We start from the raw sequence: 55488 nt of genomic DNA, 5'->3' as shown, positions 1-55488 counted from the left end.
CGGGCCGGATCCTCGTCGACGGCGAGGACATCGCGGGCGTCGACCCGGTGAAGCTGCGCCGCCGGATCGGCTACGTCATCCAGCAGGTGGGGCTCTTCCCGCACCGGACCGTCCTCGACAACACCGCGACCGTTCCCTCGCTGGTCGGCTGGAAGCGGGCGCGGGCCCGGGAACGGGCGGCCGAACTGCTGGATCTGGTGGGCCTCGATCCGGGTACGTACGGTTCGCGCTATCCCGCGCAGCTCTCCGGCGGGCAGCGCCAGCGGGTGGGGGTGGCGCGGGCGCTTGCCGCGGATCCGCCGGTGCTGCTGATGGACGAGCCGTTCGGCGCGGTCGACCCGGTGGTGCGCGAGCGCTTGCAGAACGAGTTCCTGAGTCTTCAGGCGAGGGTCCGCAAGACGGTCCTGATGGTCACCCACGACATCGAGGAAGCGGTCCGGATGGGCGACCGGATCGCGGTGTACGGGGCCGGCCGCATCGAGCAGTTCGACACCCCGGGCGCCGTGCTCGGTGCCCCGGCGACCGAGTACGTGGCCCGGTTCGTGGGCACCGACCGGGGGCTGAAGCGGCTCTCGGTCACCGCGATCGAGCCGGACGACCTGGAGGAGCCTGCGGTCGCCCGGCTGGACGAGCCCGCTGGTGCCGCGGCGGCCCGGCTGGGGGCCGCGGGCGCCCGCTGGGCGGTGGTGCTGAACGGGGCGGGCGAGCTGCACGGCTGGGTGGCGGCCGATGCGCTGCGGATCGCCGGGGACCGCGGCACGGTCGGCGAGCTGGCCCGCCGGATGGATGCCTGGGTGCCGGTCGGGGCGCCGCTGAAGCAGGCGTTCAGCGAGATGCTCCAGCACGACGCGGGCTGGGTCGCGGTCCTGGACGGGGCCCGCTTCCTCGGCGTACTGACCCCGGCCCGGCTCCACGAGGCGCTGCGCCGCTCGGTCGACGCGGACGCGCGGGGCGTGGCCCGGGGCGAGGTGCGGTTCGACTCGGTCGCGGACGCGTGAGAACCCCGGGGCCGGCTCCGCGGCACAGCCGGCGGCGGAGCCGGCCCGCCGGGGCGGGCCTCGTCCACTCCTCGCCCCCGCGGTCGCGCACCCGCTCCCATCCCGGACGCCCCCTTGACTCTCCTCGTCACGTGGCCAGACTGCACCCATGACAGACCGGACCACCGAGCACCTCGTCGACCGCTTCGTCGGCGGCCTCCGATCGGCCGTTCCGCTGGTCTCGGCCTGGGCACACGGGTCATTGGCCGGAGGCGACTACCAGCCGGGCCGCAGCGACATCGACCTGATCGCGGTCCTCGACCGGCCGTGCACGGCGGTGCAGGAACAGCTGCTGGGCGAGATGCACGAGAGCCTGAACCGTGCCGTTCCGCTCGCGTCCGGGCTGCACTGCACCTATGTCGCGGTCACCGAGCTGGACGATCCCGCGCGGACGCACCTCACCTGGGCCCACGAGGAACTGTTCCACCGCGCCGTCACCCCGGTGACCAGGCGTGAACTGCACGCGTTCGGACGCGTCCTGTACGGTCGGCCGCCGGCCGGGCTGCTGCCACCGGTGAGCGGCGGGCAGCTCGCCGCCTTCGTCGTCGAGGATCTGCGGAACTTCTGGCGGCCCGCCCTGGACCATCCGGAACGGTGGACGCGTGACGTCTGGGTCGACCTGGGCCTGCTGACCCTGGCCAGGGCGACGGCGACCCTCCGGGACGGCAGCCTGATCACCAAGGCCGAGGCACTGGACGTACTCGTCGAGCTGGGTGCCCCCGCCGACGTGGTGGACGACATCCGGCGGCGCCGCTACGGCACTCCCCGCCCCGCCGACCAACGGTGGATCAGCCGCCGGGCGGAACTGACGCTCGCCTTTCTCCGGCCCGCGATCGGCGAGGTCACGGCTCCTGCCCCCGGTGGGCCCGCAGGGCCGGAGGTCTGACCGGCGAAGCCACCGACGGCCCCGGCCCCCTCAGCCGTCCGGAACGAGGTGCTTGGCGCGCAGGTAGGCACGTGCCACCTCCTCGGGCAGCCGCCGCCAGCTGTCGACCTGCTCGTTGAGCCGGGCCAGGTCCGCGGTGGTCAGTACGGTGTTGAGGCGGCCCAGCGCCCTGCGGACGCCCTCGCTGCCCGCCCGGGACCGGTTGACGACGGGGACGATGTAGTCGGCGTTCTGCAGGTGCCGGTCGTCGGCGAGCAGGACCAGCCCGAAGCCGCCGAGCGTGGCGTCGGTCGTGGTGGTCAGCACCATTTGGTCCTCGCCGTTGCGGACGGCCTGCTTGGCCGGGGTGGTGCCGACACCCTTGGGGTCCACGGCGGTGATCCGGATGCCGTACGTCTTCTCGAGCCCGGGCGCGCAGTAGGGGCGCTGCACGCATTCGTCACCGGCCGCCAGGCGTACGGGCAGCCCGGAGCGGCCCAGGTCGGTGAGGGTCCGCAGGTGGTGGCGGGAAGCGTAGCCGGAGGTGACGGCGAAGGCGTTCTGGTCGACCGCGCGACCGGGGTCGAGGACGGTGAGGCCGCGGGGCCGGGCCAGCGCGCGCAGGGCCCGCATGGTGGCGCCGAGGTCGGGCGACCCGGCCGGGGCGGCGTCGGGGCCGTTGCTCCTGGCGTTCAGCCAGTCGGCGAAGGTGGCGGCGTATTCCGGTACGACGTCGATCCGGCCGCTCTCCAGTGCCGGTTCGTAGATCTCCCGGTTGGTGACGGAGATGATCTTCGTGGAGTATCCGGCGCCGTTCAGCAGCAGCGCGTACATCTGGGCGAGCAGGTCGCTCTCGGTGAATCCGGCGGAGCCGATGGTGAGGTGTTTGCTGTCGCCCGGCGGTGCAGTGACCTCGCCCCGGTTCTCCAGGGCCGGGCCGGTGGCGCAGCCCGCCGCCCAGAGCAGCACCAGCAGCGCGGGCACACCGGCACGGGTCCTCACCGTGGCCCCTGGCTGCGGAATCGGGCGGGAGCGAGCAGCCGCCCCGCTTCGAAGAGCCCCTCGACGAGCAGCGCGAAGACCGCGACGAGCACCGCCCCGGCGACCACCTGGGGGGTGGAGGCGAGATTGAATCCGGCCGTGATGATGCGGCCGAGCCCGCCCCCGCCGGCAAGCGCCGCGAGGGTGGCGGTCGCGACGAGCTGAACGGCGGCGATCCGTACGCCGGTGAGGATCAGCGGCAGGGCCAGCGGCAGTTCGACGCCCAGCATCAGCTGCCGGCCCGTCATACCCATGCCCCGTGCGGCGCGTACCACGTCGCGGTCGACCTCCCGCATGCCGACGTAGGCGTTGGTGAGCAGCGGCGGTACGGCGAACAGGACGAGGGCGATGATGGTCGGCCAGGCGCCGTGGCCTCCGATCGGGGTGAGGAGCAGCAGCACCAGCACGGCGAAGGTGGGCACGGCGCGGCCGATGTTGGAGAGGTTGACGGCGAGTGCGCCGCCCCGGCCGAGGTGGCCGAGGAGCACGGCGGTCGGCAGCGCGACGGCGCTGCTGATCAGCAGGCAGACGGCGGTGAGGAAGAGGTGCTGGCCCAGGCGCTCGGTGATGCCGCCGTCGCCGGACCAGTGGGCGGCGGTGGTGAGCCAGGACCAGGCGTCGGCGAGGGTCTTCACGACCGGGTCCGGGTCCACGGGGTCAGCAGCCGCTGGACGAGCAGGAGCAGCAGGTCGGCGGCGACGGCGATGAGGACGCAGAGGACGGAGGCGGTGAGCACCTGGGCCTTGAAGTAGGTGTTCATCCCGGAGTAGATCAGGTTGCCGAGTCCGCCGTATCCGACGATCGCACCGACGGTGACCAGGGAGACGGCGGAGACGGTCGCGATCCGCACTCCGGCCATGGCCGCGGGCAGGGCGAGGGGCAGCTCCACGGTGAGCAGCAGCCGCAGCGGCCCGTACCCCATGCCGCGCGCCGCCTGCCGGGTCTCCTCGGGCACGGCGCGCAGTCCGGCAAGGATGTTGCGGACGAGGAGGGTGAGCGAGTAGAGCACGAGTCCGGTGACGACGAGCGAGGCGGAGAGTCCGTAGACCGGCAGCAGCAGCGAGAACATGGCGAGCGAGGGCACGGTGTAGAGGACGGTCGTCAGGCCGAGCACGGGGCCCGCGGCCCAGCGCCACCGCCGGGCCGCGAGGGCCAGCGGCACGGCGACGGCGAGCCCGATCAGCACCGAGACCGTGGTGAGCTGGATGTGCTGCACGAGGGCGTCCCGGAGGATCTCGCGACGGCTGGAGAGGTAGGCCCCGCAGAGCCACTCGTTGCGCGCGAGGCAGTCGTCCGGGGGCGCGGTCACCCGTTCATTGGAGCGCGTTTGGCCGTGCGGGCGCGCGTCCTGATCGGCTGTCCGGGGCAGGGCGGCGGGGTCCTGGCAGGGCGGGGTCGGTCCGTCACCGCTCCGGTGCGGGCGGGGTCGGTGCGGCTGGTCCGCGGCTCGAGGACGGGGGCGGGGGGCTGCCGGTCCGTCCCGCGCCGGTGGCCGTGGTGCGGGAGCGCCCCGACGGTGCGCCGCCACCAGCGGCGCTTCCCGCGCGCACCCCTCGGGGAATCGGCCCCCCGCCGGGGGCCGCACCGGGCCCCGGGCGGAAGACACGTCCGGCCGGCGTGGGGTCGGCACGGTGGACACCTGTCGCGCATGGGCTCCCGGCACCGGATGCGCGCCATCTGCGACGCCTGCACGACCGCCGGGCCGGCCGCGAGGCCCCGCGTCCCCCGGTCGCGCTACAGCGGCGGCTCGGCGGCGAGTTCGCGCAGCCAGTACGCGGCCTCCGGATCCCCGGCCCCGCCCAGGTCGTCGGCCGTGCCGGGGAAGAGCCGCTCCCAGGCTCCCGTCCGGCCGATCGCGCCGAGCCGCCAGGCCAGGCTCAGCGCGCGCCGCAGCTCGGCCCGGGTGTGCCCGTCGCCCGTCCACGCCTCCAGGTACGCGTCCCGCAGCCGGGGCAGGGCCGCGGGGCCGAACCGTTCGCAGGCCGCGCGGGCGGGGATGAGGAAGCTGTGGAAAGGGTGGCCGATCAGCGCGTCGCCCCAGTCGAAGAAGGTGAAGCGGCCCTGCTCCGGCGCGAAGAGCTGGCCGTCGTGGAGATCGCTGTGGTCGAGGGTGTCGGCGATGCCCGAGGCCGCGAGTTCCTCGCACCAGTCGACGAGCCGGGGCCGCAGTTTTCGCAGGGTGTCCCGTTCGTCGGGCTCCAGCGCGGTGTTGCCCCCGACCGCCAGGTCGAAGAGGTCCGGAAGCGCGGTGGTGGGGGCGGCGGGCACGCCGAGCGCCCCGATCTCGCCCACGTGCGGGGCGAGTGCGCGCTGCACCGCGGCGTACTGGCGCAGCGGCTCCTCCCAGGCGTGGGGATCCGCCGCGTCCGCGGTGGCCGCGTCGAGCGCGTCGCGGAAGAGTGTGCCGCCGTCCGGGAGCAGGGCCCAGCCCCTGGCCGCGTCGACGGCGAGCGGGGTGAGCACCCGCCCCGGAACCCAGCGGGCCAGGGCTTCGGTGAGCCCCGCCTCGAAGGCGCTGCCGGGCGGGTTGGCCTTGAACCAGACGGTGCGGCCGTCCTCGACGCACAGCCGCACCAGTACGGACCACGGGCGCAGCCGCACCTTCCGGGTCCCGGTCTCGCGCAGCCCGTGAGCGGCGAGGGCGCGCTCCGCCCAGCCGAGGGCGTCCGCCCGCCACTCGTCCCGCTCCCAGGGCGTCTTCGCTCCCGGGTATCGTCCCCGGTCCACGGTCGTCGGCACATCGATTCGCATCGCGCCATCCCATCACCGCCCGGGCCGGTTTCTCATCCGGATTTTTGCCCGGCTCCGGCGCGAGCGGCGCTATCTGCGTTCCAGCACGCCCCGGACGAAGGCGGCCTGGCCCGCGTGCTGGAGATCGTCCGCGATGACGCTGATCAGCCGGACGCCGAGGGTGACCGGCGGCGACCACGACTCGTCGACGATGTCGCTCAGGGCCCGTCCGTCCAGTTCGCTCACGAAGTCGAGGGTCTGTTCGTGGACCGCGTCGTAGTAGCCGAGGAGCAGATCGCCCGATTCCACCCGGAGCGCGGCGACGTCCGCGCCGCTCTGTCCGTATCCGGTGGCCTCTCCCGCGAAAGGCAGGCGGAACCGGCCGACCCAGTCGTCCCGGAACCACACTTGTTCGATCCCCGCGGCGTCCGCGACATGGTCGTCCTGGACCCGGGTGAGGTGCCATACGAGCCAGGCGATCGAGTTGGCCTCGCCGCCGATCCGGGCGTGGAGGTCGGCGACGGACAGGCCCTCGACCGCCGAGTGGACGGTCTCCTGGACGCGGTTGAACGCGTCGGTCACAAGGTCAGCGCTCTTCATGCCCTCACCTTGGCCGTCGGCGGGCCGCTCCCGGGCCATCGACACGCCTCGCGCACGACGACACCCCTTAGGGTGGGTCGCATGCGCATTGATGTGCCCGCCGCCTTCGTCGCTTCGTACAGTGTGAACGGCGGTGAGTCCGGCCGTGCCTGGCTGGCCGTGCTGCCCCAACTGGGCGCGGAGTTCCTGGACCGCTGGGCCCTGCGGCCGGACGGTCCCCCGGCGCACGGCATGGCCTCGCTGGTGCTGCCGGTGACCCGTGCGGACGGCTCGCCCGCCGTGCTGAAGCTCCAGCAGGTCACGGAGGACAACGCCGGGGCCGCCACGGGGCTGCGGGCGTGGGACGGCGACGGTGTCGTACGCCTCCTCGACCATGACACGGAGAGCGGCACGATGCTGCTCGAACGGCTGGACGCGGCACGTCCGTTGTCGGCGGTGTCCGATGACGTGGCGGCCGTCCGGATCCTCGCCGAGCTGATGGCCCGGCTGGTCGCGGTGCCCGCACCGCCGGGTCTGCGCACGCTCTCCTCGGTGGCCTCGGCCCTGGTGGACGGGACGCCGCGCGCCCTGCCGATGCTGCCCGACCGCGCCGAGCAACAGCTGCTGCGCACCTGCGCCTTGGCGGTGTCCGACCTTCTTGCCGAGCCCGGGGACCGATTGCTGCACTGGGACCTGCACTACGACAACATCCTGGCGGGCGAGCGTGAGCCCTGGCTCGCCATCGACCCCGAACCCCTTTGCGGCGACCCCGGTTTCGAACTGCTGCCCGCCCTGTGCAACCGCTGGGCCGAAGCGGAGGCGACCGGCGAGGTGACCCGCACCGTGCTGCGCCGCTTCGACCAGCTGACCGAAGTCCTCGGCCTGGACCGGCAGCGCGCGACCGGCTGGACGCTGGGCCGCATCCTGCAGAACGCCCTGTGGGACGTCGAGGACGGCAAGAAGGCCCTGGACCCGGCCCAGATCGCCATCGCCGACGCCCTGTTGAACCGCTAGGCCGCGCCCGGCGGACCGGCGCCGGACAGGGAACTGCGTCCGGTGCGGTGCACCGCCGGAGCGTCTTCACGGCGGCGAGCTACGGGGACGTTTCGGCGACGCCGCGAGGTGCCGTGCCGGGCACCGCGCCCGGCCGGGTCCGTGCGCCGGGCGGCCGGGGGGTCAGTCGCGCGAGCCGGGCCAGTCGGCGCAGCGATTCGACCAGGGCCTCGCGGTCGTGGGTGCTGGTCGTGACGAGCACCTCGTCGGCGCCGGTGCGTCCGATGACCGCTTCGAGCTGCTCGGCGACCTCGTCCGGCGTGCCGTGAACATGACCGCTCAGGCCCCGCTCGTAGAGGTGGCGTTCCTTGTCCGTCATGGCCAGCGCCTCGACCCGCTCGGCGGGGGCCAGCGGCGGGAAGACCCCATGGGTCCGGGAGTACGCCAGGGACCATGCCTCCGGGACCAGGATGCGCCGGGCCTGCGCGGTGGTCGCGGCGAGCGCCACGGTGCCCGCCACGATCACATAGGGCTCCGCCGACCGGGCGGAGGGTCGGAACTCGCGGCGGTAGCGTTCGACGGCGCCGGCCAGCTTCTCCCGGCCCCGGAGGTCGCCGACCACCAGGGGCAGGCCCGCCGCGGCCGCGATGCCCGCGCCCTCTCCGGTGGCGAGCACGAACGGGGGGACGCGCAGTCCCTCGGCGGGCAGGGCGTGCACCCCGGGGTGAGCCTGCTGGGTGCCGTCCAGCCAGCCGAGGAGTTCGCCGAGCTGTCCGGCGAAGTCGTCGGCGGCCGGTCTGTCGCTGCCGAGCGCCCGGCGGATGCCGTCGGTGAAGCCCAGCGACCGGCCGACGCCCAGATCGATCCGGCCGGGGAACAGCGACTCCAGTACGCCGAACTGCTCGGCCACCACCAGCGGCCGGTGGTTGGGCAGCATCACGCCGCCGGTCCCGACCCGGATGGCGGTGGTGGCGGCCGCCACCGCCGCGGCGAGCACGGTCGGCGCCGACCCGGCCACACCCGGCACACCGTGGTGCTCGGACACCCAGAAGCGGTGGTAGCCCAGCGCCTCGGCCTCCTGGGCCAGGCGCACCGAGTCACGCAACGCCTCCGAGGCGTCATGGCCCTCGCGGACGCGGGAGCGGTCGAGCACGGAGAACCGGGTGGATGCGATCAGGGAGCTCACACCCTTGTGCAACGTCCGGGGCACTCCGGCATTCCCCGCCCGTGCCCCGGCGCCCGCAGGGGGTGCTCGACGCGCCGTACGGGCGCCGGGGCGAAAAGGGCGGGGATCGCGGCCGGGGATCGCGGCGGGCGTTCTACTTCATGGGGTAGATGTCGCCGCTCGCCATGCCGCTGACCTGCTCGCTCTCCGAGGCGATGCGGTTCGCCTTCTCCTTCAGCCGGCGGCGCTCCTCGGGGTCGGTGGCGCGTTCGGCCTCGGCGTTCAGATCCTTTGCCTTGGCCCGCAACTGCTGAACACGGCTGCGGAGTTCGTCGGACTCGTTCATGATCGCTCCTTGGGTGTGCGAACCCCCCGTCGGCAGCATGACCCGGCGCCCAGGAAGCCGAGGCCGATGCCGAGCATCCAGAAGTCCTTGGCCAGCGGAATGCCGTTCTGGGTGGGCCGGAGGCTTCCGGGCTCCCGCATGCCGGGAACCCGCAGGTACAGCCCGACCAGGCCGCTGGAGAAACCGGTCAGTGCCAGCCCGGCCAGTCGGGTGGGCACGCACGGGGCGAGCAGGGTGGTGCCGACCGCGATCTCCGACCAGGCGAGCAGTCGGGTGAACCGCTCGGGCTCGATCTTCTTCAGGAACGGGTAGGCGACGCAGGCCATCCCGTGCAGCCCCTGGGCCGTCTCGGCGTCGGCCTTCAGCTTGCCGAGGCCCGAGTTCAGGATGAACGCGCCGGTGGCGAGGCGAGGGGGTGCGTCACGCGGTTCGTAGAACGTCCTCATCGGACCCTCCGTCCAGTTCCGGGCCCCCCGTCGAGCTTAGCCAGAAGGTGCCGACGGCGCCCCACCTGACGGCCCGCGGCCCCGGCGGCGCACAGAAGTCGACTTCTGTTGAACGCGGAGCAACCTCCGGGGCGCGGCTGACGTCTTGATCACCAACAAGGCGGTGCACCACCAGCGCCATCCGCATCGCCAGCATCATGAGCGCCATCAGCACCTTGGGCGGCATGGTGCGTCCGATCCCCACGAGTCACCCGGGTCAGACCACCGGACAGCTATGCACTCCGTGTATACATGCAGTGCATAGTTGCCTTCTGTCACGATCCGGCCGCGCAGGAAGGCCCCCATGCAGAGCAAGGCACTGGCGCCCGAATACCAGGGCGCCCTCACCAAGATGTCCGTGAACTCGTCCCTCACCGACGTACTGGCCGAAGGTGTACGCCACTTGAAGGAGGCCGAGCGCTCCGGCTCGCAGCAGGAGGTGGCCCGGTGCGGGCTCGCGGTCGCCGAGGCGCACCGCCGGCTCGGCAACGTGGCGGAGGCCGACCGGGCGTGGAAGGCCAGTTACCGGTCCGCCCGCTCGGCCGAGGACCTCGGGGCGATGGCCTGGGCGTTGTGGAGCGGCGGCACCCTGGCCCGGCAGCGCGGTGAACTCAGGCTGGCCTTCCGGCTGTTGGGGCTCGCCGCCGACATGGGCAAGCGCGGCGGTGACATCGTCGCCCGCGGCTACTCCCTCGCGGGCCTCGCGGAGACCGGCCGTATCCAGGGCGACTACCGCACGGTCGCGGAGCTGCACGAACAGCTGCTGGCCGAGGCGCGGGCGCGCGGCGAGGCGCGGCACACGGTGTGGGCGCTGGAGGGCATCGCGCAGATCCACCGCAACACGGGCTCGCTCGACACGGCCCTGGCCATGTTCGAGGAGGCGGCCGAACTCGCCGGGAACGCGGACGACCAACGGGGCCGGGCCTGGGCGCTGCGCGGCATGGCCGACATCATCTCGCTGCGGGACGATCCGGAGCGCGCCCTGGCCCTGCTCGCCGAGGCGGAGGCGACCTGCCGGGAGATGAACCTGTCCAGCGCGCTCGCCTACAACCACAAGATGCGCGCCAACGTCCTGTTCCGGGCCGGGCGTTACGAGGAGGCGCGGGAGGGCTACGCGGGGGCGCTCACGGAGTTCCGCGCCATGACCGAGCCCCGGGGCGAGGCGCTGTCCCGGCTCGGCCTGGTCAAGTCGCTCGCCCGGCTCGGCCGTGACCGGGAGGAGACCGCGGCGGACCTGGACGAGCTGCGCCGCACTCTCGGCCGGATCGGGCTGCTCAACGCCCGCGAAATGGTCGACAAGGCGTACGCCGAACTCGGTGTGGCGCCGGTCGGCGCCACCGCCTCCGAGGAGGACGGACGACGATGACCGCATCACCCACGACCCAGCAGATCGCCGTGGTGGAGGTCCTCTCCCGCTGCCGTGAGCTCGTCCGCCCGGCGCTGGTGCGGGCGGTGAACCGGCTGCATCCGTGGCACGCCGAGATGGCCGCTTTCTCGCTCGGCTGGGAGCGGGTGGACGGCACGCCCGCCCCGGGCTCGCAGGGCAAGGGCATACGCCAGGCCCTCACCCTGCTCGGCGCCGAGGCAGCCGGTGCACCGGCGCGGGACGCGGTGGCCGGCGCGGTCGCGGTGGAGCTGGTCCATGTGTTCTCGCTCCTGCACGACGACATCATGGACGGCGACGAGACCCGCAGGCAGCGCCCCACCACGTGGAAGGAGTACGGCACCGGCCCGGCGATCCTCGCGGGCGACGCGCTCTTCGCGCTGGCCGTGCAGACCCTCGCCGAGGCTCCCGGGGGCCGGAGCGTGCCCGCGGTCCGGCTGCTCGCCGCGACGCTGGCCGACCTGGTCCACGGCCAGGCCGACGACCTGCTCTTCGAGTCCCGGCCGTGGACCGGTCCAAAGGCGGTCCGGCCGCACGAGTACCGGTGGATGGCCGAGCACAAGACCGGGGCGCTGCTCGGCTGCGCGGCGGGGCTGGGCGCGGTGCTCGCCGGGGCGCCGGAAGACACGGCCGAGGCACTGGGCCGGGCGGGCCGGCACCTCGGGGTGGCGTTCCAGGTGGTGGACGACCTGCTCGGTGTCTGGGGCGATCCCGAGGTCACGGGCAAGCCCGTGCACAGCGACCTGCGCCGGCTGAAGAAGACGTACCCGGTCCTCTCCGCGCTGGCCGCGGACCATCCCACAGCCCGGCGGCTGGCCGCGCTGCTCGATGCCGGGGAACCGCTGGGCGACGCCGACGCCCGGCGGGCGGCCGGACTCGTCGAGGAGGCGGGGGGACGCACCGCCGCCCTGGCCGAGGCGCACCGGCAGCTCGACAGCGCGCGTGGCAGCCTGGAGAGCGTTCCGCTCGCCCCGGCCGCGCTCGGCGAGATCCTGGCGCTGCTCCCGTACCTCATCGAGCGTACGGAGTAGGGGACGTACGGCCCCGGGGCCGGTCGGACGTGGGAGGGTGGAAGGACCACCGTGCGCTTCGTCCCGGGGAGGTGCCGGATGCCGGTGCAACCGCTCGACGACACCACGCTGCGGGAACTGGTCGGTGACGCCGTCACCGCCCCGTCGATGCACAACGCCCAGCCCTGGCGGTTCCTGTTCCGGCGCTCCAGCCGGACATTCGCGCTGCGGGCGGAGTTCGGCCGCGAGATGCCGGAGGCCGACCCGTCCACCCGTGGTCTGCACGTGGGGTGCGGGGCGGCGCTGCTGAATCTGCGGGTGTCGGCGTGCCATCGGGGGTTCTCCCCGGTGACCACGCTGTTCCCGCGCCCCGCCGAGCCCGATCTGGTGGCGACGGTCCGCCTGGACCCGGGCTCCGGCGGGCCGGGGGTCCCCCGGGACGCCGAGCTCGCCGCGCTGCACCCCGCGATCCGGCTCCGCCGCACCAGCAGGTACCCGTTCGACGGCCGGGTGATCCCCGGGGGCGTACGCGCGCTCCTGGCCGAGGCGGCCCGCCGCGAGGAGGCCGCGTTCGCGTTCCTGGCACCGGACGACCTGGACGGGGTGCTCGTGCTGATCCGGGACGCCGAGGTGCTCGATCTGACGGACCCGGCGCGGGAGGCGGAGCAGCGTTACTGGACCCGGAACACCGAGGCCCGGATCCCGGTGGACGGCGTCCCCGACTACGCCTTCGGCCCCACCGACGCCTCGGGCCGCGCGCTGAACCGGGATTTCGCCGGCACGGAGGCGGTTCCGGGGCGGGACCACGCCCTGTTCGAGGCCCGGCCGCAGCTCGCCCTGCTCCGTACCGGGCGCGACCGGCCGGCGGACTGGATGCGGGCGGGGCAGGCGCTGGAGCGCGTACTGCTGACCGCGGTGGCGCACGGGCTCGTCGCCGCGTTCGCGACCCAGCCCCTCGAATGGCCGGAGCTGCGCCGTCTGCTGCGCGACCCGGCCCTGGGGACGGGGCATCCGCAGATGATCCTGCGCCTCGGCTACGGTCCCGCGGGCCCGCCCACGCCGCGCCGCCGGGTGGACGAGGTGCTGACGATCGAGCCCTGACGGCGGGCCGGTCGCCCGGCCCGCCGCCCGGTCACCTCAGTGTGACGGCGTCCCCCTTGGAGACGACCTTCATGGTCGTGGTGGTGCCGGGGAACGCCCAGCGCCAGCTGCCCGGGGCCGTGGCCTTCACCGTCGTACGGAGGTGGCCCCTGCTGTCGGTGGTCGCGGTCTTCACCGTGCTGTACCTGCCGCCCGGCTTCTTGTACTGGAGCTTGACCACCTGCTTGGTGAACGCGTGGTACTTCAGGTCCGTCCAGTTGGCGCGCGACAGTTTGCCCGTGACGGTGAGCGTGCCGCCCCTGCGCACCGGCTCGGGTGTGGCGTCGGTGGTCAGGGTCGCGGCGCGCTTCACGTTGAACAGGGCGATGCGGTCCGAGATCCAGTAGTCCCCGTCGTTGGCGTTGACCGTGGCGTTGGCCTGCCACTGCCCCGCGACATCGTTGGCGTTCCAGCCCTTGTTGCCGCTGCCGTAGAAGTCGATCCAGGACGGGTCGATCTCCATCGTCGCCGTGCACACGGAGGTCGTCGAACCGGTCTTCTTGCAGGTCGTCCCGAGGTAGGTCACCGGCCCGTAGGCGGTGGACGCGTTGAACGCGGACACGTGACCGACTTTCTTCACCCCCGAGTTGTCCTTGATCGTCATGGTGATCGGGAACTTCTTGACGTCCTTGATCCCGACGATCACGCTGTCGCCGTTGTTCACGACGGTCCTGGTGATCCGGATGTCACCGCGCCCTTCCGCGTGTGCGGCCGGTGCCACCGCGACGGTGACGCCGACCGCCCCCACCGCGGCGAGCACGGCGATTCGTCTGTGCATGTCCCACCCCTGTTCCGCCCCCGCCCCGTGGCGGGGGCAGCACAGCGTACCGATCACCGCGCCCACCGCCTCCGGACGCGGTGGACATGTCAGAGGCGGGTGTCGCGGTGGGTGGTGCGGCCGTCGACCACGGTGAGCAGGACCGGCAGCCCGGCCAGCTCCGTGGCGGGGGTGACCAGGGGGTTCTCGGCGAAGACGGTGAGGTCGGCGCGGTGGCCGGGGGCAAGGCGTCCCGCCTCGTGCTCCTCGCCCGCGGCGCGGGCCGGGTTGAGTGTCATGCCCTGGAGCGCCTGGAGGGCGGTGAGGGCCTGGTCCGGTCCGTGCGGGGGCCGGGTGAGGTCGCGGCCGGGGCGGCGGTGGCGGGCTCCGGCCATCACGGTGAGCGGCGGGTAGGGCGCGACGGGCCAGTCGGAACCGAGGACGACGGTGGCGCCCGAGTCCCACAGGTCGCGGCAGCGCCAGGCGCGCGAGGCGCGCTCCTCGCCGAGCCGCCTGGACCAGTTGTCGGTGTGGTCGGCGCGGGTGAAGTCGCAGCAGTGGGTGGGCTGCATGGACGCGATGACGCCGAGTTCGGCGAAGCGGCGCACGGTGTCGTCGGGGACCGTCTCGATGTGCTCGATCCGGTGCCGGACCGCCCGGGGCTCCGTGCGGGCCGCGTCCCGTACCGCGTCGAGGACATGGCGTACGGCCGCGTCGCCGATGGCGTGGGTGGCGGTGGGCACACCGGCCCGGTGGAGTTCGCCGATGACCGCGGTGAAGGCTTCCGGGTCGGGCCAGAAGGCGTGGGTGGACTCGCCGTGGCAGTCGGGCCGTTCCAGCCAGGCGGTGCCGTTGTCGATGGTGCCGTCCATGAAGAGCTTGACGCCCGCCACGCGCCACAGCCGCCCTCCGGTGCCCTGCTGATCGACGAGAGCGGCCACCGCCTCGCGGTCGGCTCCGGGCTGACACCAGGGAGCGACCCTGAGGCGCAGCGGCAGCTCTCCGGCGTCGTCGAGCGCGGCGTACAGCGACAGGCTCTCGCCGTTGGCGTCCATGGCGTGGCCGCCGGTGAGTCCGGAGGAGGCCACCTCGCGCAGAGCCGCGGCGAGACGGGTCCGCTGCTCGGCCGGGGAGAGCTGCGGCGCGGCCCGTTCGACCGCTTCGAAGGCGGCGTCCTCCAGCAGCAGGCCGGTGGGGCGGCCCGCCTCGTCGCAGACGATCTCGGCGGACTGTTCGAAGCGGCGGGGGCCGTCGATCCCGGCCAGCTCCAGCGCGCGGGGGCTGGCCAGCATGGAGTGGGCGTCGAAGAGCATCACGAGGGCCGGGATGCCGTCCAGGACCGGTCCCAGGGAGGCGGACGCCATCGGCAGGTCCCCGAAGACGTTCGGGTCCAGGCCGTGGGCGCGCAGCCATGCCCCGGGCGCCAGTGACCGGACCCCTCTCGCCAGGGCGTCGCGCACCTGGTCGAGGGTGGTGCAGCCGGAGAGGTCCAGGCCCTGGGCGAGTTCGGCGCCCATGACGGGGTGGAGGTGCCCGTCGACCAGTCCGGGCGTCACCACGGCGCCCCGGAGGTCGATCACCGTGGTCGCCGGGCCCGCGAGGGCGCGGACGCCGCGGTCGTCGCCGAGTGCGGAGATCCGTCCGCCGGTCGCGGCCAGGGCGGTCTGCGGGAGCAGCTCGCCGGTGACGACATCCAGGAGACGGGCGTTGAGCAGGACGAGGCCGGGGTGCACGTGCGGGCTCCTTGGGGCTGGCGGGTCGGTGCGCGGCGCGGAGGGCGCCGGACACGTCCGTCACCCGCTCGTCCGCTCCGGCACATAGTGACCGAGCGGAGTCCCGGGTGCGCGGTCGCCGCCCCCGGGCGCGACATGACCCGATGCTATTGATCACATAACCAATAGGCAAGTGCGGGGCCGCCCGCGCTACGCTCGACCTGTAGGCACGCAGTCCGATCACGGAGGCGGCCATGTGGAAGAACATCGAGTACTCGACCCCGTCCCAGGCCGAGGGCGAGCGGCTGGACGAGGACCGCGATCCGGCCGAGGAGCGCCACCCCGCCACCATGCGCACCCAGCCGTCCCAGGCCGAGGGCGAGCGCGGCACGGAGGACGACGAGCCCCGGACCTGACCGACCGGACGCCCTCCCCGGAGGACGGCATCGCCGCCCTCGGGGGTCGCGGGGGTCGTCGGCGGTGGTACGCAGCGGCCCGGCCGGACGGAGTCGACGACGGCGCCCGGCCGGGACCGCCGGCAGACGGCGGACCCGGCTCCGGGCGGCGGGGTACGGGAACGGGGGCGTGACGGGCACGCCCCGGCGGCCCCCTGAGCCGGTCACGGGAGCACCCCGAGGCGGTGGATACCGTCGGCCGGGATCGGCCGGCGGGATCCACCGCTCCTCGCGGTGGGCCGGACTCAGCAGGTGGGCACCCCGGGCAGCCACTCCGGGCCCACGATGTAGATGTTGGTCATCCACGAGCCGTCGGTGAGCCGGGACCAGGCGTCGTTGGTGTAACCCTCGGCCGTCACCTCCTGGGCATGCGCCTGGCAGACCACGTTGACGGTGGTGGGCTGCGGGAAGTAGTCCACGACGCCGGCGTTCACGTTGGCCTCGGAGTGGGTGCGGACCTCGGTGCCCCAGGTCTGGAAGGCCTTGCTGCCGCCACCCGGCGGCGGGGTGGAGGTGCCGCCGCAGTCCGGAATGCCGGGCAGCGACGCCGGGCCCTTGATGTAGATGTTCGTCAGCCAGGAACCGTCGGACAGCCGGGACCAGATGTCATTGGTGTAGCCCTCGGCGGTGACGGTCTCGGCGTGCATCTGGCACACCACCGACACCTGGGTGGGGCCGGGGAAGGTGTCCACGACGGACGCTTTGACACTGGGCGAGGAATGGGTGCGCACCTGGGTGCCCCAGGTCCCGAAGGTGGTGCCGCCGTTGGCCGGCGGGGGCGGCACCGTGCCGGAGCCGTCGATGCGGACGGCGCCCGCGTAGTCACCGCCGGTGCGCACCGGCGCCACCCGGATGTGGGTGCCCGACTCATAGGCCTCCACCATCTGCCCGGCGCCGATGTAGACGGCGACATGGTGGATGTAACCGCTGCCCCAGAACATCAGGTCGCCCGGGAGAAGGGGTGCCGAGCCCTGCGCCGCGGAGAACCTCTGCTCCGCGTGCGAGGTGCGGAACTGGTCGTCGGCCGTGCCGTTCAGCAGATCACGGCCGGTCGCCTGGGCGTAGGCGTAGCGGCTCAGGCCGGAACAGTCGAAACCCTTGCGTTCGTTGTCGTGCATGCTGTCGGGGTCGGAGCCGTCGTAGTAGCCGTAGGTCGGGCCCGGGGTGGCACCGTGGCCGCCACCCCAGCTGTACCAGACGCCGATCTGGCCGCACGCGGCGCGGACGGCGGCCTCGGCGGTGGCCGACGCACCCGGGGCGAGGACGTCGCAGGCGGCCTTCGGGGACGCGGTGGCGGCCGGCGCGGCGTGCGCCGTCGCGGGCAGGGCGGCGGAGAGGGCGAGGGCGGCGACGGCGGCCAGCGAGCGGCCGACGACATGGCGCGTACTGATGGTGGTGTTCACGGTGCACTTCCTCCGTTGACGGTGTGTCACCCCGGGGACCGCGCCGGGCATGCGGCGATATGCCCCGCCGAAAGTGACCTGCGTCACACCACCCGGCGGGGGGGTGCGCTCATACCCGTTCCGCCGTTCCCCCGTCCCCCCGATGGCTCCGCCGCACGCGGGGCCGACCGCTCGCGCCCCTTCGGCGGGCGGCTCCTCACCCGCCGACCTCGGGGCACGACATGGCTTCTTCCGGACCGCCGACGGCCGCCCCGACCCGGCATCCCGGGGCCCGTCAGCCGTGCCCGACCCGTCCGTACACCGCCCTCCACGTCAGGAGACCGCCATGCCCCGCTGTCCGTCCCTCCATCGATCCGCCGCCGTGGTCGTCGCGGCAGTGGCCGTTGCGCTGTGCACCGCCCCGACGGCCGGAGCCCTGTCGCCCCCGGCCGCGCAGGCCGACCGTTACTTCCACACCTGGGCCACCGATGTGAACCTCCGGGTCGACGAGACCGATCCGAACACCTGCCGACGCCACCCGTCCGTCCGGCTGCCCGGCGTCCCGGACTGCCCCGGCATGACCGGCGCGACCGGGTCCGGCGCGATCGGGACCGGCACACCGGTCGCCGCGAGGAGCGGGCACACGTTCGGTCCGTACAGCGTCACGGCGTACGAGACCGTCAACATCCGCAGCGAGCCCAACACCTCGTCCCGGGCCTTCGACAAGATCCGGGCCGGGGAAACCCGTTCGGACGCTCTCTGCTGGGCACACGGCGAGACCGTCCGGGACCACGGCTACACCAACGACGTGTGGATCGGATTCACCGAGGGATGGGCCAGCGCGGTCTATCTGAAGGGAAACGAATACGCGGGGCTGCCGGCCGACGCCACGTGCTGAGACGGCGTACGGGCAGGGGCGGGACCGAGTGCCCCGCCCCTGCCCCTGTCACGTCCCGCCGGCCGCCCGGGTGTCGGCCAGCGCGGCCCGCATCTTGGCGAGGCCGCGCATCCGATTGCGCTGCACGGTCCCCCGGTGCGCCCCCAGTCGCTCCCCCGCCGCGTCGTGGCTGAGGCCCTCCAGGTCGACCAGGATCACCGCGGCGGCCTCCTTCGGCGACAGCAGGGCGAGCAGCGCCAGTGCCGCGCACCGGGCCTCGCAGCACTCAAATCCGCCGTCCCAGCCGGGTTCGGGCAGCCGGTCGGTGACCGTCTCCCGGCGGGACGGCCGCTGCCAGGAGTCCCGCAGGAGGTTGAGCGCGGTCGCCGAGGCATAGGCGTACGGATGGCGCTGCGGCGCCAGGGTGCGCCCCCTGGCCCGGCGGGAGAGCCGCATGTAGGTGTCCTGGAGCAGGTCGTCCGCGTCGTGCGGATTCCCGGTCAGGGTCAGCAGCCGTCGGCGCAGCCGGGGCATGACCTCGGTGAAGGCGGCGTCGAACTCGGCCGAGTTCATGCCGCTCAGTGGGCGGTCGATGACGGTATCGCAGGGCTCGGTGGTGCTCATCGGACGTTTCCCCCATGTTTCCGCGGCTCCACTGGTCAGGTGGACGCGGGCTGTTGCCGTGTCCGGCCGGGGTCTGATGCGTCGGCCGGTCGTGCGGACGGACTCGGTACGGACGAACTCGGTACGGGCCGGCTCGGGCCGGAACGGACGGGCCGGTTCAGGCCGGTTCAGGCCGGTTCGGCGGAGGCCCCCGTCCCGTCCGGCAGTTCCACGGGGCCGTAGCGGGCGGCCCGCTGCCCGGACAGCAGTGCCCAGTACCGGTCCCCGTAGGACCAGTGCCACCACTCCGTGGGGTAGTTGACGAATCCGGCGGAGGTCAGCGCCCGCCACATGACCTCACGGTGGGCGCGGGCGGTGGCGTCGATGTTCGGCGCGGCCGTGCGGCACGCGTTGGCGCTCTCCTGCGGCGTCGCGTTGACCTCGGTGCCCAGGGGCAGTTCGGTGCCGTCCGCGGTGCACAGGGTCAGGTCGATCGCACCGCCGCTGACGTGCGGGGCGACCTCGGGCGGCGAGACGTAGGCACTGGCCAGTTCCTGGATCCGGGCCGGGGACGCCTCGGGGTGCGCGGCTCGCAGGGTCGCCGAGTACTCCTCGAAGTAGACGCGCTGGAGACCCGGCGGCCGGTACCCCTCGACCACCAGGAACCGCGTCCCCGCGGGGAGCCTTCGCTGCGCGCGGAGAAGCCTGTCCAGGACACCGGACCGGGTCAGGGCGTAGGCGCCGGGGCCGTCGGCCAGACGGCCGTCGAGCAGCAGCTCCGGTGTGTCCCGGATGTCTACGAGTGGCTCGGCGCAGTCGTCCAGCGGAACGGCCGCCACGCGCGGGTCGGAAAGAACGATGATGTCGGTCACGTACCGATGGTCCCGGGCACATCTGCAAAAGCTCTGCAGATGCTCTGCAAGCCCCTGACGGCTCCCGGAGGCGCTTCGGAACCGGTGAGCGGGACCGTGCCCGGTGCGGCCGGACGGAGTTCCGCGCGACGTACCCCGTCCCCGCCGGGTCCGCCGTTCAGCCGCGTTCCTCCCACGCCTCCCGGCTGCCGAGGGCCCGGAAGGCCGCGTGCGCCTGGCGGCGGCTCCGCTCGGCGGCCGGGTGGTCGCCGTGCGCGGCGTGCACCTCGGCCAGGTCGCGCAGGGTACGGGCGCGCCAGAGCGGCAGGGCGAGCTGTTCCCAGAGGGCGAGCGCTTCCCGCAGCGGGCCCTCCGCGCTGTCCGGGTCTCCCCCCGCGAGATGCCACTCGCCCCGGGTGCGCAGCACCAGCGCCTCGCCGAAGCGGTCCTGCCGCTCCCGGGACACCTGCAGGCAGCGGACGAGCCGCTCGTCCGCCCGGTCCAGCAGGCCGTCCCTCAACTCGACTTTGGCCAAGGCCTGTTCGGTGTACACGACGCCCAGGGAGTCACCGAGCGAGGTGAAGATGCGCAGCGCCTCGACGAGACGGCCGGCGGCATCGGACAGAGCACCGCGCGCCCGGTCGCACAGGGCGACCGAGCGCAGGGTGAGGGCCTCGCCCTGACGGTCGCCGACCCGGCGGAACAGCTCCATGGACCTGGCCAGCGCCTCCCGGGCCCGGCCGTCGCGCCCCTGCTCGCGGTGGACGTAGCCCAGTCCGTACAGGGTGCGGGCCAGGCCCGCGTCGTCGCCGAGCGCGCCGAACCGTTCCAGGGCTGCGGTGAGGGCCTCGGACGCCTCGCCGAACCTGGCCTGTTCGCGGCGGATGGCGCCGATGCCGACCAGGGCGGTGGCGCTGCCGCGCAGCGCGTCGAGGGCGGCGTCGCCCGTCGGCCGCACGGCGTCGCCCGTGGCCGGCGCCCGCTCGTCGAACAGTCGCCGCGCACGCTCCAGGCAGCTGTACGCCTCCTCGAACCTGTCCTGCTCGTAGCGGAGTTGGCCGAGGCCGACGAGGAGCCACGCCTCGCCCTCGCCGTCTCCTTCGCGGCGCACCGCGTCCAGCGCAACGGTGTGGGTCTGCGCCCAGACGTCGAACTGGTTGTACAGGGCGGCGGAACTGGCTATCAGGGCGCCCGCCAGTGCGCGCGCGGCGTGGGTCATGCCCTGGGCGGCGCAGTGGTGGACCGCCGAGACCAGGCAGTTCTGTTCGGCGGCGAACCAGGCGGCGGGCCGGGCCAGCAGCCGGTCCTGCGCCTCCGGGGCCAGGCGGCACTCCGGATCGGGCTGCGGCAGCAGCCAGGAGGCCCCGCCGGGCCCCTGCACGGCCGCACGGTCGGAGAGCGTGAGCCAGCAGGCGACCAGCCTTCGCACGGCGCCCTCGCGTTCGGCGGAGCTCTCCTCGGCCAGGCAGCGCTCGCGGGCGTGCTCCCTGACGAGGTCGTGGATCCGGTACCGGTTCTCGCCGGTGCCGTCGGTGCCGAGCACCTCGATCAGATGGCAGTCGACGAGCCGTTCGACGGCCTCCTCCGCCTCCTCGGTGCCGATGTCGAGGAGCGGCGCGGCGATCCAGGAGGCGAAGTCGGGCAGGTCCATCAGCGCGAGGCGCCGCAACGCCCGGCGTTCGGACGGTTCGAGTTCCGCGTAACCCAGTTCGAGGCTGGTACGCACCTCCAGGTCGCCGGCCCGGAGTTCGTTGAGGCGACGGCGTTCGTCGAGGAGCCGTCCGGCGAGCTGCCCGGGGCTCCAGTGCGGTCGCGCGGCGAGCCGGGCGCCCGCGATCCGCAGGGCGAGCGGGAGCTGGCCGCACAGGGCGACGATCTCGGCGAGGCCGCCCGGCCCGGTGGGCGCGCCGGTGCGGCCCGCGACCGTGGTCAGCAGATGCAGCGCCTCGCCCGGGTCGGGCACCGCCAGGTCGAGGCGGACCGCGCCCTCAAGCGCGGTCAGCCGCCGCCGGCTGGTGATCAGCACGGCCGAGCCGGGTCCGGGCGGCACCAGGGGCCGCAGCCCGGCCTCGTCACGGGCGTTGTCCAGGATCAGCAGGATGCGGCGGCCCGCGAGCTGGGTCCGGTAGAGGCCGATCAGGTCGTCGGTTCCGGAGACCGGCTCGGGGTCGACGCCGAGCGCCCGTAACAGCCTGGCGAGGGCATCGGCGGTGGTCAGTGGGGTGGTGCCGGAGGCGCGCAGGTCGAGGAAGAGGCGGCCGTCGGGGAAGAGGTGTGCCGCCCGGTGGGCGGCATGGACGGCGAGCGCGGTCTTGCCCATGCCGGGACGGCCGGAGATGACCGCGATGGGCGGGGCGGTCCGGCCGGGGTGCCGGGCCCGGTCGAGGACCGCGGTGGCCCAGGCGACCTGCCGGGTCCGGCCGACGAAGTCGGCCACGTCCGGCGGGAGGTGGGAGGGCGGACGAGCCGTCCGGCCACCGGTCGCGGACACGCCTGGGCCGTCCGGGTCCGCCGGCGGCCGGGTTCCCGGGCCGACTCGCGCGCGGCCGGACGCGTCGGCCACGGAGGCTCGGGCCGCCCCGGGACGGCCGGCCGCGAGCGCGGTGTCGTTGCGCAGCATGGCGAGGTGGAGCGCTCGCAGTTCGGGCCCGGGGTCGAGGCCGAGGTCGGCGCGGAGTATGTCACGGCCCTCCTGGAAGACCCGCAGCGCGTCGGGCGCCCGGCCGATCCGGAACAGAGCGGTCATCAGCTGGGCGCGCGGCCGTTCGCGCAGCGGATGGGCGGCGACGTGCGCGAACAGCGGTGCGACGACCTCGGCGTCGTGCCCCGTCCTCAGCCGCAATGCGTAGAGGTGTTCCTGCGCGACGAGCCGCAGCTCCTTCAGCCGGGCCGCCTCGATCCGGGCGAAGGACTGGGTCACGCCGTCCAGGGCGTCCTGCCCGCGCCACAGGGCGAGGGCCTCGGTGAGCAGGTCGAGCGCCTCGGTCTCGCGTCCCGCGTCCGCGGCGCGCCGTCCGGCCGACAGCAGCCGTTCGAACCGGCGGGCGTCAACCTGGTCGGGGGTGAGGTCGGCGAGGTAGCCGGGGGCCCTGGTCCGGATCGCGGAGGCGGCGCCGGCCGGTGCCAGGGCGCGGCGGGCGGCGGCGACGTGCGAGGCGACCAGTGCGCTCGCGGTCGCGGGGGCGCTTTCCTCCCAGACGAGGTCCACCAGCCGTGCGGTGGACAGGACTTCACCCAGGTGCACGACGAGCGCGGCCAGCAGCGCCACGGGTCTCGATCCGCCCAGGGGCAGATCTCGGGCCCCGTCGTCCCATACCTCGACCGGCCCCAGCAGGCGCACTTCGATCATCGTCCCCCGGCAAACATCGATCCGCGCACAAGGCCTGACAACGATATCCGCGGACCGGGTGCGAGTGTCATGGATTGCAGTCAACTGTCCGGTTTCGAGTGGTCCGGTCGCGTCGGCCCTTGGCCGAGGCAGGTGGCAGGAGCGCTCCCGCCGCCTCCCGGCGCGAGCGAGTATTGGCCGGTTCCGGTGGGGTCCCCCGGCCCGGTCGCGGGCATCCGGGAAGGCGCGCCGGACGCCCCGCCCTGCGACGACCGCGCGCGAGTACCGCTCATACGGGACCGGCGCGAGCTCCGTCAGCCCTGCGACGAGAAATCACCGGACGAGGAGGCGACGATGACGAACACCCGGCGCGCGGCGATGCGTTCACCGCGGCGCGCGGTCCCGGCCGCGGCGGTCGCGACGGCCGCCGCACTGCCCCTGCTGCTCCCCACGGCGGCCGGGGCCGCCACGACGGACGCCCAGCTGTACGTGTGGGCGACCGGTGTGAACGTACGGGAATGCGCGGGGGTCTCCGCGGCCTGCCCGCCGATCAAGTACGCGCAGATCGGCAAGCGGTGGGTGACGGCCTTCTGTCAGCGCCGGAGCAGCGAGGTGGTCGACGGCCCCTACCGCAACAACTGGTGGGTGCAGGTGAACGCGGGCGGCCCGATCGGCTGGATCAGCGCGGTGTACGTGCGCGGCGGCGACAACGACCAGCCGGTGCCCGGCCTGCCCACCGATTCCGACTGCCACTGACCCCGAAGGACGGCGGCGCGGACGCTCATACGGGAGGTTCGCGGGCACCGTCTTCCGGACGACGCGTCACCATCCGTCCACCGACACCGAGAGGGGCACCCGCTGTGTCCTCGAAGTCCATGACCCGCCGGTTCTCCCTGCGGGCTCTGTGCGCCACCCTGCTCGGCCTGACCGCCGTGCTGGGCCTGATGTCCGCTCCGGCACAGGCCGCCGTCTCGACGTCCTCCGTCCACATCTGGGCCAGCCAGGTACGGGTGCGTGAGTGCCCGAGCACCAGCTGCGGCCTGGCCTCGCAGGAGCTGCTCACCAACGTCACCGTTCAGGCGTTCTGCCAGCGGTGGGGCGAACGGGTCACCGACGGCTCCTACTACAACCACTACTGGGTCGAGATCATCACACCGCAGCACTGGCTGGGCTGGGTGAGCGCCGTGTACGTCAGCGGCGGCTCCAACGACGGCCCGGTACCCGGCCCGCGGATCGAGACCGACACCAGCCCCGTGTACTGCGAGTACCCGTAGTCCACGGGGTACGGACCGACGACCGCACCGCAGGAGAGGGAACATCATGAACGTGCAGGGCCTGACGTCCGGACGGCGGCTGCGCCGGGCGGTCGTCGTCCTCGCCTCCGCCGTCTGTCTGAGCTCGGCCGTGACCGGTGTCGCCAGTGCCGGCGCCCCGTCGCCGGCCGGGAACCGGGCCGCCCCGGCCAGTCCCGTTTCGCCGGCGGCGGTCGAGCACTACGGCAACATGGCGACCGGCGGCTGCCTCGATGACAGCGCGGCCGGTTTCCGCGGCTTCCAGTGCAACAACAGCGACTACCAGAACTGGAGCATTCGGGTCTGGCAGGAGGACGGGACCCGTCAGTTCCGGAACGTCTTCACCGGCCGCTGCATGTACGGCGGTGTCGGCGCCGGGTCCCATCCGTCCACCCAGTCCTGCGACTCGTCCCAGCAGCAGAGCTGGTGGGTGTACAAGCGGGGTGACCAGGTGAGCTTCGAGAACCAGGCCACCGGCCTCTGTCTCGACGACAGCCAGTACGGCCTGCGCATGCTGGCCTGCACCTACAACCGCAACCAGACCTGGCGCTGACCACGCGCCGGAGGCCGGCGCCGGAGGACCACTGGGCAGTCCCTCCGGCGCCGGTCCGTCATGTCCGGGACAGTCCGGCCCTCCCCCCGACCGGCCGGGGGAGGCAGCGGCCTTGCACCGGGCCGGCCCGCCGGACACGATCGCCGCAACGGGGTCCGGCCGTGGACTCCCCCTCGATACGGGCGCCCCGGCACCGGGTGACGGGTGACCGGGCAGCCGGTCAGGAGGCCGGGGCGACCTCGGTGAACCAGGCGTCGGCGATCAGCCGGTGGCCGAGCGGGGTCGGGTGGACTCCGTCCCGGGCGAGTTCCGTCGCCTCCTTGTCCTCGGCGGCGCGGGACAGCACCAGGTCCGCGCGGACCAGCAGGGCGTCATGGGCGCGCGCCGACCGCAGCACCGCTTCGGTACGTGGGGTCAGGTCCTCGAACCACTCCTCCTGCCCGGGGGCGACCGGGAGCAGGAACGGGGTGATGACGACCAGCCGTGCGGAGGTCTCCCGCGCGGTCCTGGTGAGCAGCCCGTCGAGGCAGGCCTCGAACTCTTCGACGGGGCTGAGGAGTTCCTGGTCGTAGCGGCGCCAGGTGTCATTGATGCCGATCTTGACCGTGACCACGTCGGGCCGGTGCTCGATGACGTCGGTGGTCCAGCGGGGTTCGAGATCGTAGACCCGGTGGCCGCTGATGCCCCGGTTGATGACGGTGGGGCCCTGTCCGGCGCCCGCGCGGTCGCCGAGGGTGCCGGCGATCCGTTGGACGTATCCGTTGCCGAGCGAGGCCGGGTCCGTGCGGTCGCGGCCGGCGTCGGTGATGGAGTCACCGATGAAGAGCAGAGTGTCCGTGTCCTTGATGTGCATGTCCTCGCCGTCCAGTGTCGGGGTGGTGATGGGCCCGGTGCCGACCGCTCAGCGCCGGGCAGCGACGCGCCGCAGCGTATCCGCCTCGCGCGCCAGTACGGCGGGATCGTCGCCGGGCACGAATTCCATGAGTGCTTCCAGCGGGGCGCCCCGCTCGTGGAGCAGACCGAAGACGCCGCCCCACAGGCCCGCGCGCTCCGCCAGCGGCAGCCGGTGGTTGCCGGGCCACCAGGAGAAGACGTGGATCGCGCAGACCCGGTCGGCCAGTGCGGCGAGCCCGGCCAGCGCCTCCTCGTCGGGGGCGTTCTGCGGCGGCTGCCAGTAGCTGCGGAGGTTGTCCGCGCCCACCTCCTCCAGCAGCCGGACGGTGGAGGCGACGGTGTCGGTGAGGGTGCCGCCGTGGAACTCCAGCCCGAGTTCGAGTCCGTGGTCGGCGCCGGTCCGGGCCGCCTCCCGCAACGCGGCGACGGTCGCGGCGCGTTGCTCCGCGGTGGCCTCCCGCGATCCCTCGGTGCCTGCCCACACCCGTACCCGGGGAGCCCCGAGCAGCACCGCGGCGCGGGCGACCGGGGCGAAACCGTCCGGGTCGTCCGGCACGGCCCGGAAGTAGGAGCCGTACGAGCAGCAGCGCAGCCCGTGCCGTTCGGCCGCCTCACGGGCGGTGCGAACGGCGTCCGGGTCGCCGGGCGGCGCGTGCACGTCCGCGCCCCACTCGACCGCGGCCAGCCCGGCGTCCGCGGCCAGGCGGGCGACCTCGGCGGCGGGCAGCCGCCGGAAGGTGACCGAGCAGATGCCCGGGGTGATCAGCGGGGCGGGCGGCCCGCCCGGGGAGGGCGGGCCGCTCTGACGGTTCCGGCTCACGTCGCGTTCGGCCCCACGTCCGCGGTGGTGAGGGGGTGACGGAGGGCGGCCGCGGTGGAGTACTGGTCGGCGCCGATGTCGCGCTTGCTGCCGCGCGGGTCGCCGTCGATGTCGTCGGTCACGGCCGTGCCGGTCAGGGTGGCCGCGCCGATCGCCGGGCTGCCCGCCGACAGCCGGGCGACCCCGTCCGTGCCGGTGGCCAGCTTCGGGTCGGCGCGGGTGAAGCCGCCGGCCGGGATGTTGCCGTTGGCGGCCGCGCCCCACAGCAGGTTGGTCTGCCAGGTGAAGTTGGTGGTCGCCCCCATCGCGACCAGGCTGCCGGCGTCGCCGACGAGCAGGTTGTCGGCGATCACGACGTCCCGGGGCTCGTACGTCCGCGTCTCACCGGAGAGTGAACTCGCGTTGTTGTAGAGGGTGTTGTGGACGATGACCGTGCGGTCGCAGGCGTCGTTGCCGCGCCGCTCGTCCTCGGTCTCGCCCGAGTTGTGGTCACGGGTGGTGCCGCTGCCGACGACCAGGGCCCGCTTGGTCAGCCCGGCGAGGTAGTTGTTGACGACGAGGTGGTCGTTCCCGTAGATCCGCACCCCCTCCTCGCCGCCGATCAGGTGGTTTCCCTCGACCCGGGATCCGTTGCCGTGACGCAGCACGATGCCGCCGCGGCTGTTGCGGATGGTGTTGTAGCGGATGGTGTTGCCGGAGGACTTCACCGAGATCGCCTCGGGGTCGCCGTTGGCCCGCTCGAACAGGTTGTACTCCACGGTCGCGTTCGCGGCGGACAGGGCCCGTCCGCTGACGCCGAGGCGGATGCACTCGCCGCCGTTGTCCCCGGCGAAACTGTGGTCGGAGAAGTAGTTGCGGAAGATGTGGGTCTTCTGGGCCATGTCGGTCGAGCCGGGGCCGTCGACGATCAGGAAGATGCCGGTGGTCGTCTTGTTGTGGAAGTGGTTCCGGTCGATCTTCGTGTCGTCGGCCCGCACCACGACCCAGTACGGGTCGCCCGCGTCCGCGTGCTGGAAGTCGTTGCGGGTCAGCCGGATCGCGGAGCAGGTCACCGGGATCTCCAGCGTCTTGCTCTGCCGGAAGGCGAAGCCGCTGATGGTGATGTTGCTCGAATTGGCGAGGACGAAGCTGCGCTCGCCCTTGAGGACCGCGCCGCCGCGGCTCTTGGACACGATGGTGATGGGTGCGGCGCCGGTGCCGTTCTTGCCGGAGATGTTGATCGCCCCACCGGCCGGAACGGTGTACGTGCCGTCGGCCAGGATGATCCGGTCTCCGGGGGCGGCGGCGTTGATGGCGCTCTGGAGCTCGGCCAGGGTGCTGACCGGCTTGTCGGCGGCCGAGGCGACGAAGGACATCGAGGTGCTGAGGGGCACGGCGGCGAGTGCTGCCACCGCGGTGCCCCTGAGGAACGTGCGTCGTTGCATGGTGCCTCCTGTGTGGCGACGAGTACATGGCGGGCCGGTGCGTGCGGCCCCCGCGCTGGACGCACCGGTGGTGCGGGGCCGGGGAGGGGCGGCCGGTGCGGTCGGGACCGGCCGCCCCCGCCCGGCGCGGGTCAGCGGGCGAGCGGGCCGACGTCGGCCGGGGTGAGCGGCGGGGTCCGGGGCGCCCGCTTCGCGTACTGGTCCGCGCCGACGTCCCGGGTGCGGCCGCGCGGATCGCCGTCGATGTCGTGGGTGACGGGCGGGTGCCGCAGGGTGCCCGCGCCGATGGCCGGGCTGTCCGGGGCGAGCCGGGCGACCCCGTCCGCTCCCGTCACCAGCTTCGGGTCGGTGCGGGTGAAGCCGCCGGCCGGGATGTTCCCGTCGCCGGCCGCGCCCCACAGGATGTTGCCGGTCCAGGTGAACCGTACGGTGTTCGCCATCTCCACCAGTGCGCCCGAGTCCGCGACGAACAGGTTGTCCGCGACGGTCACGTCGCGCGGCTCGTGGGGCCGGTGGCTCTCGCCGGAGAGGGTGCCGTTGTTGTTCACCAGGGTGTTGTACGCGATGAGGACCCGGTCGGGTGCGTCGTTGCCGCGACGCGCCTCGGGGGTCTCGCCGGGCAGGTGGTCGCGTTCGGAGCCGCTGCCGATCACCATGGCCCGTCCGGCCAGGCCGGAAAGGTGGTTGTTCACGATCACGTGGTCGTTGCCGTAGATCCGGACACCCTCCGTGCCGGACAGGAGGTGGTTGGAGTCCACCCGGTTGCGGTTGCCGTGGCGCAGCACGATGCCGCCGAAGCTGTCGCGGATGGTGTTGTGCCGGATGATGTTGTCCGAGCTCTTGACCGAGATGGCCTCGGGGTCGCCGTTGGCGCGCTCGAACAGGTTGTACTCCACGACGGCGTGGGCGCTGGACAGGGCGCGGGGGCTGACGCCGAGCCGGATCGGCTCGCCGCCGTTGTCGCCGGGGAAGGTGTGGTCGGAGAAGTGGTTGCGGAAGATGTGGACGCGCTGCGCCATCTCCTCCGTTCCGGCGCCCTCGACGCCGAGGTAGATCCCGAGGGTGGACTTGCCGTGGAAGTGGTTGTGGTCGATGGTGCTGTCGTCCGCGCGCACCATCAGCCAGTGCAGGCCTTCGATGTCGGCGAGCTGGAAGTCGTTGCGGCTGAGCCTGATGTGCGAGCAGTTCGGCGGGAGGTCCAGGGTGGTGCTCTGGCGGAACGAGAAGCCGCTGATGGTGATGTGGCTGGAGGCGTCGAGGACGAAGCCCTGTTCACCGTCGAGGACGACGCCGCCGGGGGTCTGGGCGGTGATGGTGAGCGGGGCGTGTGCGGTGCCCCGCTTGTTCCGGACGGTGATCGGCCGGTCGGACGGGACGGTGTACCGGCCGTCCGCCAGGACGATGCGGTCGCCCGGCTTCGCCCGGTCGATCGCGGCCCGGAGTTCGTCCAGCGAGGCGACGGCGGCCGGGGCCGGGGCCGCGTTCGCGATGGACAGGCCGCTGGTGGCGGTGACGGCGAGTGCCGCCCCGGCCGCCGCGGTACCCATGAGGAACGTGCGGCGTTGCATGGTGCCTCCGTGAGTGTGGTGGTGGTTCGCGGGCCGTGCCGGTCTCAGCCGGCGGCCGGTTCGGCCCGGGTGTCCAGGAACAGCTCGATGACGGGTACGGGGGTGTCGGGGCGCTGGACGGGGATTTCGAGGGTGAGCGTTCCGGCGGGCTGGCCGCCCATCTCGGTGTTCTGCGCGGGCCGGTCGGGGTCGATGTGGACCCGGACGATCTCCGAGGCGTCGTTGAGCAGCTGGGCGTAGCGGACCCGGCCGGCGAGTCCCGGCAGGTGCAGGTGGCGCAGCGGCCAGGCGAACAGGTGGACGTAGAGCCGGTCCCCGCGCTGGGTGTAGCGGCATTCGGGGGGTGCGGTGTACGGGGAGGGGCCGCAGCCGCGTACCGCGCGCTCGTGCAGGTCCATCCAGCGGCCGATCGATTCGAGGACGGCGACGGCGCGGGGTTCGAGGTCGCCGCGCCCGGTCGGGCCAACGTTGAGGAGCAGGTTGCCGTCCTTGGAGACGCCGTCGACGAGCATCCGGATCAGCAGGTCGGCGCTCTTGTGGTCCAGGTTGTCGCGGTCGTAGCCCCAGCTGCCGTTGAGGGTCTGGCAGGCCTCCCACAGGACGGGGCGGCCGTCCTTGGTCATGGGGCCCGACGGCTGGTACTGCTCGGGGGTGATGAAGTCGCCGGGCAGGCCGGTCCGGTCGTTGACCAGGATGTGGGGCTGGAGTTCGCGGACGGTCTCCAGCAGCTTGGCGGAGTCCCAGTCGGCCGGTCCCTTGCCGCCCCACCAGATGCGGCCTTCGTAGGAGAAGTCGAAGAAGAGGTAGTCGACGCGTCCGAAGGAGGTCAGCAGTTCGCGGACCTGGCCGTGCAGATAGCGCTGGTAGTCGCGGATGTCGCGGTCCGCGTTGGCGGCCTTGAACTCCTCGTCGTCGCGCTGCGGGTGGGTGCCGTCGACGGGGAAGGACGGGTGGTGCCAGTCGATGAGGGAGTAGTAGAAGCCGACCTTGAGCCCTTCGGCGCGGCACGCCTCGACGAAGGGGCCGACGAGGTCACGGCCGTGGGGGGTGTTGGTGACCTTGTACTCGGTGAGGGCGCTGTCCCAGAGGCAGAAGCCGTCGTGGTGCTTGGTGGTGAGCACGACGTACCGCATCCCGGCGGCCTTGGCGGCCCTGGCCCATTGGGCGGGGTCGTAGCGGTCGGGGTCGAAGTGGTCGAAGTAGACCTGGTACTGCTCGTCGGTCAGCTTCTCGCGGTTCTTGACCCATTCGTGCCGGGCGGGCAGCGCGTACAGGCCCCAGTGGACGAACATGCCGAACCGGTCGGTGGTGAACCAGGTGGTGTCGGGGGTCTGGGGTGCGGCGGGGGTCTCGGCGCTCGGGGGCATGGGCATCGTTCCTTGTCGTCGGCGCCCGGCGGGGGTCCGGTGCGCTGGCAAAGGGGGCGGGCGGTACGGGTCGGTCGGGGCGGGGCGCCGCCGGGTCAGCCCTTCAGTGCGCCGGAGGACAGTCCGTGCACGAAGGAGCGCTGGAAGAAGAGGAAGACGATCACGGACGGCAGCAGCGCCAGCAGCGAGGCGGCCATCACCACGCCGGGGGTGACGGAGGGGTCGATCCGCAGGGTGCGCAGCGCCAGCGGGAGGGTGTACGAGGAGGAGTCGGTGGAGACCAGGAGGGGCAGCAGGTACTGGTCCCAGATCATGGTGAAGCCGAAGACTCCGATGACACCGAGCGCGGGCTTGCACATCGGGAGGATGATCTGCGCGAAGATGCGCAGGTCTCCGGCGCCGTCGATCCGGGCGGCCTCCTCCAGCTCCCGGGGCACGTCCTTCATGAACTCGGTCATCACCAGGATGGAGAATCCCCAGGCGCCGAGCGGGACGATCATTCCGGCGAGGGTGCCGATGAGGTTGAAGCGGACGACCGGGAGGTCGGACAGGATCACGGAGAGCGGGAGGGCCAGGATCTCCTCGGGCAGCATCAGGGTGGCGAGGATGGCGACCAGTACCAGGGTCATCCCCGGGAAGACCTTCCGGGCCAGGGCGTATCCGGCCAGGACGGAGACGGCCACCTGGAGCAGCAGTCCGAAGCCGACCACGAAGAAGGAGTTCAGCAGGTAGCCGAGCACGCCCTGGTCGAAGGCGACCTCGAAGTTGTCCAGGGTGGCGCCGGAGGGGATGACGCTCAGCTGTGTCGGGTCCTTGACCTGGCTGAAGGCGCTGACCAGCAGGGCGAGCAGCGGCCCGGCGAAGACGATCAGGACGAGCAGGTAGGTGACGGCCTTCAGGATCCGCCCGCCGGGGCTCCGGCTCTCGGTCAGGCCCAGCGCGGTCTCGGTCGGCCCGTTCATTTGCTCTCTCTCCGTCGCAGCAGGTGGACGACGACGGTCAGGACCAGCGTCGCGAGGAACAGCAGGACGGCTCCCGCCGCGCCGACGCCGAGCCGGTTCTGCTCCAGCCCGAGCTTGTAGATCAGGGTCATCACGACCTCGGTGGACCCGTCGGGTCCGCCGTTGGTGAGCAGGAACACCTCGGTGAACACCCGCAGTCCGCGGATGGCGGCGAGGATGAAGAGGATCGAGAAGACCGAGCGCAGTCCGGGGACCGTCACGTGCCAGACCCGCTGGAACCGGGAGGCGCCGTCCACCTTCGCGGCCTCGTACAGGCCCCGGTCCACACTGGTCAGACCGGCCAGGAAGATCATCATGTCGTAGGGGGCGCCCCGCCAGATGCCGGTGACCATGATGGAGGCCATCGACGAGTCGGGGTCGTTGATGAATCCGGAGGGCCCCAGCCCCACGAGGCCGAGGAGGGAGTTGAGCATGCCGTCCGAGCTGGGGTGGTACATGATCCGCCAGAGCTCGGCGACGACCGCGATCGGCACCACCACCGGCAGGAACGCGGCGGAGCGTACGAACCCCAGCCGCCGTCCCTGGCCCTCCATCAGCAGCGCGAGGACCAGGCCGAGGGCCATCGATCCGGCGGTCTGTCCGGCGGCCAGGACCACGGTGTGCCAGGCGGCTTCGCGGAAGCCGTCGGACTGGAGCACCGTGGCGTAGTTGTCGGTGCCGACCCACCTGTTGCCGAGGTAGGGCTGGACGTCCTGGAAGGACATGGTCAGGGCGCTGACCATGGGGATGAACTTGAAGTACAGGAAGAGCAGCAGGGCCGGGGCCAGGAAGAGCCACGGTGTCCACCGGCGGCCGGAGCGGGGGCTGTGCCCGCGGCGGCCGGCGGACCCGCCGGCCGCGCGGCGCGTCTTGCGGGGGGCGGGCCCGGCCGTGGGCAGGGTGGCCGGGCCCGCCTGGTCGAGACTCATGACGCGGCGATTCCCTGTTCCTGGAGGATGTCGGCGAGCTGCTTGTCCAGCGCCTTGAGCTTGGTGGCGGTGTCCAGGTCGCAGTCGGCCATCAGCGCGTTGACGGCGTCGGCGGTGGTCTGCCGCACCGGGGTCCAGTTCGGGATGGACGGCGCGTAGCGGCCGGAGTCCTGGTAGATGTCCGCGTAGGTCTTCCAGCGCGGGTCGGGGCGGACCTGGGAGATGTCGACCGTCTTGTTGACGGGGAGCTGGACGGTGAAGCCGGTCTCGCCTTCCATGCCGGTCTTCTGGCCCTCCGCGGAGAGCGCGAAGTCGGCGAAGGCGTCCTGGCCCTTCGTGTTCTCGGAGCCCGCCATCAGGTAGACGGAGCCGCCCTCGGCGAGCACGGTGGCGTCCTTGGGCCCCTTGGGCATCGGGACGACCTCGTACTTGTCCTTGCCGAGGGTCTCGTCGAAGCGGGGCAGCAGGTACGGGCCGACGACGAACATGCCGGTCCGGCCGGCCTCGAAGGTCTCGTTGGTGGGCGGCGTCTCCATGGTCACGGCGCCGGGCTGGATGACCTTCTTCTTGCACCCGAGGTCGCGGAACCACTGCACGGCCCGGACCGATTCCTCGGTGGTCATCGCCGGCTTGTACTTCCCGCCACCGGTGTCGGTGATGAAGTCCCCGCCCGCCGCCCAGAGGAAGTTGGAGAAGTACCAGGAGGCGTATCCGCGCTTGGTGGACAGCGGGGCGGCGAGGCCGTACGTGTTGTTCTTGCCGTCGCCGTCGGGGTCCTTGGTGGTGAACGCCTCGGCCATGGCGGCGAAGTCGTCCCAGCTCGCCGGGACATCCAGCTTCAGCTTCTCCCGCCAGTCCTTGCGGATGAGGAGGGCCGAGGCCTGGGCCGAGTACGGCAGGCCGAACTGCTTGCCGTCCACGCTCTTGCCGGAGTCCAGGCCCTGGCCGACGACCTCCTTGCCGTTCTTGAGCTTGTCCAGGTCGATCTCCCGCAGCAGGCCCTGGCTGTGCATGGCACCGAGCTGCGTCACGTCGTTCATGACGATGTCGGGGAGGTTCTTCTGCGCGGCCCGCTGCTGGAGCTTGGTCTCGAAGTCGTCGAAGATCGCCGTGACCTCGACCTTGAAGCCGGTGGACTTCTCGAAGGCGGCGGCGAGCCTGAGCGCGCCCTGCTCGCCCGGTCCGCCCGGTGTCGTCCGGGTCCACAGTTCGAGCGGTGCCTTCGGGTTCTGCTTGGCATCCACTCCCGCAGGCCCGGAACTACAGCTGGTGAGGACCAGTGCGGAAGCGAGAACACCCGCACCGATCCACCGCGATCTCTGCATGACAACTCCTGTTTTCGCCGCATCACAGCTGGCCTGGAAAGCGCTTGCTCGGACGCTAACGGGGTCCGAATCCGTGGTCAATAGTCCGATGAATGCAAAGTCTCGCGAAGATGAACACGCCACCGGCCGCACCGGCTCACTACTGGCCATCGCCGGAGCGAGAACCCGAAGAAGCCTGCCCCTCCGCATGAAAACACCTGGTGACAGGGGAATTTAGCTGCCTACGGCAACGATCTCCTGCTGCCCTCCCACCACACTCCGACGCGATCAGTACGGCAGCCGCGACGATCGGACGATCAGATCTCATCCGAGGTCTTCTCAATCATCCGATGTATCGTGCTGCACATCCATCAGTCATGGCAATGAACAAGCCACGCCAATCTTCACCATCCGATCAGACATTTCCCTACGCAACCGATCAGAAGTCATGGGCCGGTCCGCTGACGGCCCGTCCGCGCAGAGCCGAGGAGCACATCGCCATGAACGAGCCGGCACACCGACCCACCGCCCTGTTGGTCATGGAGGAGGAGCGCAGGGCGGACGTCTACCCCCCCGACGTCCTGGCCGAGATCGGCCGCCTCGCCCGGCTGCAGGCGCCGCCCCTGACGCGGCAGCAGCTCGATGCCGCTCCCGACGCGCTGCGCGAGGTCGAGGTCCTGCTCACGGGCTGGGGCGCGCCGGTCCTGGACGCCGCTTTCCTGTCGCACGCCCCCCGGCTGCGGGCGGTCCTCGTGGCCGCGGGCTCCGTACGGCACCTGACCACGCCCGAGTTCTGGGCGCGCGAGGTACCGATCGTCTCCGCCGCCTCGGCCAACGCCGTACCGGTGGCGGAGTTCACCCTCGCCCAGGTCCTGCTGGGGCTCAAGCACACGCACCGCCTCACCCGGGAGATGGCGAGCGCCCGCCGCTTCCCGTCCGACCCCCGGGTGCCGGGCGCCTACCGGTCACGCGTGGGCCTGCTCGGGCTCGGGCACATCGGCCGTCTGGTCGCCTCCCACCTCGGCCGCTTCGACGTCGAGGTACTGGCCACCGATCCGCTCGCCTCCCCGGGCGCCGCGCGGGAGGCCGGCGTCCGGCTGGTCGGCATCGAGGAGCTCTTCGCCACCAGCCATGTCGTCAGCCTGCACGCCCCGTTGCTGCCCGGGACCCGCGGCTCGGTCGGGGCCCGGCTGCTGGCCTCGATGACCCCGGGGGCGACCCTGATCAACACCGCGCGCGGCGCACTCGTCGACGAGGCCGCCGCGGCGGAGGTCCTGCGCGCCAGGCCCGACCTCACCGCCGTACTCGATGTCACGCATCCGGAGCCTCCCGCCCATGACTCGCCACTGTTCACCCTTCCCAACGTGGTCCTGACACCCCACATCGGTGGTGCCCTCGGGGCCGAACGTCATCGTCTCGGAGAGCTTGTGCTCGACGAACTCCGACGCTTTATACATGACCTGCCTTTCGCGCACGCGATCGATCCGGACCGCGCGGCGTCGCTGGCCTGAGGCCGTAAGCGCCGTTGTCCCAGGTGCGGCCCCGGTACGGCGGGGCCGCACGCACAACGTCAGCGAAACGTCAGCGAAACGTCAGTACGAGGGAGAACAGTTCGAGGTGGCGGCCGGGCGGGCCCCGCGCCGCCCGCCGGTGCTCAGTGCGTCCGCCAGGTGAGCTTGTCGCCGCCCACCCAGCGCACCACACCGGGATCGTCGAGGTCGTGGATGCGGATTCCGGCGGCCGAGGCGATGGCGAGTACGTCCAGCATCGACGTCGCCTCGCCGACGACCTCCCCGTCGATCTCCACCAGACGGAAGGGCGGGTCGGTGCGCTGTACCCCCAGCACGACGATCCGGGGCATGGCGATACGAGGGCTGTTGCTTTCGGTCATGCCAGGATCGCTTCCACGCGACGGGCGACACTATGCCCAAGATCGGAATGAGTGACTCCGTCCCCGTCGGGACGGGGCGGGGCGGCCGGGCCGCCGTCCGGCGGCCCGGCCATCCCGTCAGTCCTCACCCTCCAGGCTGCCCTCCGTCTCCAGGTACGCCTGGCGCAGCGCTTCCAGGACCGCCGGGTCGGGCTTGGCCCACATGCCCCGCGACTCCGCCTCCAGCAGGCGTTCGGCGATGCCGTGCAGGGCCCAGGGGTTGGCCTGCTGGAGGAATTCCCGGTTGACCGGGTCGAGGACGTACGTCTCGGTGAGCTTGTCGTACATCCAGTCGGCGATCACACCGGTCGTCGCGTCGTAACCGAAGAGGTAGTCGACGGTGGCGGCCAGTTCGAAGGCGCCCTTGTATCCGTGGCGCCGCATCGCCTCGATCCACTTGGGGTTCACCACCCGGGCCCGGAAGACCCGGGAGGTCTCCTCGACAAGGGTGCGGGTGCGGACCGTCTCGGGGCGGGTGGAGTCACCGATGTACGCCTCCGGGGCGGTGCCCCGGAGCGCGCGGACGGTGGCCACCATGCCGCCGTGGTACTGGAAGTAGTCGTCCGAGTCGGCGATGTCGTGCTCGCGGGTGTCGGTGTTCTTGGCCGCGACCGCGATCCGCTTGTACGCGGTCTCCATCTCCTCGCGGGCCGGGCGGCCGTCCAGCTCGCGCCCGTAGGCGTAGCCGCCCCACACCGTGTAGACCTCGGCGAGGTCCGCGTCGGTGCGCCAGTCGCGGGAGTCGATGAGCTGGAGCAGACCGGCACCGTACGTGCCGGGGCGGGAGCCGAAGATACGGGTGGTGGCGCGCCGCTCGTCGCCGTGCGCGGCGAGGTCGGCCTGGGCGTGGGCGCGTACGTGGTTCTGCTCGGCCGGCTCGTCCAGGGAGGCGACGAGCCGGACCGCGTCGTCCAGGAGGCCGATGGTGTGCGGGAAGGCGTCGCGGAAGAAGCCGCTGATGCGGAGGGTGACGTCGATGCGGGGGCGGCCCAGTTCGGCGGGCGCGATCGCCTCCAGTCCGGTGACCCGGCGCGAGGCGTCGTCCCACACCGGCCGGACACCGAGCAGGGCGAAGGCCTCCGCCACGTCGTCGCCCGCGGTCCGCATGGCGCTGGTGCCCCACAGGGACAGGCCGACCGAGGTGGGCCAGTCGCCGTTGTCTGCGCGGTAGCGCTCCAGCAGCGAGTCGGCCAGCGCCTGGCCGGTCTCCCAGGCGAGGCGCGAGGGCACGGCCTTGGGGTCGACGGAGTAGAAGTTGCGGCCGGTCGGCAGGACGTTGACCAGGCCGCGCAGCGGGGAGCCGGAAGGCCCGGCGGGCACGAACCCGCCGTCCAGCGCGTGCAGGGCGTGGTCGAGTTCGGCGGTGGTGGCGGCCAGCCTCGGCACCACCTCGCGGGCCGCGAAGGCGAGGATGTCGGCGACCGCCTCCGGCTGCCCTGCCGCGACCTCGGCGACCGCCTCCGGCGCCCAGTCCGCGTCCTCCATCGCCTGGACCAGCGCGCGGGCCCGCTCCTCCGCCTCGTCGGCGGTGATCCGGGTCGCGGCGGACTCGTCGAGCCCCAGCGCCTCCCGCAGCCCCGGCAACGAGGCCGTACCGCCCCAGATCTGACGGGCCCGCAGGATCGCCAGGACGAGGTTGACCCGGTCAGCGCCCTGGGGGGCGCCACCGAGGACATGGAGACCGTCGCGGATCTGGACGTCCTTGATCTCGCAGAGCCAGCCGTCCAGATGCATGATGAAGTCGTCGAAGCCCTCGTCCTCGGGCCGGCCCTCGACGCCGAGGTCGTGGTCGAGCTTGGCGGCCTGGATCAGGGTCCAGATCTGGGCGCGGATCGCCGGGAGCTTCGCCGGGTCCATCGCGGCGATCTGGGCGTGCTCGTCCAGGAGCTGTTCGAGCCGGGCGATGTCCCCGTAGCTGTCGGCCCGTGCCATCGGCGGCACCAGGTGGTCGACGAGGGTGGCGTGCACCCGGCGCTTGGCCTGGGTGCCCTCGCCGGGGTCGTTGACCAGGAACGGGTAGATCAGCGGGAGGTCGCCGAGCGCGGCGTCCGGGCCGCAGGCGGCGGAGAGTCCGGCGTTCTTGCCGGGCAGCCACTCCAGATTGCCGTGCTTGCCGAGGTGGATCATCGCGTCGGCACCGAAACCGTTGTCGTCGGCGCGGGCGGCGATCCAGCGGTAGGCGGCGAGATAGTGGTGCGAGGGCGGCAGGTCCGGGTCGTGGTAGATCGCGATCGGGTTCTCGCCGAAGCCGCGCGGCGGCTGGATGAGGATCAGAAGGTTGCCGAACCGCAGGGCGGCGAGCACGATGTCGCCGTCCGGGTTGCCGGACCGGTCCACGAACATCTCGCCGGGGGCGGGGCCCCAGTGCTCCTCGACGGCCTCGCGCAGCTCGGCCGGGAGCGTGGCGTACCAGCGCCGGTAGTCGGCGGCCGGGATACGGACGGGGTTGCGGGCCAGTTGCTCCTCGGTGAGCCACTCCTGGTCGTGACCGCCCGCCTCGATCAGCGCGCGGATCAGCTCGTCGCCGTCGCCCGACACCAGGCCGGGGATCTCCTGCGTACCGAAGTCGTAGCCCGCCTCGAGGAGCCGGCGCAGCAGGGCGACGGCGCTGGCGGGGGTGTCGAGCCCGACGGCGTTGCCGATCCGGGAGTGCTTGGTCGGGTACGCGGAGAGCACCAGCGCGATCCGCTTCTCGGCGGCCGGGATGTGGCGCAGCCGAGCGTGGCGCACGGCGATCCCGGCGACGCGGGCGGCGCGTTCGGTGTCGGCGACGTAGGCGGGCAGCCCGTCCTCGTCGATCTCCTTGAAGGAGAAGGGAACGGTGATCAGGCGGCCGTCGAACTCGGGCACCGCGATCTGGCTGGCGGCGTCGAGCGGGGAGACGCCCTCGTCGTTGTCCTCCCAGTCGGTGCGCGATCCGGTCAGGCAGAGGGCCTGGAGGATGGGGACGTCGAGGCCGCTGAGGACGCCCGCGTCCCAGGACTCGTCGTCACCTCCCGCCGATGCCTCGGCCGGGCGGGTGCCGCCCGCGGCGAGGACGGTCGTCACGATCGCGTCGGCGGCGCGGAGCGCCTCGATGAGTTCGGGTTCGGGGCTGCGCAGCGAGGCGACGTACAGCGGCAGCGGGCGGGCGCCCGCCTCCTCGACGGCCCGGCACAACGCCTCGACGAAGGCGGTGTTGCCGCTCATGTGGTGGGCGCGGTAGTAGAGAACGGCGACGACGGGGCCGTCGGTGCGGTGTGCGGTGCGCTCCAGCGGGCCCCAGGAGGGGGCCGGGGCGGGCGGCTCGAAGCCGTGCCCGGTGAGCAGCACGGTGTCGGAGAGGAAGCGGGCGAGCTGGTCCAGGTTGGCGGGCCCGCCGTGGGCCAGGTAGGCGTGGGCCTCGGCGGCGATGCCGACGGGGACGGTGGAGGCGGCCATCAGCTGGGCGTCGGGGGCCTGTTCGCCGGTGAGGACGACGACCGGGCGGCCGGTGGCGAGCACCTGGTCGAGCCCGTCCTGCCAGGCCCGTACTCCGCCGAGGAGGCGGACCACGACCAGGTCGGCGCCGTCCAGGAGTTCCGGGAGGTCCTGGAGCGGAAGGCGGGAGGGGTTGGCGTAGCGGTAGGGAACCGGGCCGTCCGATGCGCGGGCGCTGAGCAGGTCGGTGTCGGACGTCGACAGGAGCAGGATCATGCGGCGTCGAGCCTTCCTCGGGGTGTCCACGCCCCGGGCGGTGTCGGATGGAGCACCCCTGCCCGAACGGGCCGGGGGTCCGGTGAGGGGAGTTCCTGACTCACCCGGCCGTGGCCGGGCTCACAGTGGCGGGACCGTGCCGGAATCGCACCGGACTTCCTCCCCTTGTCGCCGTCTGTGGCGACGACGTGCCGGATGGCACGTCACTAGGCATAGTAAGGGCCGGTCGGCCGGAAGGGGCAGGCGCATCCGTTCGGATCCGTCCGGATCGTCGGTATGCTCGCCGCCATGCCCCCACCTGCCACTTCTTCACCCGCGCCGTCGGGCGCCCCGTCGCACCGGGGCCGTGGTGACGCCTGCCCCGGCGCGCTGCGGCTGCACCGGGCGGACGACGGTGCGCTGGCCCGGATCCGGGTGCCCGGCGGTCTGCTGACGGCGGCCCAGGCCGATGCCCTGGGGGCCGCGGCGAACGGCCTCGGCGATGGTGAGGTGCATCTCACTTCGCGCGGCAACGTCCAGCTGCGCGGGCTCGGTCCGGAGTGCGGCGGCGAGCTGGCCGAACGGCTGGGCGCGGCGGGGTTGCTGCCCTCCGCACGCCACGAGCGGGTACGCAACATCGTCGCGTCGCCGCTCAGTGGCCTCGACGGCCACGGCGCACGGGACGTTGGGACCTGGTTGTCCGGACTCGACGCGCTGTTGTGCGCCGACGACGGGGCGGCCGGCCTGTCCGGCAGGTTCCTGTTCGTGCTCGACGACGGCCGCGGCGATGTGGACGCGCTGGGCGGCGATGTGTCGTTGCTCGCCCGGGACGACACGTCGGCGCTGCTGCGGGTCGGTGCGGCCGAGACCGTGCTGCGCGTCCCCGGGGCGTTGGCACCACGCGCCGCGCTGGTGGCGGCCGCCGCCTTCCTGGAGCGGGCCTCGGACACCGGGGCCTGGCGGGTGTCCGACCTGCCCTCCGGTGGTGACGGCCTCCTCGATCTGGTCGCGGAACGCTTGCGGGAAGCGGGAGTTGACGTCGCGGCGGCCGAGCACCGGAGCCGGCCGGGGCGTTGTGACGGGCCCGGCAGCGGGATCGTGACCGGCCCCTCGTCCGGGTCGGCCACGCTGTCGGCCGGGCTGCCGCTGGGGCGCGCCACGTCCGCGCAGTGGCGGGCGCTGGTGGACACCGCCCGGCACGAGGGCCGCGGCGAGCTGCGGCTGACCCCGTGGCGCGGCGTCGTCGTTCCGGGGGTGGAACCGGGCCGGGCGGCGAAGGCGCTGGACGCGCTGGGGGCGGCCGGTCTCGTCGTCTCGCCCGACTCCCCCTGGACCGGGGTGGGTGCCTGTATCGGCCGGCCCGGCTGCGCCAGGTCGCTGGCCGACGTACGGGCCGACGCGGCGGCCGCGGTGGGGGCCGCGGGACCGCTGCCGGTGTACTGGTCCGGATGCGAACGCCGGTGCGGCCACCCCCGCGGCACCTGGGTCGACGTCGTGGCCACTCCCGGCGGTCACCTCGTCCACGTCGTCCGGGACGGGGAGCGGGCCGAGCCCGTGCCGGCCGCCGACGGGCCGGACGGGCTCGCCGCCGCGGTGGCCGCGGCCCGCCGCGACCACGGCTGATCCCGCCCCGCCCCACTCCCCCGTACCCGAACCGTTGCATGTCCCAGGAAGAGAGCGAAAGCACTGTGCACCAGTACGAGAAGGACGGACCGGCGATCTACCGCCAGTCGTTCGCCACGATCCGCGCGGAGGCCGATCTGGCCGGTCTGCCCGCCGATGTGAGCCAGGTCGCGGTCCGGATGATCCACGCCTGCGGGATGGTCGATCTCGTCGAGGACCTCGTCTTCTCCCCCGGCGTGGTGGCCCGCGCCCGCGCCGCGCTGCGGGCCGGTGCGCCCATTCTGTGCGATGTGGCGATGGTCGCCAGCGGGGTCACCCGCAAGCGGCTGCCCGCGGACAACGAGGTGGTGTGCACCCTGTCCGACCCGGCGGTTCCCGGGCTCGCGAAGGAGCTGGGCACCACCCGCAGCGCCGCCGCGCTGGAGCTGTGGCGCGACCGGCTGGAGGGTGCGGTGGTCGCCGTCGGGAACGCGCCGACCGCCCTGTTCCGGCTGCTGGAGATGATCGAGGCGGGCGCGCCGCGGCCGGCCGCCGTCATCGGTGTGCCGGTCGGTTTCGTGGGGGCCGCCGAGTCGAAGGACGCGCTGGCCGCGCATCCGTCCGGGCTGGAACACCTGATCGTCCGGGGCCGCCGCGGTGGCAGCGCCATCGCGGCCGCCGCCCTCAACGCGATCGCCAGCGAGGAGGAGTAGACGTGAGCGAGCAGAGGACGGGCCGCCTGTACGGGGTCGGGCTGGGGCCCGGCGATCCGGCCCTGATGACGGTGCGCGCGGTGGAGATCATCGCCGAGGCCGATGTCGTCGCCTACCACAGCGCCCGGCACGGGCGTTCCATCGCCCGGTCCATCGCGGCGAAGCACATCCGCGCCGACCACATCGAGGAACAGCTGGTCTACCCCGTCACGACGGAGACCACGGACCACCCGGGCGGCTACCGGGGGGCGATGGAGGAGTTCTACGCCGAGGCGGCTGCCCGGCTGGCGGTGCATCTGGACGCCGGTCGCACGGTCGCGGTGCTGGCCGAGGGCGACCCGCTCTTCTACGGCTCGTACATGCACATGCACAAGAGGCTCGCGGACCGCTATCCGACCGAGGTGATCCCGGGGGTCACCTCGGTCAGCGCGGCCGCCGCACGGCTGGGCACCCCGCTCGTCGAGGGCGAGGAGGTGCTGACGATCCTGCCGGGCACGCTGCCGGAGGAGGAGCTGACGGCCCGTCTCGCGGCCACCGACGCCGCCGTGGTGATGAAGCTGGGCCGTACGTTCCCGGCCGTGCGCGGCGCCTTCGAGGCGTCCGGGCGGCTGCCGGAGGCACGGTACGTCGAGCGCGCCACGATGGCCGGGGAGCGGGTGGGCGAGCTGGCGGACGTCGAGCCCGGCTCGGTGCCGTACTTCGCGGTCGCGGTGCTGCCCAGCCGGGTCGGCGCGCCGCGCCCGGAGCGCGCGCCGGAGGGCGGCGGGGTGACGGTGGTGGGCACCGGCCCGGCCGGTCCGCTGTGGCTGACGCCGGAGACGCGCGGGGCGCTGGCCGCCGCGGACGACCTGGTCGGCTACACCACCTACCTGGACCGGGTGCCGGTCCGGCCGGGTCAGGTGCGGCACGGCTCGGACAACAAGGTCGAGTCGGAGCGCGCCGAGTTCGCCCTGGACCTGGCCCGGCGCGGACGGCGGGTGGCCGTGGTCTCCGGCGGCGACCCGGGGGTCTTCGCCATGGCGACGGCCGTCCTGGAGGTGGCCTCGCAGGAGGCGTACGCGGGAGTGCCGGTGCGGGTGCTGCCGGGAGTGACGGCGGCCAACGCGGCCGCGGCCCGTGCGGGCGCGCCGCTCGGCCACGACTACGCGGCGATATCGCTCTCCGACCGGCTCAAGCCGTGGGAGGTCATCGCGGAGCGGCTGCGGGCGGCGGCGACGGCGGATCTGGTGCTCGCGCTGTACAACCCCGGCTCGCGGAGCCGGACCTGGCAGGTCGGCAAGGCCCGCGAACTCCTGCTGGAGCACCGCTCGCCGGACACCCCGGTGGTCCTGGGCCGGGACGTGGGCGGCCCGGCGGAGAGCGTACGGACGGTGCGGCTCGCCGATCTCGACCCGGCCGATGTCGACATGCGCACGATCCTGCTCGTCGGGTCCTCGCAGACCCGCTGGGTACGGCGGGAGGGCGGGCACCAGGTCGTGTGGACGCCCCGCCGTTACCCGGAAGGCTAGGGATGTCCCGTAATCCCTGGCGGCTCGGCGCACGGGGTCGGATGCGGTGCGTCGCAAGGCATCGGGAGGTCCGGATACCGGGCGCATCCGGACGTTCCGGCAACGCGGCGAGGTGCCGCGGCTGTCGTCGTGCGCCCGCCGGGGATCGCGGGACGGCCCTCAGAGGTGTCCGGCGGAGGTCCGCGGCGTCCCGGTGTCCGGCACCGGCACGCACGCTCGCGGCGTTGCCGCACCGGACACCGTCGATCCGCCCGCACTCATGTGCCCGACGCTCCCCGGAGGATCCGCTCGCGCAGCCAGGCGACGGCCGGTTCCGGGGCGTCGACGACCGGGACGCCCTCGGGGACGGGGGGCCGCCGCACCACCACCACGGGGATGCGCGCCTCGCGGGCGGCGGTGAGTTTGGGGGCGGTGGCGGCGCCTCCGCTGTCCTTGGTGACGAGGACGTCGACGCGGTGGCGGCGGATCAGCTCGCGCTCCCCGTCCAGGGTGAACGGTCCCCGGTCCAGCAGCACCTCCATCCGGGCCGGGTGCGGTGCCTCGGGCGCGTCCACCGAGCGCATCAGGAACCACAGCTCGTCCAGCCCGGCGAAGGCGGCCAGCCCCGTCCGTCCGGTGGTGAGGAAGACCCGCCGCCCCAGCGCGGGCAGGGCCGCCGCCGCCTCGGCCAGCGAGCCGGCCGGGTGCCAGGTGTCGCCGTCACCGGGCACCCAGCCGGGGCGGCGCAGCGCGAGCAGGGGAACATGGGCGGCAGCGGCGGCGGCAGCCGCGTGAAAACTGATCGTCCCGGCGAAAGGATGGGTGGCGTCGATGAGCGCGTCCACCCGGTGCGTCCGCAGCCACGCGGTCAGCCCGTCGGTTCCTCCGAAGCCGCCGATCCTGACCTCACCGGGCAGCAGTCTCGGGCCCGTCACACGTCCGGCGAGCGAGCTCGTCAGCCGGGCACCGGCAGGGAGTTCTTCCACCAGTGACTCGGCGAGCCGGCGGGCCTCCGTCGTACCGCCGAGTACCAGTACATGCATCGGAACCATCCATGGGTGAGATCGAGGGCGGGCGCAGCGCCCAGCTGAAGCACACCGGCCTGCGGCCGGGCTGGACCACCGGCGCCTGTGCGACCGCGGCGGCCACCGCCGCGTACACGGCCCTGCTGACGGGCGACTTTCCCGACCCGGTGACGATCACCCTACCCAAGGGGCAGACGCCCGCCTTCGCGCTCGCGGTGGAGGAGCTGGCCGACGGGCGGGCGACGGCCGGGGTGGTCAAGGACGCGGGCGACGACCCCGATGTGACACACGGTGCGCTGGTCCGGGTCACGGCGCGGCGGCTGCCGCCGGGTTCGGGGGTGGTGTTCCGGGCCGGGCCGGGGGTGGGCACGGTCACCCTGCCCGGGCTGCCGCTCGAGGTCGGTGAGCCCGCGATCAATCCCGTGCCCCGCCGGCTGATCCGGGAGCATGTCGCGCGGGTCGCCGCGGAGCACGGGGGTTCGGGGGACGTCGAGGTCACGGTGTCGGTGGACGACGGCGAGGAGATCGCCCGCTCCACCTGGAATCCGCGCCTGGGCATTCTGGGCGGTCTGTCGATCCTCGGCACGACGGGGGTCGTGGTGCCGTACTCGTGCTCGGCGTGGATCGACTCGATCCGCCGGGGGGTGGACGTGGCGCTGGCCGCGGGACACACCCATGTGGCCGGTTGCACGGGCTCCACGTCGGAGCGGACCGTGGTGTCCGAGTACGGGCTGCCGGAGATCGCGCTGCTGGACATGGGGGACTTCGCGGGCGCGGTGCTGAAGTACGTACGCCGTCACCCGGTGGACCGGCTGACGGTCTGCGGGGGGTTCGCGAAGCTGTCGAAGCTCGCCGCCGGGCACCTGGACCTGCACTCCGCCCGGTCCCAGGTCGACAAGCCGTTCCTGGCCCGGCTGGCCCGGCGGGGCGGGGCGGACGAGGCGCTGGCGGCCGAGGTCGCTGTGGCGAACACGGGGCTCGCGGCGCTCCAGCTGTGTCTCGCTCGGGGGGTTCCGCTCGGGGATCTGGTGGCGGTGGCGGCACGGGACGAGGCGCTGTCGGTGCTGCGGGGCGCGCCGGTCGCCGTGGACGTCGTGTGCATCGACCGGGCGGGCACGGTCGTGGGGCGCAGCGCGGTGCGCGGGCCGGTCCGGGGCGGCGGCTGAGCGGCGCCGTCAGGCCTCTTCGCGCAGCCGCAGTACGTGCGCGGCGGTGAGCGCGACGGCCCGGTCCGCGTCGTGCGCCAGGGCGGCGAGGGCTTCGGCGGCCTCGGCTCCCGGGATGTCGGCGAGTGCCTGGGCGAGCCGCAGCCGTACGGGCGGTATGGCGGCGCGGTCGAGGCGGTCGACGAGTCCGGTGGCGATCCGGCCGGCCGTGACGGGGTCGTGCGCGAGGGCGCCGAGCGCGTCGGCCGCGTCGGTGTCGCCCCGGCCCTCGACGACCATGTCGAGGAGTTCGGGGACCGCGGCGGTGACACCCCTGGCGGCGAGCGCCAGGGCCGCGGGGCCCCGGACCTCGGGGGCCGGGTCGGTGAGGGCCCGGCGCAGCGGTGCGGACGCCGCGGCGTGCGGCAGTTCGGCGAGGGCCCGTACGGCGCGTTCGCGTACGAGGGCGGAGCCGGCGTGCAGGGCTTCGGCCAGCAGCGCCGGGGCGTCCTGGCCGGAGCGGGCCAGGGCCCAGCGCAGGGCTCCGGCGACGTGCGGGTCCGGCTCGCCGAGCACCGCCTCGACCAGCGCTTCCGCCGGTACGGGGCGGTCCTCGGCGGCGGCCAGGGCGGCGCGCTGCCGGGCGCCCGGACTCGCGGACCCCAGTTCGTGCAGGAGCGCCACGGTCCGCAGGACGTCGGTCCAGCCGGCGGGCTCCGCGGCGTCGATCCGCCGGAGCCGGGTCAGCAGCTCCGTCTCGGCGGCGATGCGTTCTTGGGTGCGGCGGACGAGGTCGTCGACGAGTGCCGCGGGGGCGAATCCCGGGTCGTCGAGGGCCCGCGCGACCTCGCGCAGCGACAGTCCCAGCGAGCGCAGGCTCTCGATGTGGAAGATCCGCCGGATGTTCTCGTCGGAGTACTCCCGGTAGCCGGATTCGTTGCGGCCGTCCGGCCGGACCAGACCGAGCGACTCGTAGTGCCGGAGCATGCGGGTGCTGACCCCGGACCGCCGTGCGACATCACCGATCAGCACCGCTCCGCCGCTCCTCCCGCCGGGTCCCCGCCGAGGGCCACGATGCGCTTGGCCGCCTCGATCGCGGACTCGAATCCGGCGCCCGGGTCGCGCCGCAGCCGCTGGGTGGCGATCGCGTGGGCCCGTACCCGGGGGTCGGGGCCGTTCGCGGCGGCGTCCAGGAGCGGCGGCGTCACCTCCCCGAGCGCGATCAGCGCCCGGCTGAGGCTCAGTTGCGTCTCGTGCCCGCCGCGCCCGAGCTGTGCCGCCAGCCCTACGGCCAGCCCGTGCTCCGCGCCCCCGGGCACCAGCACGACGGCCGCCCGCCAGGCGCTGCGTGCCACCTCGTCGTCGGGGTCGGCCAGCAGCTGCGGTGTGATCACCGGCCAGGCCCGCCGGTCCCCGATCTTGGACAGGGTGTGCAGGGCCTGGCCGCGTGCCCGCGTCCGCTCCGAGCGGACCTCGCCGACCAGCAGCGGGACCGTCACCGACGGGTCGTGCCGGGTGAGCGCCCAGGTCAGCATCTCGCGTACGGAGAAGTCGGGTTCGGCCGCGCACCGCTCGACGAGGGTGCCGACAAAGTCCGGGGCCGGGGCGGAGCCGGCCGTCATCGCCGCCCGGAGCCGGACCGACGGGTCGGTGTGCTCCAGCGCCCGGAGCGCTCGCCGCGTGTGCGTTTCCTCGGTGGAACGGGTCATCGATGCCACCTCCTCGCAGCGAAGTGAACCGCTTGTCACGGTGTCAAGGTCAAGCCGGTGCGCTCCGGGCGGGGTGCGGTCAGCAGCTGTGGCGGTCTCGGGCGGGCGAGTAGAGGTGGCTGTCGTGGAACTGCTCGGCGCCCAGGGTGCGGCCGACCATGATGACGGCGGTGCGGATCACGCCCGCGGCCTTCACCTGGCCGGCGATGTCGTCGAGGGTGCCGCGCAGGATGATCTCGTCCGGGCGGGAGGCCAGGGCCACGACGGCGGCCGGGCAGTCGGCGCCGTAGTGCGGCAGGAGTTCCCCGACGACGCGGTCCACGTAGCGGGCGGCGAGGTGCAGCACGATCAGGGCGCCGCTGCGGCCCAGGGTGTCCAGGTCCTCGCCCGGCGGCATGGCGGTCGCCCGGTGGGCGATCCGGGTGAGGATGACGGTCTGGCCGACGGTCGGTACGGTCAGCTCCCGTTTGAGCGCCGCGGCGGCGGCGGCGAACGCGGGTACGCCGGGCACCACTTCGTAGGGCACCCCGGCCTCGTCGAGCCTGCGCATCTGTTCGTTGACCGCGCTGAAGACCGCGGGGTCGCCCGAGTGCAGCCGGGCCACGTCGTGACCGGCCTCGTGGGCGGCGAGCAGTTCGCCGGTGATCCGGTCGATGTCGAGCTGCGCGGTGTCGACCAGGCGGGCGCCCGGCGGGCATTCGGCGAGCAGTTCGCGGGGCACCAGGCTGCCCGCGTACAGGCAGACCGTGCAGGCGGCGAGGGTACGGGCGCCGCGCACGGTGATCAGGTCGGCGGCTCCGGGGCCCGCGCCGATGAAGTAGACGGTCATCTGTGGGTGTCTCCTGAGTGGGGTGCGGGGCCGGTCGGGGGTTTGTGTACGGACCACTGGGTGACCGGCATGGCCTGGCGCCAGCCGGTGAAGCCGCCGACCGGCACGGCGTGGGCGACGGCGAGCCGGGCGAGTTCGCCGCCGTGGCGGCGGTGTGCCTCGGCGAGCAGGGCCTCGGACTCCAGCGTGACGGTGTTGGCGACGAGGCGTCCGCCGGGCGGCAGCGCGTCCCAGCAGGTGTCGAGCAGGCCGGGCGCGGTGAGCCCGCCGCCGATGAACACGGCGTCGGGTACGGGCAGTTCGTTCAGCGCGCCGGGTGCGGCGCCGGTGACCACGCGGAGGGCCGGCACGCCGAGGCGGGCGGCGTTGCGGGTGATGCGCGCGGCCCGTTCCGGGTCGCGTTCCACGGTGATCGCGCGGCAGGACGGGTGGGTCCGCATCCATTCGATCGCGATCGACCCGGAGCCGCCGCCGATGTCCCAGAGGAGTTCGCCGGGGGCGGGGGCGAGCACGCCGAGCGTCGCGGCCCGCACGTGCCGCTTGGTGAGCTGGCCGTCGTGTGCGTACGCGTCGTCGGGCAGCCCCGGCACGGCGCCCAGGCGCAGGGCCCCGGGGGCGCGGCGGCAGTCGACGGCGACGATGTTCAGCGGGTCGCGCGGAGGGTGGGGCCAGTGGTCGGCGGTGCCCTCCAGGCAGTCCTCGCCGGGCCCGCCGAGCTGTTCCAGCACCCGGATCCGGCTGGGGCCGAAGCCCTGTTCGCGCAGGAGTGCGGCGACTTCGGCGGGGGTGCCGGCGTCGGCGCTGAGGACCAGGACGCGGCGGCCGTCGTGCAGCGCGGCGGCCAGCCGGGCGGTGGGGCGGCCGACCAGGGTGACGGTCTCGGTGTCCTCGGCCGGCCAGCCGATCCGGGCGCAGGCGTAGGAGACGGACGAGGGGTGGGGCAGGACGCGCAGCCGGTCGGCGCCGAGCACCTCGGTCAGGGCCCGGCCGATCCCGTAGAACATGGGGTCGCCGCTGGCCAGGACGGCGACGCTGCTCCCGGTGTGCGCGGCGAGCAGTCCGGGGACGGCGGGCCGCAGCGGCGAGGGCCAGGTGACGCGCCGGCCGTGGCAGGACGGCGGGAGCAGGTCCAGCTGGCGCTCGGCGCCGATGAGGACCTGGGCGCCGGTGAGTTCGGCGCGGGCGGCGTCGGTCAGTCCCGCCCAGCCGTCGGCGCCGATCCCGACGACGGTCACCGGGGCCGGTCGGTCAGCCATGGGACACGCCCTTCAGGTAGGTGGCGAGGGAGTCGACGGCGGCCGGGTTGCGGGGGCTCTCCACCAGGTCCACGTAGTCGAGGGCGAAGATGCGGTCGTTCTTGACCGCGGAGACGTTCGCCAGCGGCGGGTAGGACTTCAGGAACTTCTCCTTCTGCTCCGCGCTCCGGTCGCCGTAGTCGTTGATCACGATGACCTCGGGGTCGCGGGCGACGACGGTCTCCCAGCCGACCGTCACCCAGGTGTCCTCGAGGTCCTTCATGACGTGGTCGCCGCCGGCCTTGGTGATGATGTCGTGCGGTCCGGCGAAGGCGCCGGAGGTCAGCGGCTTGTCCCGCCCGTCGTCGTAGAGGAAGACCCGGGGGCGGTCGGTGCCCTTGGGGGCCTTGTCCCGCGCCTTGGCGACCCGGTCGCGGAAGCCGGTGACGAGGGCTTCGGCGCGGTCCTCCACGTCGAAGATCCTGCCCAGGTTCCGCAGGTCGGTGTAGAGCGCGTCGAGGGGGGCCATCACCCCGCGCGCGTTGCCCCGGCCGTTGCGGCAGGACTCGCTGAGCAGGTACGAGTCGATGCCGACCCGGCTCAGTTCGGCGGGGGTGAATCCGCCTTCCTCGCTGAATCCGTAGTTCCATCCCGCGAAGACGAGGTCGGCGCGGGCGTCGAGGACGAGTTCCTTGTTGATGGTCTTCTTCGAGAGCCAGTCGGCCTTCTTGTACCCGTCCTTCCAGGGCACGGAGGTGAGGTCGCCCTTGTCGTCGGGCATCACGTAGCCGGCCATGTGATCCTCCAGTCCGAGCGCGAACATGATCTCGGTGATGCCGACGTCGTTGGTGACGACGCGCTGCGGGGCCTTGTCGTAGGTCTTCTTCTCGCCGCAGTTCTCGACGGTCACCGGATAGTGGTCCGGCGCCGTGCTCCCCGCCTCCGGGGACGTGGGGAGCTGGGCGCCGCACCCGGTGAGGACCAGGGCGGCGGCGAGGGCGAACGCGGCGGGGCGTACGGGGCGGGGCATGGTGGTGGCGCGTCCTCAGGATTCGGTTCGGGCGGGGCCGAGGCGGTCGAAGAGCAGCTGTACGGCACCGGTCTCCGGATGCGGGACGCGGTGGGCGCGCACGCCGAAGACCTCGGCGAGCAGCTCGGGGGTGAGCACGTCGTGCGGGGCGCCGGACGCGACGATCCGGCCGCCGGCGATGACGTGGAGCAGGTCGCAGTGGAGTGCCGCGAGGTTGAGGTCGTGCAGGGCGGTGAGGACGGTGGGCCCGCTGTCGCGCACCAGCGCCAGCACGTCCAGCTGCTGGGCGATGTCGAGATGGTTGGTCGGTTCGTCGAGGACCAGGAGCCGGGGCTGCTGGGCCAGCGCGCGGGCGATCAGCACCCGTTGCTTCTCGCCGCCGGACAGGGTGAGGAAGCCGCGGTCGGCGAGGTGGTCGGCGCCGACGCCGACCAGGGCCCGTGCGCAGGCCGCGCGGTCCGCCCCGGTGGCCCGGCCCATCGACGACTGGTGCGGGGTGCGGCCCATGGCCACGACCTCGGCCACGGTGAAGTCGAACTCGGAGACGGCCTCCTGGGGGAGCGCGGCCAGTCGGCGGGCGCTTTCGCGCGGGCTCATGGCGTACAGGTCCTCCCCGTCCAGCCGCACGGTCCCGGCGGTGGGGCGCAGCGCCCGGTAGACGCAGCGCAGCAGGGTGGACTTGCCGCTGCCGTTGGGCCCGACCAGGCCGACGAGCTGTCCTTCGCCCGCGCCGAGCGTGGCGTCGGCCACCAGGCGGGCACCGGCGACCTCGACGGTCAGGTCTTCGATGTCGATCCGCATCAGGCGCCTCCGAAGGTGTAGGTGCGGCGGCGCATCAGGAGTACGAAGCACGGCACACCGATGGCCGCGGTCAGTACGCCGACCGGCAGTTCGGCGGGGGCGAGGACCACCCGGGAGAGGATGTCCACCCAGATCATCAGGACGGCGCCGACCAGCGGGGCGACGGCGAGGAGGCGGCGGTGGTCGGCGCCGACCAGCATCCGTACGGCGTGCGGCACCATCAGCCCGACGAAGCCGATCGCCCCGCTGACCGCGACCACCGCTCCGGTGACGGCCGCGCAGACCACGAAGAGCTCCTTGCGCAGCCGCCCGGCGTCGACACCGAGGGCGGCGGCCGTCTCGTCGCCCATGGCCAGGGCGTTCAGCCGGCGGGCGGACCAGGTGAGGTGGGCGATGCCGCAGAGCACGGCTCCGGCCGCGATCGGCACCGAGGCCCAGCTGGCGCCGCCGAGGCTGCCGAGCATCCACATCATCGCGGAGCGGGCGGCCTCGCCGTGTTCGGCGGCGAACACCATGAAGGTGGTGACGGCCGAGAAGCCGTAGTACATCGCGGTGCCCGTGAGGACGAGCCGCAGCGGGGTGAGGCCGCGGGCGGTGCGGGCGACCGCGTAGACGAGCAGCATGGCGAGGAGCGCGGCGAGGAACGAGGCCGCGGACAGCGCCCAGATGCCCAGGGCGCCGAAGGCACCGAAGATGAGTACGGCGTTGGCGCCGACGGCCGCGCCCGAGGAGATGCCGAGGACGAACGGGTCGGCGAGGGCGTTGCGGACCATGGCCTGCACTGCGATGCCGACGGCGGCGAGCCCGGCACCGACGACGGCGGCCAGCGCGGCGCGCGGGAAACGCAGTTCCCAGACGATGGTGTACGCCGCCACCTGGTCGGCGGATATCCGGCCGCCGGTCAGCCCGGCCCACAGATGGCCCAGCACTTCGCCCCAGGAGAGCCCGGACGCCCCGATGCCCGCGCCGCAGACCAGCGAGACCAGCAGCGCCGCGCCGAGGAGGGGCACGAGGAGTTTCGGCGACATGCGGCGGGGCGGTGCGGGCCCGGTTCCGGCACGGGCCGTGCGGGAGGGCGTGGCGGGTCGGCGGTCGAGGGGGGTGGCCACGGGCGGTTCGCTTTCGCCTCGGGCCGTGCATCTACGTCATCAACGGAGCGGCCCGGACGCGGTGCGCCCCGTGCAGCACCCATCGCAGTCCACGGCGAATTGACAGGAGCCTTCACCGCCGCGGGTAATCGGGCTCGCGGGGCCCTGTTCGGGCACCGCCTACCGTTGCGGGTCAGCGCCGGAATTCGACCGGACTTCCCCCGCGGGGCAGATGCAGCTTAACGCGAGCGCTCCCGGGCGTTTCCACCCCGTCCGCGGCCGGCCGGGGCGGTGTCCTCGCGGGCGGTGCGCCAGGCCCGGTGCGGTACGGGGCCGACAGCCCGGCCACGGCGGCGAGTGCCACCGCGCCGGTCCGAAGACCGCCCGGCCGTCGGGCGGTCGACCGCTCCCTCAGGGGTGCGCGCGCCGCGCGGCGGCCGCGTCGCGGCCCGAGATCAGGTGGCGGCTCGCCAGCTCCGCCACGCCCGCGACGTCCCGCTCGGCGATCGCCGTGTACAGGCCCTCGTGCTCGCGCGCGACGCCCTCCAGGTCGTCGTGCTGTCCCAGCAGCCAGCGCATCCTGCTGCGCAGGGTGGCCTGGAGTTCGTTCAGGAGCTCGTTGTCGGCGAGTGCCGTGACCGTCTCGTGGAAGTCGGCGGCGGCCCGGCGGGCCCCCACGGCGTCGCCCTTGACGGCCGCCGCCAGCTCGGCGTCCAGATCGGAGCGGAGCTTCTCGAGCCCGGCGCGGGTGCGCCGCTGGGCGGCCAGCCGGAAGGTCAGGGACTCCAGGGCCGCGCGCACCTCGTCGAGGTCCTCCACGTCCGCCGCGGTGAATTCCCGCACAACGGCCCAGGTGCGGGGCCTGGGGGTGACCAGGCCTTCGGTGACCAGCGACTTCAGGGCCTCGCGGACGGGCAGTCTGCTCACCCCGAGCTCCGCGGCGAGTTCGCGTTCGACGAGTTTGCTGCCCGGCTCGCGCACACCGTCGATGATCTCGTCACGCAGCTGGCGCGTGACCCGTTCCGACTCGGGCTCGAAGTCCCCAGACCCTGTCATGTGCTCGATTCTCTCATCACCCGGCGCCCGCTCTCGGCAGACCGTTCAGCGGTACGCCGCGGGTCGGGCGGGGTGTAGCCGCGGGTGCGGACGAGGTCGTGGACGAGGGCGGTGAAGGCGTGCGCGGCGGCGCTCTCGTAACCGCTCCCCCGGCGCAGCAGGGTCGCCACCCGGGTGGGCAGCGGGGGGTCGACGGGGATGGTGCCGAGGTGCGGGTCGTCGTCGGTGACCGCCAGGGGCAGCACGGTGGCCAGCGGGGCGGTGCGCCGGACGATCTCGGTGAGGGCCTGGATGGTGTTGGCCTCCACGGCGATCGGGGGGTCGATCCGGTGCCGGACGAAGTACTCGTCGATATGGCTTCGGGTGATGAAGTCCGCGCTGAGCAGGGCGAGTTGCTGATCGGCCAGTTCCCGCACCGGCAGCGGGCGCTCGCCCCGGGTCCCGGCACGGTGCGCGCCGACGACCAGGCCCAGCGGCTCGGTGAACAGGTCGGTCGCGGCGATGCCGGGGAGGTGGGTTCCCGCGAAGGCGATGCCGAGGTCTAGCTCGTCGGCCAGCAGGCTCGCCTCCATGCGGTCCTGTGTCATCTCCCGGAGGTCGAGCGTGATGCCCGGGTGGTGGGTGTGCAGCGCCCGGACGAGGGGGCCGACGAGATACGCGGTGAAGGTGGGGGTCAGGGCCAGCCTCAGATGCCCCCGGGAGAGGTCCGCGACATCGAGGACGGCGCGGTCGGCGGCCGCCAGTTCCCGCAGGGCGCGCCGCGCGTAGTGGACATAGGCCGTGCCCGCGTCGGTGGGGCGGACACCGCGGCCGCTGCGGTCGAGCAGCTGGACGCCGACGGCCCGTTCCAGCTGCTTGATCTGCTGCGACAGCGTCGGCTGCGAGATGCGCAGCTCCTCGGCGGCGCGGGTGAAGTTGCCGTGCTCGGCCACCGCGATCAGATAGCGGAGATGACGCAGTTCAGGACCCATGAACAGATTATAGATCTGATCTATAAGGATCATGGATATCAAGTCTTGGACACTATAGGTACAGGTCATGCATGGTGGTTCTCGTCAGCCCCTCGGGGCGGCACCCACCGGAAGGAGTGACCGATGCAGGACCTCACGGACGGCGTCACGCGATTCCACCGCGACGTCTTTCCCGCGAAGGCGGACCTCTTCGCCCGCCTGGCCACGACACACCGGCCGAAGACCCTGTTCATCGGCTGCTCCGATGCCCGGGTGGTCCCGGAGCTGATCACCCAGAGCGATCCGGGCGAGCTGTTCGTCATCCGCACGGCGGGCAACCTCGTTCCCGCGTACGGGTCCGGCCGTGACGGCATCGCGGCGAGCATCGAGTACGCCGTCGCCGTGCTCCGGGTGACCGACATCGTCATCTGCGGCCACTCCTCCTGCGGCGCGATGACCGCCCTGGCGGAGGGGCACGACCTCAGCGATGCCCCGGTCGTCGCCGACTGGCTGCGCCACGCGGACGCCGCCCGGGCCCGCACCGCCGCCGCACCGGCCGCGCCCGGTGCGGACAAGGTGGCCGCCCTGGTGCGGGCCAACGTGGCCGCACAACTGCAGAACCTGAACACCCACCCCTCCGTGGCCCGCGCCCTGGCCGCCCGCTCGATCACCCTGCACGGCTGGGTCTTCGACATCGCCACGGGCGCCGTCACACCGGTCGGGACCGCCACGGCCGCGGCCTGACCGCCCCCACCGAGCCACCGGCCCCGCACCGGGTCCGGCACCCCCGAGAGGAATCCACGTGCCGCACGCACAGTTCGACCCCACCGCCCGCCAGGCCCTCGCCGTCGCCGCCGTCGAGGCCAAGACCCGCAAGGACCTGACCTGGGAGCAGATCGCCGACGCCGCCGGACTGTCGGTCGCCTTCGTCACCGCCGCGGTCCTCGGCCAGCACGCCCTGCCGGAGGACTCCGCGCGGGCGGTCGCCGAGCTGCTCGGCCTCGACGAGGACGCGGTGATGCTGCTCCGGACGATCCCGACCCGCGGCTCGATCCCCGGCGGCATCCCCACCGACCCGACCATCTACCGCTTCTACGAGATGCTCCAGGTCTACGGCACCACCCTGAAGGCCCTGGTCCACGAGCAGTTCGGCGACGGCATCATCAGCGCCATCAACTTCAGGCTCGACGTGAAGAAGGTCGCCGACCCCGAGGGCGGCGAGCGCGCCGTCATCACCCTGGACGGCAAGTACCTCCCCACCAAGCCCTTCTGACCCACACCCCCACACCCCCACACCCCCCGCACCCCCTTCCCCCCACCGCCGCACGGAACACGACACGGC

The 55488-nt window shown here is 73.2% G+C and carries 52 protein-coding genes and 2 riboswitches (1 of these 54 only partly in view); of the genes, 18 read left to right on the top strand and 34 right to left on the bottom strand.

Annotated features, from left to right (window positions below; translation table 11 throughout):
• Together ACFCV8_RS08705 and ACFCV8_RS08700 are read left to right on the top strand one after the other, a co-directional pair.
• On the top strand, positions 1–998 hold the 3' portion of the coding sequence (locus ACFCV8_RS08705; protein WP_376684562.1) for an ABC transporter ATP-binding protein. The gene continues 166 nt to the left of window position 1, outside the view; only the last 998 of its 1164 coding nucleotides appear in the window; the start codon falls outside the window, past its left edge; its stop codon occupies positions 996–998.
• A 148-nt stretch (positions 999–1146) separates the two neighbouring features.
• Complete coding sequence (locus ACFCV8_RS08700; protein ID WP_376684561.1) at positions 1147–1923, top strand: nucleotidyltransferase domain-containing protein; 777 nt, start codon at positions 1147–1149, stop codon at positions 1921–1923.
• 30 nt (positions 1924–1953) lie between these two features.
• Here the strand turns inward: ACFCV8_RS08700 and ACFCV8_RS08695 are convergent, their stop codons facing one another.
• The 5 genes from ACFCV8_RS08695 to ACFCV8_RS08675 form a co-directional block, all read right to left on the bottom strand.
• Positions 1954–2904 carry an ABC transporter substrate-binding protein gene (locus tag ACFCV8_RS08695; RefSeq protein WP_376684560.1) on the bottom strand — a complete coding sequence of 317 codons (951 nt, stop codon included), beginning with the start codon at positions 2902–2904 and terminating at the stop codon, positions 1954–1956.
• Positions 2901–3578 (bottom strand): ABC transporter permease, encoded by a 678-nt coding sequence (locus tag ACFCV8_RS08690; protein WP_376684568.1) that lies wholly within the window; start codon positions 3576–3578, stop codon positions 2901–2903. The genes ACFCV8_RS08695 and ACFCV8_RS08690 overlap by 4 nt, the downstream gene beginning before the upstream one ends.
• Positions 3575–4252: an ABC transporter permease gene (locus ACFCV8_RS08685; protein ID WP_376684559.1), complete on the bottom strand. Its 678-nt coding sequence runs from the start codon at positions 4250–4252 to the stop codon at positions 3575–3577. Before ACFCV8_RS08685 ends, ACFCV8_RS08690 begins: the two co-directional genes overlap by 4 nt.
• 425 nt (positions 4253–4677) lie before the next feature.
• Complete coding sequence (locus ACFCV8_RS08680) at positions 4678–5694, bottom strand: phosphotransferase (protein ID WP_376684558.1); 1017 nt, start codon at positions 5692–5694, stop codon at positions 4678–4680.
• A 69-nt stretch (positions 5695–5763) separates the two neighbouring features.
• Positions 5764–6273, bottom strand: a complete 510-nt coding sequence (locus ACFCV8_RS08675; protein WP_376684557.1) for a DUF664 domain-containing protein — start codon at positions 6271–6273, stop codon at positions 5764–5766.
• 81 nt (positions 6274–6354) lie between these two features.
• Between ACFCV8_RS08675 and ACFCV8_RS08670 the strand changes: the two genes are divergently transcribed.
• Positions 6355–7266 (top strand): aminoglycoside phosphotransferase family protein, encoded by a 912-nt coding sequence (locus tag ACFCV8_RS08670; RefSeq protein ID WP_376684556.1) that lies wholly within the window; start codon positions 6355–6357, stop codon positions 7264–7266.
• A 79-nt stretch (positions 7267–7345) separates the two neighbouring features.
• On the opposite strand, the gene ACFCV8_RS08665 is transcribed toward ACFCV8_RS08670, so the two are convergent.
• The 3 genes from ACFCV8_RS08665 to ACFCV8_RS08655 all read right to left on the bottom strand — a co-directional run bounded on the left by ACFCV8_RS08665 (position 7346) and on the right by ACFCV8_RS08655 (position 9202).
• Complete coding sequence (locus ACFCV8_RS08665; protein ID WP_376684567.1) at positions 7346–8422, bottom strand: MsnO8 family LLM class oxidoreductase; 1077 nt, start codon at positions 8420–8422, stop codon at positions 7346–7348.
• A 142-nt stretch (positions 8423–8564) separates the two neighbouring features.
• Positions 8565–8756, bottom strand: a complete 192-nt coding sequence (locus ACFCV8_RS08660) for a DUF6381 family protein (protein WP_376684555.1) — start codon at positions 8754–8756, stop codon at positions 8565–8567.
• Entirely contained in the window at positions 8753–9202 is a 450-nt protein-coding gene (locus tag ACFCV8_RS08655; RefSeq protein WP_376684554.1) for a hypothetical protein, read from the bottom strand. The genes ACFCV8_RS08660 and ACFCV8_RS08655 overlap by 4 nt, the downstream gene beginning before the upstream one ends.
• 343 nt (positions 9203–9545) lie before the next feature.
• On the opposite strand from ACFCV8_RS08655, the gene ACFCV8_RS08650 reads away from it, so the two are divergent.
• The 3 genes from ACFCV8_RS08650 to ACFCV8_RS08640 all read left to right on the top strand — a co-directional run bounded on the left by ACFCV8_RS08650 (position 9546) and on the right by ACFCV8_RS08640 (position 12736).
• Positions 9546–10607 (top strand): tetratricopeptide repeat protein, encoded by a 1062-nt coding sequence (locus ACFCV8_RS08650; RefSeq protein ID WP_376684553.1) that lies wholly within the window; start codon positions 9546–9548, stop codon positions 10605–10607.
• The gene (locus tag ACFCV8_RS08645; protein ID WP_376684552.1) at positions 10604–11656 is read left to right on the top strand and encodes a polyprenyl synthetase family protein; all 1053 of its coding nucleotides are present in this window, start codon (positions 10604–10606) and stop codon (positions 11654–11656) included. The genes ACFCV8_RS08650 and ACFCV8_RS08645 overlap by 4 nt, the downstream gene beginning before the upstream one ends.
• 78 nt (positions 11657–11734) lie before the next feature.
• Complete coding sequence (locus ACFCV8_RS08640) at positions 11735–12736, top strand: Acg family FMN-binding oxidoreductase (protein ID WP_376684551.1); 1002 nt, start codon at positions 11735–11737, stop codon at positions 12734–12736.
• A gap of 31 nt (positions 12737–12767) precedes the next feature.
• Here ACFCV8_RS08640 and ACFCV8_RS08635 read toward each other — a convergent pair whose 3' ends face one another.
• Positions 12768–13553 carry a hypothetical protein gene (locus ACFCV8_RS08635; RefSeq protein ID WP_376684550.1) on the bottom strand — a complete coding sequence of 262 codons (786 nt, stop codon included), beginning with the start codon at positions 13551–13553 and terminating at the stop codon, positions 12768–12770.
• An 89-nt stretch (positions 13554–13642) separates the two neighbouring features.
• Positions 13643–15265 carry an amidohydrolase gene (locus tag ACFCV8_RS08630; RefSeq protein ID WP_376684549.1) on the bottom strand — a complete coding sequence of 541 codons (1623 nt, stop codon included), beginning with the start codon at positions 15263–15265 and terminating at the stop codon, positions 13643–13645.
• Positions 15266–15498: 233 nt separating this feature from the next.
• On the opposite strand from ACFCV8_RS08630, the gene ACFCV8_RS08625 reads away from it, so the two are divergent.
• Positions 15499–15660, top strand: coding sequence for a hypothetical protein (locus tag ACFCV8_RS08625; protein WP_376684548.1), 162 nt, complete (start codon positions 15499–15501; stop codon positions 15658–15660).
• A gap of 284 nt (positions 15661–15944) precedes the next feature.
• Here the strand turns inward: ACFCV8_RS08625 and ACFCV8_RS08620 are convergent, their stop codons facing one another.
• The gene (locus tag ACFCV8_RS08620; protein WP_376684547.1) at positions 15945–17153 is read right to left on the bottom strand and encodes an NlpC/P60 family protein; all 1209 of its coding nucleotides are present in this window, start codon (positions 17151–17153) and stop codon (positions 15945–15947) included.
• 274 nt (positions 17154–17427) lie between these two features.
• Here ACFCV8_RS08620 and ACFCV8_RS08615 point away from each other — a divergent pair, with 274 nt between their 5' ends.
• On the top strand, positions 17428–17979 hold the full coding sequence (locus ACFCV8_RS08615) for an SH3 domain-containing protein (protein WP_376684546.1): 552 nt from the start codon (positions 17428–17430) through the stop codon (positions 17977–17979).
• Between the two features lie 48 nt (positions 17980–18027).
• Here the strand turns inward: ACFCV8_RS08615 and ACFCV8_RS08610 are convergent, their stop codons facing one another.
• The 3 genes from ACFCV8_RS08610 to ACFCV8_RS08600 all read right to left on the bottom strand — a co-directional run bounded on the left by ACFCV8_RS08610 (position 18028) and on the right by ACFCV8_RS08600 (position 22761).
• The gene (locus ACFCV8_RS08610) at positions 18028–18582 is read right to left on the bottom strand and encodes an RNA polymerase sigma factor (RefSeq protein ID WP_376684545.1); all 555 of its coding nucleotides are present in this window, start codon (positions 18580–18582) and stop codon (positions 18028–18030) included.
• A gap of 167 nt (positions 18583–18749) precedes the next feature.
• Positions 18750–19433 (bottom strand): M15 family metallopeptidase, encoded by a 684-nt coding sequence (locus ACFCV8_RS08605; RefSeq protein ID WP_376684544.1) that lies wholly within the window; start codon positions 19431–19433, stop codon positions 18750–18752.
• A gap of 157 nt (positions 19434–19590) precedes the next feature.
• Positions 19591–22761, bottom strand: coding sequence for a BTAD domain-containing putative transcriptional regulator (locus ACFCV8_RS08600; protein ID WP_376684543.1), 3171 nt, complete (start codon positions 22759–22761; stop codon positions 19591–19593).
• Positions 22762–23094: 333 nt separating this feature from the next.
• Here ACFCV8_RS08600 and ACFCV8_RS08595 point away from each other — a divergent pair, with 333 nt between their 5' ends.
• From ACFCV8_RS08595 to ACFCV8_RS08585, 3 genes are all read left to right on the top strand, one after another.
• The gene (locus ACFCV8_RS08595; RefSeq protein WP_376684542.1) at positions 23095–23496 is read left to right on the top strand and encodes a hypothetical protein; all 402 of its coding nucleotides are present in this window, start codon (positions 23095–23097) and stop codon (positions 23494–23496) included.
• Positions 23497–23600: 104 nt separating this feature from the next.
• On the top strand, positions 23601–24014 hold the full coding sequence (locus ACFCV8_RS08590; RefSeq protein WP_376684541.1) for a hypothetical protein: 414 nt from the start codon (positions 23601–23603) through the stop codon (positions 24012–24014).
• Positions 24015–24060: 46 nt separating this feature from the next.
• On the top strand, positions 24061–24585 hold the full coding sequence (locus ACFCV8_RS08585) for a ricin-type beta-trefoil lectin domain protein (protein WP_376684540.1): 525 nt from the start codon (positions 24061–24063) through the stop codon (positions 24583–24585).
• 220 nt (positions 24586–24805) lie between these two features.
• On the opposite strand, the gene ACFCV8_RS08580 is transcribed toward ACFCV8_RS08585, so the two are convergent.
• The 8 genes from ACFCV8_RS08580 to ACFCV8_RS08545 form a co-directional block, all read right to left on the bottom strand.
• Positions 24806–25438: an SGNH/GDSL hydrolase family protein gene (locus tag ACFCV8_RS08580; RefSeq protein ID WP_376684539.1), complete on the bottom strand. Its 633-nt coding sequence runs from the start codon at positions 25436–25438 to the stop codon at positions 24806–24808.
• 48 nt (positions 25439–25486) lie between these two features.
• Entirely contained in the window at positions 25487–26299 is an 813-nt protein-coding gene (locus ACFCV8_RS08575; RefSeq protein ID WP_376684538.1) for a sugar phosphate isomerase/epimerase family protein, read from the bottom strand.
• Entirely contained in the window at positions 26296–27723 is a 1428-nt protein-coding gene (locus ACFCV8_RS08570) for a chondroitinase-B domain-containing protein (RefSeq protein WP_376684537.1), read from the bottom strand. Before ACFCV8_RS08570 ends, ACFCV8_RS08575 begins: the two co-directional genes overlap by 4 nt.
• Before the next feature lie 131 nt (positions 27724–27854).
• Entirely contained in the window at positions 27855–29291 is a 1437-nt protein-coding gene (locus tag ACFCV8_RS08565) for a polysaccharide lyase 6 family protein (RefSeq protein ID WP_376684536.1), read from the bottom strand.
• 44 nt (positions 29292–29335) lie between these two features.
• Positions 29336–30658 carry an alpha-L-fucosidase gene (locus ACFCV8_RS08560; protein WP_376684535.1) on the bottom strand — a complete coding sequence of 441 codons (1323 nt, stop codon included), beginning with the start codon at positions 30656–30658 and terminating at the stop codon, positions 29336–29338.
• Between the two features lie 95 nt (positions 30659–30753).
• Positions 30754–31620 (bottom strand): carbohydrate ABC transporter permease, encoded by an 867-nt coding sequence (locus ACFCV8_RS08555; protein WP_376684534.1) that lies wholly within the window; start codon positions 31618–31620, stop codon positions 30754–30756.
• Entirely contained in the window at positions 31617–32588 is a 972-nt protein-coding gene (locus ACFCV8_RS08550; RefSeq protein ID WP_376684533.1) for a carbohydrate ABC transporter permease, read from the bottom strand. Before ACFCV8_RS08550 ends, ACFCV8_RS08555 begins: the two co-directional genes overlap by 4 nt.
• Positions 32585–33913: an extracellular solute-binding protein gene (locus ACFCV8_RS08545; protein WP_376684532.1), complete on the bottom strand. Its 1329-nt coding sequence runs from the start codon at positions 33911–33913 to the stop codon at positions 32585–32587. Before ACFCV8_RS08545 ends, ACFCV8_RS08550 begins: the two co-directional genes overlap by 4 nt.
• 479 nt (positions 33914–34392) lie before the next feature.
• On the opposite strand from ACFCV8_RS08545, the gene ACFCV8_RS08540 reads away from it, so the two are divergent.
• The gene (locus ACFCV8_RS08540) at positions 34393–35403 is read left to right on the top strand and encodes a hydroxyacid dehydrogenase (RefSeq protein WP_376684531.1); all 1011 of its coding nucleotides are present in this window, start codon (positions 34393–34395) and stop codon (positions 35401–35403) included.
• A gap of 143 nt (positions 35404–35546) precedes the next feature.
• On the opposite strand, the gene ACFCV8_RS08535 is transcribed toward ACFCV8_RS08540, so the two are convergent.
• Both ACFCV8_RS08535 and cobN read right to left on the bottom strand, forming a co-directional pair.
• A complete protein-coding gene (locus tag ACFCV8_RS08535; RefSeq protein ID WP_376684530.1) occupies positions 35547–35783 on the bottom strand; it encodes a hypothetical protein in 237 nt (78 codons plus the stop codon).
• 117 nt (positions 35784–35900) lie between these two features.
• Positions 35901–39497 (bottom strand): cobaltochelatase subunit CobN, encoded by a 3597-nt coding sequence (gene cobN / locus ACFCV8_RS08530; RefSeq protein WP_376684529.1) that lies wholly within the window; start codon positions 39495–39497, stop codon positions 35901–35903.
• Between the two features lie 89 nt (positions 39498–39586).
• A riboswitch (cobalamin riboswitch) is annotated at positions 39587–39659 on the bottom strand.
• A gap of 114 nt (positions 39660–39773) precedes the next feature.
• Between cobN and cobG the strand changes: the two genes are divergently transcribed.
• From cobG to ACFCV8_RS08515, 3 genes are all read left to right on the top strand, one after another.
• On the top strand, positions 39774–41099 hold the full coding sequence (gene cobG / locus ACFCV8_RS08525) for a precorrin-3B synthase (RefSeq protein ID WP_376684528.1): 1326 nt from the start codon (positions 39774–39776) through the stop codon (positions 41097–41099).
• A 65-nt stretch (positions 41100–41164) separates the two neighbouring features.
• Positions 41165–41791, top strand: a complete 627-nt coding sequence (locus tag ACFCV8_RS08520) for a precorrin-8X methylmutase (protein ID WP_376684566.1) — start codon at positions 41165–41167, stop codon at positions 41789–41791.
• Between the two features lie 2 nt (positions 41792–41793).
• Positions 41794–43299 (top strand): precorrin-2 C(20)-methyltransferase, encoded by a 1506-nt coding sequence (locus tag ACFCV8_RS08515; RefSeq protein ID WP_376684527.1) that lies wholly within the window; start codon positions 41794–41796, stop codon positions 43297–43299.
• 257 nt (positions 43300–43556) lie between these two features.
• Here ACFCV8_RS08515 and ACFCV8_RS08510 read toward each other — a convergent pair whose 3' ends face one another.
• On the bottom strand, positions 43557–44321 hold the full coding sequence (locus tag ACFCV8_RS08510) for a cobalt-precorrin-6A reductase (protein WP_376684526.1): 765 nt from the start codon (positions 44319–44321) through the stop codon (positions 43557–43559).
• 11 nt (positions 44322–44332) lie between these two features.
• Here ACFCV8_RS08510 and ACFCV8_RS08505 point away from each other — a divergent pair, with 11 nt between their 5' ends.
• A complete protein-coding gene (locus tag ACFCV8_RS08505; protein ID WP_376684525.1) occupies positions 44333–45469 on the top strand; it encodes a cobalt-precorrin-5B (C(1))-methyltransferase in 1137 nt (378 codons plus the stop codon).
• 9 nt (positions 45470–45478) lie between these two features.
• Here ACFCV8_RS08505 and ACFCV8_RS08500 read toward each other — a convergent pair whose 3' ends face one another.
• The 9 genes from ACFCV8_RS08500 to cynR all read right to left on the bottom strand — a co-directional run bounded on the left by ACFCV8_RS08500 (position 45479) and on the right by cynR (position 54167).
• Positions 45479–46480, bottom strand: coding sequence for a HEAT repeat domain-containing protein (locus ACFCV8_RS08500; RefSeq protein ID WP_376684524.1), 1002 nt, complete (start codon positions 46478–46480; stop codon positions 45479–45481).
• Positions 46474–47157 (bottom strand): HEAT repeat domain-containing protein, encoded by a 684-nt coding sequence (locus ACFCV8_RS08495; RefSeq protein ID WP_376684523.1) that lies wholly within the window; start codon positions 47155–47157, stop codon positions 46474–46476. The genes ACFCV8_RS08500 and ACFCV8_RS08495 overlap by 7 nt, the downstream gene beginning before the upstream one ends.
• Before the next feature lie 79 nt (positions 47158–47236).
• Entirely contained in the window at positions 47237–47986 is a 750-nt protein-coding gene (gene cobM, locus ACFCV8_RS08490) for a precorrin-4 C(11)-methyltransferase (protein WP_376684522.1), read from the bottom strand.
• The gene (cbiE, locus tag ACFCV8_RS08485; RefSeq protein WP_376684521.1) at positions 47983–49242 is read right to left on the bottom strand and encodes a precorrin-6y C5,15-methyltransferase (decarboxylating) subunit CbiE; all 1260 of its coding nucleotides are present in this window, start codon (positions 49240–49242) and stop codon (positions 47983–47985) included. Before cbiE ends, cobM begins: the two co-directional genes overlap by 4 nt.
• The gene (locus ACFCV8_RS08480; RefSeq protein ID WP_376684520.1) at positions 49235–50251 is read right to left on the bottom strand and encodes an ABC transporter substrate-binding protein; all 1017 of its coding nucleotides are present in this window, start codon (positions 50249–50251) and stop codon (positions 49235–49237) included. Before ACFCV8_RS08480 ends, cbiE begins: the two co-directional genes overlap by 8 nt.
• A gap of 15 nt (positions 50252–50266) precedes the next feature.
• Entirely contained in the window at positions 50267–51052 is a 786-nt protein-coding gene (locus ACFCV8_RS08475) for an ABC transporter ATP-binding protein (RefSeq protein ID WP_376684519.1), read from the bottom strand.
• Positions 51052–52161, bottom strand: a complete 1110-nt coding sequence (locus ACFCV8_RS08470; protein WP_376684518.1) for a FecCD family ABC transporter permease — start codon at positions 52159–52161, stop codon at positions 51052–51054. The genes ACFCV8_RS08475 and ACFCV8_RS08470 overlap by 1 nt, the downstream gene beginning before the upstream one ends.
• A 101-nt stretch (positions 52162–52262) precedes the next feature.
• Positions 52263–52384: riboswitch (cobalamin riboswitch) on the bottom strand.
• Positions 52385–52551: 167 nt separating this feature from the next.
• Positions 52552–53196 (bottom strand): GntR family transcriptional regulator, encoded by a 645-nt coding sequence (locus tag ACFCV8_RS08465; RefSeq protein ID WP_376684517.1) that lies wholly within the window; start codon positions 53194–53196, stop codon positions 52552–52554.
• Complete coding sequence (cynR, locus tag ACFCV8_RS08460; RefSeq protein WP_376684516.1) at positions 53193–54167, bottom strand: transcriptional regulator CynR; 975 nt, start codon at positions 54165–54167, stop codon at positions 53193–53195. Before cynR ends, ACFCV8_RS08465 begins: the two co-directional genes overlap by 4 nt.
• Before the next feature lie 123 nt (positions 54168–54290).
• Between cynR and ACFCV8_RS08455 the strand changes: the two genes are divergently transcribed.
• Both ACFCV8_RS08455 and cynS read left to right on the top strand, forming a co-directional pair.
• Positions 54291–54890, top strand: coding sequence for a carbonic anhydrase (locus tag ACFCV8_RS08455; RefSeq protein ID WP_376684515.1), 600 nt, complete (start codon positions 54291–54293; stop codon positions 54888–54890).
• Between the two features lie 58 nt (positions 54891–54948).
• Positions 54949–55419: a cyanase gene (gene cynS, locus ACFCV8_RS08450; RefSeq protein ID WP_376684514.1), complete on the top strand. Its 471-nt coding sequence runs from the start codon at positions 54949–54951 to the stop codon at positions 55417–55419.
• The last annotated feature ends 69 nt before the right edge of the window (positions 55420–55488 follow it).

Source organism: Streptomyces sp. NPDC056347 (assembly GCF_042262625.1).
GTDB lineage: Bacteria > Actinomycetota > Actinomycetes > Streptomycetales > Streptomycetaceae > Streptomyces.
Note: the sequence above shows the minus strand (reverse complement) of the source record. Positions and strands in the feature narration are given on the sequence as shown.

Bases quoted from the DNA above. Each gene is read 5' to 3' on its own strand.
- cynR (WP_376684516.1), bottom strand. From the start codon at position 54,167: ATGGGTCCTGAACTGCGTCATCTCCGCTATCTGATCGCGGTGGCCGAG.
- ACFCV8_RS08455 (WP_376684515.1), top strand. From the start codon at position 54,291: ATGCAGGACCTCACGGACGGCGTCACGCGATTCCACCGCGACGTCTTT.
- cobM (WP_376684522.1), bottom strand. From the start codon at position 47,986: ATGACCGTCTACTTCATCGGCGCGGGCCCCGGAGCCGCCGACCTGATC.
- ACFCV8_RS08555 (WP_376684534.1), bottom strand. From the start codon at position 31,620: ATGAACGGGCCGACCGAGACCGCGCTGGGCCTGACCGAGAGCCGGAGC.
- ACFCV8_RS08465 (WP_376684517.1), bottom strand. From the start codon at position 53,196: ATGACAGGGTCTGGGGACTTCGAGCCCGAGTCGGAACGGGTCACGCGC.
- ACFCV8_RS08545 (WP_376684532.1), bottom strand. From the start codon at position 33,913: ATGCAGAGATCGCGGTGGATCGGTGCGGGTGTTCTCGCTTCCGCACTG.
- ACFCV8_RS08475 (WP_376684519.1), bottom strand. From the start codon at position 51,052: ATGCGGATCGACATCGAAGACCTGACCGTCGAGGTCGCCGGTGCCCGC.
- ACFCV8_RS08610 (WP_376684545.1), bottom strand. From the start codon at position 18,582: ATGAGCACCACCGAGCCCTGCGATACCGTCATCGACCGCCCACTGAGC.
- ACFCV8_RS08615 (WP_376684546.1), top strand. From the start codon at position 17,428: ATGCCCCGCTGTCCGTCCCTCCATCGATCCGCCGCCGTGGTCGTCGCG.
- ACFCV8_RS08645 (WP_376684552.1), top strand. From the start codon at position 10,604: ATGACCGCATCACCCACGACCCAGCAGATCGCCGTGGTGGAGGTCCTC.
- ACFCV8_RS08670 (WP_376684556.1), top strand. From the start codon at position 6,355: ATGCGCATTGATGTGCCCGCCGCCTTCGTCGCTTCGTACAGTGTGAAC.
- ACFCV8_RS08635 (WP_376684550.1), bottom strand. From the start codon at position 13,553: ATGCACAGACGAATCGCCGTGCTCGCCGCGGTGGGGGCGGTCGGCGTC.
- ACFCV8_RS08675 (WP_376684557.1), bottom strand. From the start codon at position 6,273: ATGAAGAGCGCTGACCTTGTGACCGACGCGTTCAACCGCGTCCAGGAG.
- ACFCV8_RS08620 (WP_376684547.1), bottom strand. From the start codon at position 17,153: ATGCCCGGCGCGGTCCCCGGGGTGACACACCGTCAACGGAGGAAGTGC.
- ACFCV8_RS08550 (WP_376684533.1), bottom strand. From the start codon at position 32,588: ATGAGTCTCGACCAGGCGGGCCCGGCCACCCTGCCCACGGCCGGGCCC.
- ACFCV8_RS08625 (WP_376684548.1), top strand. From the start codon at position 15,499: ATGTGGAAGAACATCGAGTACTCGACCCCGTCCCAGGCCGAGGGCGAG.
- ACFCV8_RS08560 (WP_376684535.1), bottom strand. From the start codon at position 30,658: ATGCCCCCGAGCGCCGAGACCCCCGCCGCACCCCAGACCCCCGACACC.
- ACFCV8_RS08565 (WP_376684536.1), bottom strand. From the start codon at position 29,291: ATGCAACGCCGCACGTTCCTCATGGGTACCGCGGCGGCCGGGGCGGCA.
- ACFCV8_RS08580 (WP_376684539.1), bottom strand. From the start codon at position 25,438: ATGCACATCAAGGACACGGACACTCTGCTCTTCATCGGTGACTCCATC.
- ACFCV8_RS08480 (WP_376684520.1), bottom strand. From the start codon at position 50,251: ATGCCCCGCCCCGTACGCCCCGCCGCGTTCGCCCTCGCCGCCGCCCTG.
- ACFCV8_RS08510 (WP_376684526.1), bottom strand. From the start codon at position 44,321: ATGCATGTACTGGTACTCGGCGGTACGACGGAGGCCCGCCGGCTCGCC.
- ACFCV8_RS08680 (WP_376684558.1), bottom strand. From the start codon at position 5,694: ATGCGAATCGATGTGCCGACGACCGTGGACCGGGGACGATACCCGGGA.
- cbiE (WP_376684521.1), bottom strand. From the start codon at position 49,242: ATGGCTGACCGACCGGCCCCGGTGACCGTCGTCGGGATCGGCGCCGAC.
- ACFCV8_RS08585 (WP_376684540.1), top strand. From the start codon at position 24,061: ATGAACGTGCAGGGCCTGACGTCCGGACGGCGGCTGCGCCGGGCGGTC.
- ACFCV8_RS08595 (WP_376684542.1), top strand. From the start codon at position 23,095: ATGACGAACACCCGGCGCGCGGCGATGCGTTCACCGCGGCGCGCGGTC.
- ACFCV8_RS08495 (WP_376684523.1), bottom strand. From the start codon at position 47,157: ATGACCCGTTCCACCGAGGAAACGCACACGCGGCGAGCGCTCCGGGCG.
- ACFCV8_RS08505 (WP_376684525.1), top strand. From the start codon at position 44,333: ATGGGTGAGATCGAGGGCGGGCGCAGCGCCCAGCTGAAGCACACCGGC.
- cobG (WP_376684528.1), top strand. From the start codon at position 39,774: ATGCTCGCCGCCATGCCCCCACCTGCCACTTCTTCACCCGCGCCGTCG.
- ACFCV8_RS08700 (WP_376684561.1), top strand. From the start codon at position 1,147: ATGACAGACCGGACCACCGAGCACCTCGTCGACCGCTTCGTCGGCGGC.
- cobN (WP_376684529.1), bottom strand. From the start codon at position 39,497: ATGATCCTGCTCCTGTCGACGTCCGACACCGACCTGCTCAGCGCCCGC.
- ACFCV8_RS08660 (WP_376684555.1), bottom strand. From the start codon at position 8,756: ATGAACGAGTCCGACGAACTCCGCAGCCGTGTTCAGCAGTTGCGGGCC.
- ACFCV8_RS08570 (WP_376684537.1), bottom strand. From the start codon at position 27,723: ATGCAACGACGCACGTTCCTCAGGGGCACCGCGGTGGCAGCACTCGCC.
- ACFCV8_RS08640 (WP_376684551.1), top strand. From the start codon at position 11,735: ATGCCGGTGCAACCGCTCGACGACACCACGCTGCGGGAACTGGTCGGT.
- ACFCV8_RS08650 (WP_376684553.1), top strand. From the start codon at position 9,546: ATGCAGAGCAAGGCACTGGCGCCCGAATACCAGGGCGCCCTCACCAAG.
- ACFCV8_RS08535 (WP_376684530.1), bottom strand. From the start codon at position 35,783: ATGACCGAAAGCAACAGCCCTCGTATCGCCATGCCCCGGATCGTCGTG.
- ACFCV8_RS08600 (WP_376684543.1), bottom strand. From the start codon at position 22,761: ATGATCGAAGTGCGCCTGCTGGGGCCGGTCGAGGTATGGGACGACGGG.
- ACFCV8_RS08540 (WP_376684531.1), top strand. From the start codon at position 34,393: ATGAACGAGCCGGCACACCGACCCACCGCCCTGTTGGTCATGGAGGAG.
- ACFCV8_RS08655 (WP_376684554.1), bottom strand. From the start codon at position 9,202: ATGAGGACGTTCTACGAACCGCGTGACGCACCCCCTCGCCTCGCCACC.